The 56,729-nt window shown below is 63.1% G+C and carries 54 protein-coding genes and 1 pseudogene (2 of these 55 running past the window's edge); 16 read left to right on the top strand and 39 right to left on the bottom strand.

The window, feature by feature from the left end; translation table 11 throughout:
- On the bottom strand, positions 1 to 467 hold the 5' portion of the coding sequence (locus tag CXR42_RS08265; RefSeq protein WP_146038021.1) for a hypothetical protein. Its footprint begins 100 nt before the window's first position; the window shows 467 of its 567 coding nt (coding positions 1-467); the start codon lies at positions 465 to 467; the stop codon falls past the left edge of the window.
- A 458-nt stretch (positions 468 to 925) separates the two neighbouring features.
- On the opposite strand from CXR42_RS08265, the gene CXR42_RS08255 reads away from it, so the two are divergent.
- A complete protein-coding gene (locus CXR42_RS08255; RefSeq protein ID WP_103256927.1) occupies positions 926 to 6,022 on the top strand; it encodes a RecQ family ATP-dependent DNA helicase in 5,097 nt (1,698 codons plus the stop codon).
- A 445-nt stretch (positions 6,023 to 6,467) separates the two neighbouring features.
- On the opposite strand, the gene CXR42_RS08250 is transcribed toward CXR42_RS08255, so the two are convergent.
- The 11 genes and pseudogenes from CXR42_RS08250 to CXR42_RS08205 form a co-directional block, all read right to left on the bottom strand.
- Entirely contained in the window at positions 6,468 to 7,415 is a 948-nt protein-coding gene (locus CXR42_RS08250) for an O-methyltransferase (protein ID WP_103256926.1), read from the bottom strand.
- Complete coding sequence (locus CXR42_RS08245) at positions 7,415 to 8,779, bottom strand: ATP-binding protein (RefSeq protein WP_103256925.1); 1,365 nt, start codon at positions 8,777 to 8,779, stop codon at positions 7,415 to 7,417. Before CXR42_RS08245 ends, CXR42_RS08250 begins: the two co-directional genes overlap by 1 nt.
- Before the next feature lie 116 nt (positions 8,780 to 8,895).
- Positions 8,896 to 9,678 carry an endonuclease gene (locus tag CXR42_RS08240; RefSeq protein ID WP_103256924.1) on the bottom strand — a complete coding sequence of 261 codons (783 nt, stop codon included), beginning with the start codon at positions 9,676 to 9,678 and terminating at the stop codon, positions 8,896 to 8,898.
- Positions 9,671 to 11,002 carry a DNA cytosine methyltransferase gene (locus tag CXR42_RS08235; RefSeq protein WP_103256923.1) on the bottom strand — a complete coding sequence of 444 codons (1,332 nt, stop codon included), beginning with the start codon at positions 11,000 to 11,002 and terminating at the stop codon, positions 9,671 to 9,673. The genes CXR42_RS08240 and CXR42_RS08235 overlap by 8 nt, the downstream gene beginning before the upstream one ends.
- 114 nt (positions 11,003 to 11,116) lie before the next feature.
- On the bottom strand, positions 11,117 to 11,776 hold the full coding sequence (locus CXR42_RS08230) for a hypothetical protein (protein WP_103256922.1): 660 nt from the start codon (positions 11,774 to 11,776) through the stop codon (positions 11,117 to 11,119).
- Entirely contained in the window at positions 11,773 to 12,345 is a 573-nt protein-coding gene (locus tag CXR42_RS19750; protein ID WP_245875369.1) for a DNA methyltransferase, read from the bottom strand. The genes CXR42_RS08230 and CXR42_RS19750 overlap by 4 nt, the downstream gene beginning before the upstream one ends.
- 46 nt (positions 12,346 to 12,391) lie before the next feature.
- Positions 12,392 to 12,790: pseudogene (locus CXR42_RS19965) on the bottom strand (DNA cytosine methyltransferase); the annotation flags it as partial.
- A 71-nt stretch (positions 12,791 to 12,861) separates the two neighbouring features.
- Positions 12,862 to 13,869: a helix-turn-helix domain-containing protein gene (locus CXR42_RS08220; RefSeq protein ID WP_103256920.1), complete on the bottom strand. Its 1,008-nt coding sequence runs from the start codon at positions 13,867 to 13,869 to the stop codon at positions 12,862 to 12,864.
- On the bottom strand, positions 13,866 to 14,261 hold the full coding sequence (locus CXR42_RS08215) for a VRR-NUC domain-containing protein (protein WP_103256919.1): 396 nt from the start codon (positions 14,259 to 14,261) through the stop codon (positions 13,866 to 13,868). The genes CXR42_RS08220 and CXR42_RS08215 overlap by 4 nt, the downstream gene beginning before the upstream one ends.
- The gene (locus tag CXR42_RS08210) at positions 14,258 to 14,497 is read right to left on the bottom strand and encodes a hypothetical protein (RefSeq protein WP_103256918.1); all 240 of its coding nucleotides are present in this window, start codon (positions 14,495 to 14,497) and stop codon (positions 14,258 to 14,260) included. The genes CXR42_RS08215 and CXR42_RS08210 overlap by 4 nt, the downstream gene beginning before the upstream one ends.
- Entirely contained in the window at positions 14,494 to 14,742 is a 249-nt protein-coding gene (locus CXR42_RS08205) for a helix-turn-helix transcriptional regulator (protein WP_103257103.1), read from the bottom strand. Before CXR42_RS08205 ends, CXR42_RS08210 begins: the two co-directional genes overlap by 4 nt.
- 624 nt (positions 14,743 to 15,366) lie before the next feature.
- Between CXR42_RS08205 and CXR42_RS08200 the strand changes: the two genes are divergently transcribed.
- Positions 15,367 to 15,969: a hypothetical protein gene (locus tag CXR42_RS08200; RefSeq protein ID WP_103256917.1), complete on the top strand. Its 603-nt coding sequence runs from the start codon at positions 15,367 to 15,369 to the stop codon at positions 15,967 to 15,969.
- A gap of 3 nt (positions 15,970 to 15,972) precedes the next feature.
- Here CXR42_RS08200 and CXR42_RS08195 read toward each other — a convergent pair whose 3' ends face one another.
- A complete protein-coding gene (locus tag CXR42_RS08195) occupies positions 15,973 to 17,244 on the bottom strand; it encodes a tyrosine-type recombinase/integrase (protein ID WP_103256916.1) in 1,272 nt (423 codons plus the stop codon).
- Between the two features lie 260 nt (positions 17,245 to 17,504).
- Between CXR42_RS08195 and CXR42_RS08190 the strand changes: the two genes are divergently transcribed.
- The 5 genes from CXR42_RS08190 (at position 17,505) to CXR42_RS08170 (ending at position 21,384) form a co-directional block, all read left to right on the top strand.
- A complete protein-coding gene (locus CXR42_RS08190; protein WP_219727927.1) occupies positions 17,505 to 17,690 on the top strand; it encodes a hypothetical protein in 186 nt (61 codons plus the stop codon).
- A 158-nt stretch (positions 17,691 to 17,848) separates the two neighbouring features.
- Positions 17,849 to 18,631, top strand: coding sequence for a hypothetical protein (locus tag CXR42_RS08185; protein WP_103256915.1), 783 nt, complete (start codon positions 17,849 to 17,851; stop codon positions 18,629 to 18,631).
- Between the two features lie 97 nt (positions 18,632 to 18,728).
- Positions 18,729 to 19,523 carry a hypothetical protein gene (locus CXR42_RS08180; RefSeq protein ID WP_146038019.1) on the top strand — a complete coding sequence of 265 codons (795 nt, stop codon included), beginning with the start codon at positions 18,729 to 18,731 and terminating at the stop codon, positions 19,521 to 19,523.
- A gap of 48 nt (positions 19,524 to 19,571) precedes the next feature.
- Positions 19,572 to 20,393: a hypothetical protein gene (locus CXR42_RS19305; RefSeq protein ID WP_146038018.1), complete on the top strand. Its 822-nt coding sequence runs from the start codon at positions 19,572 to 19,574 to the stop codon at positions 20,391 to 20,393.
- A gap of 4 nt (positions 20,394 to 20,397) precedes the next feature.
- Entirely contained in the window at positions 20,398 to 21,384 is a 987-nt protein-coding gene (locus tag CXR42_RS08170; RefSeq protein WP_103256912.1) for a hypothetical protein, read from the top strand.
- Positions 21,385 to 21,491: 107 nt separating this feature from the next.
- Here CXR42_RS08170 and CXR42_RS08165 read toward each other — a convergent pair whose 3' ends face one another.
- A complete protein-coding gene (locus tag CXR42_RS08165; RefSeq protein ID WP_103256911.1) occupies positions 21,492 to 21,695 on the bottom strand; it encodes a hypothetical protein in 204 nt (67 codons plus the stop codon).
- 260 nt (positions 21,696 to 21,955) lie between these two features.
- Between CXR42_RS08165 and CXR42_RS19300 the strand changes: the two genes are divergently transcribed.
- From CXR42_RS19300 to CXR42_RS08150, 3 genes are all read left to right on the top strand, one after another.
- Positions 21,956 to 24,919, top strand: a complete 2,964-nt coding sequence (locus tag CXR42_RS19300) for a hypothetical protein (RefSeq protein ID WP_180995992.1) — start codon at positions 21,956 to 21,958, stop codon at positions 24,917 to 24,919.
- A 531-nt stretch (positions 24,920 to 25,450) separates the two neighbouring features.
- Positions 25,451 to 28,216, top strand: coding sequence for an AAA family ATPase (locus CXR42_RS08155; protein ID WP_219727926.1), 2,766 nt, complete (start codon positions 25,451 to 25,453; stop codon positions 28,214 to 28,216).
- A 32-nt stretch (positions 28,217 to 28,248) separates the two neighbouring features.
- Positions 28,249 to 29,532, top strand: coding sequence for an McrC family protein (locus CXR42_RS08150; protein ID WP_245875367.1), 1,284 nt, complete (start codon positions 28,249 to 28,251; stop codon positions 29,530 to 29,532).
- 353 nt (positions 29,533 to 29,885) lie between these two features.
- Here the strand turns inward: CXR42_RS08150 and CXR42_RS08140 are convergent, their stop codons facing one another.
- The 23 genes from CXR42_RS08140 to CXR42_RS08035 form a co-directional block, all read right to left on the bottom strand.
- The gene (locus CXR42_RS08140) at positions 29,886 to 30,131 is read right to left on the bottom strand and encodes a hypothetical protein (protein WP_406622203.1); all 246 of its coding nucleotides are present in this window, start codon (positions 30,129 to 30,131) and stop codon (positions 29,886 to 29,888) included.
- Positions 30,128 to 30,802: a YcbK family protein gene (locus CXR42_RS08135; RefSeq protein ID WP_103256907.1), complete on the bottom strand. Its 675-nt coding sequence runs from the start codon at positions 30,800 to 30,802 to the stop codon at positions 30,128 to 30,130. The genes CXR42_RS08140 and CXR42_RS08135 overlap by 4 nt, the downstream gene beginning before the upstream one ends.
- A 75-nt stretch (positions 30,803 to 30,877) precedes the next feature.
- Positions 30,878 to 31,186 carry a hypothetical protein gene (locus CXR42_RS08130; protein ID WP_103256906.1) on the bottom strand — a complete coding sequence of 103 codons (309 nt, stop codon included), beginning with the start codon at positions 31,184 to 31,186 and terminating at the stop codon, positions 30,878 to 30,880.
- 11 nt (positions 31,187 to 31,197) lie between these two features.
- Positions 31,198 to 33,123 carry a DUF2793 domain-containing protein gene (locus tag CXR42_RS08125; protein ID WP_103256905.1) on the bottom strand — a complete coding sequence of 642 codons (1,926 nt, stop codon included), beginning with the start codon at positions 33,121 to 33,123 and terminating at the stop codon, positions 31,198 to 31,200.
- Positions 33,124 to 33,133: 10 nt separating this feature from the next.
- Positions 33,134 to 37,105, bottom strand: coding sequence for a baseplate multidomain protein megatron (locus tag CXR42_RS08120; protein ID WP_103256904.1), 3,972 nt, complete (start codon positions 37,103 to 37,105; stop codon positions 33,134 to 33,136).
- 10 nt (positions 37,106 to 37,115) lie between these two features.
- Positions 37,116 to 37,550: an NlpC/P60 family protein gene (locus CXR42_RS08115; protein WP_103256903.1), complete on the bottom strand. Its 435-nt coding sequence runs from the start codon at positions 37,548 to 37,550 to the stop codon at positions 37,116 to 37,118.
- On the bottom strand, positions 37,547 to 38,431 hold the full coding sequence (locus tag CXR42_RS08110; protein WP_103256902.1) for a DUF2163 domain-containing protein: 885 nt from the start codon (positions 38,429 to 38,431) through the stop codon (positions 37,547 to 37,549). Before CXR42_RS08110 ends, CXR42_RS08115 begins: the two co-directional genes overlap by 4 nt.
- On the bottom strand, positions 38,428 to 39,054 hold the full coding sequence (locus CXR42_RS08105) for a DUF2460 domain-containing protein (RefSeq protein WP_103256901.1): 627 nt from the start codon (positions 39,052 to 39,054) through the stop codon (positions 38,428 to 38,430). The genes CXR42_RS08110 and CXR42_RS08105 overlap by 4 nt, the downstream gene beginning before the upstream one ends.
- Positions 39,054 to 41,522 (bottom strand): phage tail tape measure C-terminal domain-containing protein, encoded by a 2,469-nt coding sequence (locus tag CXR42_RS08100; protein ID WP_103256900.1) that lies wholly within the window; start codon positions 41,520 to 41,522, stop codon positions 39,054 to 39,056. The genes CXR42_RS08105 and CXR42_RS08100 overlap by 1 nt, the downstream gene beginning before the upstream one ends.
- Positions 41,515 to 41,676 carry a DUF7697 family protein gene (locus CXR42_RS19890; protein WP_425444847.1) on the bottom strand — a complete coding sequence of 54 codons (162 nt, stop codon included), beginning with the start codon at positions 41,674 to 41,676 and terminating at the stop codon, positions 41,515 to 41,517. Before CXR42_RS19890 ends, CXR42_RS08100 begins: the two co-directional genes overlap by 8 nt.
- A gap of 68 nt (positions 41,677 to 41,744) precedes the next feature.
- A complete protein-coding gene (locus CXR42_RS08095; protein WP_103256899.1) occupies positions 41,745 to 42,182 on the bottom strand; it encodes a hypothetical protein in 438 nt (145 codons plus the stop codon).
- 2 nt (positions 42,183 to 42,184) lie between these two features.
- Positions 42,185 to 43,123, bottom strand: coding sequence for a phage tail tube protein (locus CXR42_RS08090; RefSeq protein WP_103256898.1), 939 nt, complete (start codon positions 43,121 to 43,123; stop codon positions 42,185 to 42,187).
- Positions 43,124 to 43,148: 25 nt separating this feature from the next.
- Positions 43,149 to 43,571, bottom strand: a complete 423-nt coding sequence (locus tag CXR42_RS08085) for an acyl-CoA transferase (protein ID WP_103256897.1) — start codon at positions 43,569 to 43,571, stop codon at positions 43,149 to 43,151.
- An 81-nt stretch (positions 43,572 to 43,652) separates the two neighbouring features.
- Positions 43,653 to 44,927: a peptidoglycan-binding domain-containing protein gene (locus CXR42_RS08080; RefSeq protein WP_103256896.1), complete on the bottom strand. Its 1,275-nt coding sequence runs from the start codon at positions 44,925 to 44,927 to the stop codon at positions 43,653 to 43,655.
- Between the two features lie 83 nt (positions 44,928 to 45,010).
- Positions 45,011 to 45,646: a DUF6441 family protein gene (locus tag CXR42_RS08075; RefSeq protein WP_103256895.1), complete on the bottom strand. Its 636-nt coding sequence runs from the start codon at positions 45,644 to 45,646 to the stop codon at positions 45,011 to 45,013.
- Entirely contained in the window at positions 45,643 to 45,957 is a 315-nt protein-coding gene (locus CXR42_RS08070) for a head-tail joining protein (RefSeq protein ID WP_103256894.1), read from the bottom strand. The genes CXR42_RS08075 and CXR42_RS08070 overlap by 4 nt, the downstream gene beginning before the upstream one ends.
- Before the next feature lie 12 nt (positions 45,958 to 45,969).
- Positions 45,970 to 46,992 carry a major capsid protein gene (locus CXR42_RS08065; RefSeq protein ID WP_103256893.1) on the bottom strand — a complete coding sequence of 341 codons (1,023 nt, stop codon included), beginning with the start codon at positions 46,990 to 46,992 and terminating at the stop codon, positions 45,970 to 45,972.
- A 33-nt stretch (positions 46,993 to 47,025) separates the two neighbouring features.
- Positions 47,026 to 47,406 carry a head decoration protein gene (locus CXR42_RS08060; RefSeq protein ID WP_036721623.1) on the bottom strand — a complete coding sequence of 127 codons (381 nt, stop codon included), beginning with the start codon at positions 47,404 to 47,406 and terminating at the stop codon, positions 47,026 to 47,028.
- A gap of 41 nt (positions 47,407 to 47,447) precedes the next feature.
- Positions 47,448 to 48,770: a S49 family peptidase gene (locus CXR42_RS08055; protein WP_180996007.1), complete on the bottom strand. Its 1,323-nt coding sequence runs from the start codon at positions 48,768 to 48,770 to the stop codon at positions 47,448 to 47,450.
- Positions 48,770 to 50,266, bottom strand: coding sequence for a phage portal protein (locus tag CXR42_RS08050; protein ID WP_103256891.1), 1,497 nt, complete (start codon positions 50,264 to 50,266; stop codon positions 48,770 to 48,772). The genes CXR42_RS08055 and CXR42_RS08050 overlap by 1 nt, the downstream gene beginning before the upstream one ends.
- Positions 50,267 to 50,269: 3 nt before the next feature.
- On the bottom strand, positions 50,270 to 50,485 hold the full coding sequence (locus CXR42_RS08045) for a phage head-tail joining protein (protein WP_103256890.1): 216 nt from the start codon (positions 50,483 to 50,485) through the stop codon (positions 50,270 to 50,272).
- Position 50,486: 1 nt separating this feature from the next.
- A complete protein-coding gene (locus CXR42_RS08040) occupies positions 50,487 to 52,526 on the bottom strand; it encodes a phage terminase large subunit family protein (RefSeq protein WP_103256889.1) in 2,040 nt (679 codons plus the stop codon).
- Positions 52,474 to 53,010 carry a hypothetical protein gene (locus CXR42_RS08035; protein WP_103256888.1) on the bottom strand — a complete coding sequence of 179 codons (537 nt, stop codon included), beginning with the start codon at positions 53,008 to 53,010 and terminating at the stop codon, positions 52,474 to 52,476. Before CXR42_RS08035 ends, CXR42_RS08040 begins: the two co-directional genes overlap by 53 nt.
- 128 nt (positions 53,011 to 53,138) lie before the next feature.
- Here CXR42_RS08035 and CXR42_RS08030 point away from each other — a divergent pair, with 128 nt between their 5' ends.
- From CXR42_RS08030 to CXR42_RS08005, 6 genes are all read left to right on the top strand, one after another.
- On the top strand, positions 53,139 to 53,339 hold the full coding sequence (locus CXR42_RS08030) for a DUF6900 domain-containing protein (protein ID WP_103256887.1): 201 nt from the start codon (positions 53,139 to 53,141) through the stop codon (positions 53,337 to 53,339).
- A gap of 14 nt (positions 53,340 to 53,353) precedes the next feature.
- The gene (locus CXR42_RS08025; RefSeq protein ID WP_103256886.1) at positions 53,354 to 53,575 is read left to right on the top strand and encodes a hypothetical protein; all 222 of its coding nucleotides are present in this window, start codon (positions 53,354 to 53,356) and stop codon (positions 53,573 to 53,575) included.
- Between the two features lie 9 nt (positions 53,576 to 53,584).
- Positions 53,585 to 53,881 carry a hypothetical protein gene (locus CXR42_RS08020; protein WP_103256885.1) on the top strand — a complete coding sequence of 99 codons (297 nt, stop codon included), beginning with the start codon at positions 53,585 to 53,587 and terminating at the stop codon, positions 53,879 to 53,881.
- Positions 53,882 to 53,983: 102 nt separating this feature from the next.
- Positions 53,984 to 54,211 (top strand): hypothetical protein, encoded by a 228-nt coding sequence (locus tag CXR42_RS08015; RefSeq protein WP_103256884.1) that lies wholly within the window; start codon positions 53,984 to 53,986, stop codon positions 54,209 to 54,211.
- Positions 54,201 to 54,422, top strand: coding sequence for a hypothetical protein (locus tag CXR42_RS08010; RefSeq protein WP_103256883.1), 222 nt, complete (start codon positions 54,201 to 54,203; stop codon positions 54,420 to 54,422). Before CXR42_RS08015 ends, CXR42_RS08010 begins: the two co-directional genes overlap by 11 nt.
- A 15-nt stretch (positions 54,423 to 54,437) precedes the next feature.
- On the top strand, positions 54,438 to 54,992 hold the full coding sequence (locus tag CXR42_RS08005; protein ID WP_103256882.1) for a DUF3489 domain-containing protein: 555 nt from the start codon (positions 54,438 to 54,440) through the stop codon (positions 54,990 to 54,992).
- 53 nt (positions 54,993 to 55,045) lie between these two features.
- On the opposite strand, the gene CXR42_RS08000 is transcribed toward CXR42_RS08005, so the two are convergent.
- Together CXR42_RS08000 and CXR42_RS07995 are read right to left on the bottom strand one after the other, a co-directional pair.
- The gene (locus CXR42_RS08000) at positions 55,046 to 56,392 is read right to left on the bottom strand and encodes a site-specific DNA-methyltransferase (protein WP_103256881.1); all 1,347 of its coding nucleotides are present in this window, start codon (positions 56,390 to 56,392) and stop codon (positions 55,046 to 55,048) included.
- Positions 56,389 to 56,729 carry the 3' portion of a site-specific DNA-methyltransferase gene (locus CXR42_RS07995; protein ID WP_103257099.1) on the bottom strand. 919 nt of this gene lie beyond the right edge of the window, so 341 of the gene's 1,260 nt are visible here — the last part of the coding sequence; its start codon lies beyond the right edge, outside the window; the stop codon is at positions 56,389 to 56,391. The genes CXR42_RS08000 and CXR42_RS07995 overlap by 4 nt, the downstream gene beginning before the upstream one ends.

Raw genomic sequence — 56,729 nt, 5'->3', positions numbered from 1 at the left:
ATGTGTGACAGGATGCGCATCACGTGCTCCAACTCGGGATGTGTATGCTTTCGCTTTTCGCCGTTCAGTTCCGTCTCCAGATGTGCGTCCCCGCGATTACCGAAGGGATCGGCCGTTATGCCGATCAGGCCGTGGCTGATACGATTCCTGAGTTCTAGTGCCATCATGAGGCGGGTGCGCACTTCCTTTACCAAATCCTCGTGTTCGGCGCGTTCCGCGCAGATTGACGCCTGTAGGCTTTCCCAGCGCGCGATCTTCTGGGCCAGGGTATGTGCCCCGTTGCGACTCTTGCCGTCGTCCAGTTCTTCGACACGCTTTGTGATCTCACGTTCTATGGACGACCAAAGAAACAGAATCGAGCCGACGCTCGCCTTCATTTCCACGAAGGTTACGGGATTGATGGCGGTGTCATCTTGCATGGCAGGTCGGGTCTGGAGTTCCTTTGCGTCAAGGGCTTTATGGGCCAACCTCATCTCCGATGAAAGCTACTAACCTTGTAGTCTGGCCCCCTTTTGCCCCGTCGCCATCTCCCACCGCCGCACGGCCACATCGCAATAGACGGGATCTAGTTCCATCGCGAAGCATCGTCGCATAGTGCGTTCGGCGGCGACGATCTGGGTGCCGGAGCCGCAGAACGGTTAATAGATCAAGTCGCCCGGGTCCAAGAACGCCGTCAATACAGGCTCGACAAGCGCCACTAGGAACACCGCTGGACACGATCCGGCGTAAAATGCCTATCCCTGTGGCGCATGATGCGAAAAGGGGAGCCCGGAATGCTGTGATTTGAGATTGCTTTACCGACTCCGATCCTCGCGTAGAAAGTGCCGTCGTCCCCGCGCAGAATCTACAGCTTTCGAATCCTGGCGATAGGGTTATCAATGGCTTGGAAGCCTTTGTTGGCCCTTGGAAACCGGATGCCTGACGTTTGACCTTCGACCCTGCCCCTTTCCTTGCAGCTTGCGTTTCGATTGATCTGGAGGTCGATCCGAAGTCTGCGCGGCTTTTTGCCTTTGCGGCGGTGCGGGGTGAGCGGGCTGTGGTTCACAAGGGCGTGGCGTTGGAACCCGCGCTGGACCGGCTGGAAACGCTGTGTGAAGGGGCGGCGCATCTGGTGGGGCACAACATCCTGCGCCATGACCTGCCGCATCTGGTGGCCAATCGGGCGCGGCTGGCGGGGTTGGGGGCGGCCCCGATAGATACGCTGTGGCTGAACCCCTTGGCCTTTCCGCGCAATCCATACCACCATCTGGTCAAGCATTATCACGACGGGCGGCTCCAGGTCGGGCATGTGAATGACCCCGAACAGGATGCGCGGCTGGCTCTGCAGGTTCTGGCGGACCAGATCGCGGCCTTCACCAGGCTGGGGGAGGAGGCGCCGGATGCGGTGCTCGCCTATCACCATTTGACGACGCGGGGCGAGGCCTCGCCCGGGTTCGATGCGTTGTTCCAAGCCTTGCGCGGTCCTGCGCCGGGTGAAGCTGCTGCCCATGCCGCCATCTGCCGCCTGCTGGGCGGCCGCGCCTGCAATCATCGGCTGGAGCAGACCTTAGGTCGCCTGTCCGATCCGCGCAACGGCTGGCCGATGGCCTATGCGCTGTCATGGATTTCGGTCGCGGGCGGGGACTCGGTCATGCCGCCCTGGGTGCGGATGCAGTTCCCGCAGGCGGGGCGGATCGTGCGGCATCTGCGCGACACCAATTGCGGCGATCCGGCCTGCGGCTGGTGCGTTGAGAAGAACAACCCGAATGCCGCGCTGGAACGCTGGTTCGGTTTTCCGTCCTTCCGCGCGCAGCCTGTCGATGACATGGGCCGCCCGTTGCAGGAGCGGATTGTGGCCGAGGCGATGGCAGGGAAATCCGTTCTGGGCATCCTGCCCACCGGCACAGGTAAATCCGTCTGCTATCAGATCCCGGCGCTGTCGCGGTTCGACAAGACCGGAGCGCTGACAGTCGTGATCTCGCCCCTTGTCGCGCTGATGGCCGATCAGGTGCAGGGGCTGGCGCGAGCGGGGATATCGGCGGCGGTCACGGTGAACGGCATGCTGTCGCTGCCGGAACGTCATGACGCGCTGGAAAAGGTACGGATGGGCGATGCGGCGATGCTGCTGATCTCGCCGGAACAGTTGCGGTCACCGTCGATCCGCACCGTGCTGCAACAGCGCGAGGTCGGGCTGTGGGTGCTGGACGAGGCGCATTGCATCAGCAAATGGGGCCACGATTTCCGGCCCGACTACCGCTATGTCAGCCGCTTCATCAAGGAATTCTCGGGCGATGCCCCTGCGCCGGTGCTTTGCCTGACCGCCACGGCCAAGCCCGAGGTGGTGCGTGATATCCGCGATCACTTCCAGACCCGCCTCGGGGTGGACCTGATGCTTCTGGACGGGGGCGCAGTGCGCACGAACCTGTCTTTCGCAGTGCTCCCCACGCAGAAGGCGACCAAGTTGACCGACATCCTGTCGGCAATCGAGGCGAACCTGCCGCCCGAAGGCGCATCCGGGGCCGTGGTCTATTGTGCGACACGCGGCGCAACCGAGAAGGTGGCAGAGTTCCTGAAAGGGCAGGGGCTGTCTGCGGATTTTTTCCATGCAGGGTTGCCGCCGGAACGTAAGCGCGATGTGCAAGAGGCCTTTCGCACCGGCCAGTTGCGGGTGATTGCCGCGACCAACGCCTTTGGCATGGGCATCGACAAGCCCGATATCCGGCTGGTGGTGCATGGCGATATTCCTGGGTCGTTGGAGAATTACCTGCAAGAGGCAGGGCGCGCGGGGCGGGATCGCGCGCCCGCCAGTTGTGTGCTGCTGTTCAGCCCCGAGGATGTGGAACGGCAGTTCTCGCTATCTGCCCGGTCGCGTCTGGCCCGGCATGAGATCGGCGCGATCCTCAAGGCGCTGCGGCGGATGGAAAAGCACAAGTCGGGCGAGGTTGTCGCCACGCCGGGCGAGATTGTGCGCGAGGAGAAGGATCAGGAGTTCGAGCGCGACAAGACGACCGAGGACACCCGCGTGAAAACCGCCGTGGCTTGGCTGGAAGAAGCGACGCTGCTTTCCCGCGAGGAGAACCGCGTGCAGGTGTTTCCGTCGTCCTTGCGCATCCGGTCGGTAGAGGAGGCGGCGGCGATCCTGGAAAAGGCGCAGATCACCGGGGTCAGGCGCACCCAACTGATGGACCTTGTGCGTCATGTGATGAATGCGCCTGTCGATGCCGGGGTTTCGACCGATGATCTGACTGGCGCCTGTGGATTATCGGGGCGCGAGTTGCACCGGGCCTTTGCCGATCTTGAGGCGCTGGGGATCGCCAGCAATGACACGGGCATCACCGTCTATGTTCATCTGGGTGTCGAGGATGCTTCGGCCCGCCGACTGGATCACGCGGCGCGGATGGAGGCCGATCTGATCGCAATGATGCAAGAAATGGTGCCGGATGCCGAAGGGGCCGAGGCGCAGCCTTTGAATCTCACTGAGACGTGTCAGGCCTTGCGCGACAAGGGACATGCGCAAGTGCGCCCCGATCTGGTGGAAAGCATCCTGCGCGGCATGGCGCAGGATGGGCGTGATCAGGATGGCGGCAGGGGCAACCTGACCCTGCGCAAGGTCAGCCGCAACACGATCTTCGTGCGGCTGGAGCGGTCATGGCTTGTGGTCGCCCGGACGGCTGAACTGCGGCGGCAGGGGGCGCAGGCACTTCTCGCTCATCTGACGGGCAAGGTCTCTAAGGGCACGCGCGGCAAGGACATTCAGGTGGAAACCACCCTTGGCGCGATGCTGGATGCGCTGAACGGTAACGCGCTTTTGCGGGCCGAGGTCAAGGACATGACCCGCCTGATGGACCGCGCGCTCTTGTGGCTGCACGAACAGCAAGTGGCTACCTTGGGCCGGGGCCTGACCGTATTTCGCCCGGCGATCACCGTGCATCTGAACCCCAAGGGTGGCCCCTTCACCGTGCAGCACTTCGCGCCGCTGGAAGAGCATTACGGCGAGACAACGATCCAGACCCATGTGATGGCCGCCTATGCTGAAAAGGGGCTGGCGGCGATGGATCAGGCCCAGCGCCTGTCGGAAGACTACTTCGTGCTGGACCGCGACGCTTTCCTGCGCCGCTGGTTGCCGGGGCGCGGAACTGAAATCCGGCGACAGACCACCGGCACCTCATGGCGGACAATCGTTGATGCGCTGGATAACCCTGTGCAGGCCGAGATCGTGCGCGATGACCGCGAACAGACGAACGTGCTGGTGCTGGCAGGTCCGGGATCGGGCAAGACGCGGGTTTTGGTGCATCGCATCGCCTACCTCATCCGCGTGAAAAGAGAGGACCCACGCGGCATTCTGGTGCTGACTTATAACCGCCACGCGGCCGCCGAGATCCGAGAACGCCTGCGCCGCCTGATCGGTGATGATGCGGCGGGGGTGACGGTGTCGACTTGCCACGCGCTGGCGATGCGGCTGATGGGGGCGAGCTTTGCAGGTGATCATGAGGGCCCGCGCGACTTCGATGGGATCGTCATGCAGGCCGTGGCCCTGCTGCGCGGGGATGGCCTGACCAAGGCTGAGGCCGAGGCGCTGCGCGAGACGCTGATCCAAGGCTATCGCTGGCTGCTGGTGGACGAATACCAGGATATCGGCCCCGAGGAATACGCCCTGATCGGCGCCGTGGCGGGGCGGTCGCTGGAGGATGACCTGCGCATCAGCCTGTTTGCCGTGGGCGATGATGACCAGAACATCTACGCCTTCGCTGGGGCGAGCATCGACTTCATCCGAAGGTTCGAGGCCGACTATGCTGCGAAACCGGTCTGGCTGACCGAGAACTACCGCTCCACTGCCCATGTCATTGCTGCGGCAAATGCCGTGATCGCGCCCGCCGCAGGGCGCATGAAGGCGGGCCACGACATCAGGGTGAACCGCGCCCGCGCCAAGGCGTTGCCGGGGGGGGATTGGGCGGCGCTGGACCCCGTGGCTCAGGGGCGTGTCACCCTGCTGGAGGCCGGGGGCGATGCCGCGCAAGCCGTGGCCGCGCTGGACGAACTGCTGCGCCTGTCACAGCTGGACCCGGATTGGTCCTGGCGCCGATGCGCCGTGATCGCCCGCGACTGGCGGCGGCTGGAACCCGTTAGAGCCTATGCCGAGGCCCAAGGTATTCCCATCGACATGGCCAACGAAACCATGCCCAGCCTCTGGCGCCTTCGCGAAATGCAGGGCTTCATTCGTGCCCTGCTGGCTGATCGGACCCAGCTGCTGGCGATCCCTGATCTGGTCGCCATCCTGAACGGCCAACCCCCGAGCCGCTGGACCGATCTGATCGGCGAAGGTATTGGCACCCTCGCACGCGAACTGGTCGAAAAAGCCGCCCCGGTGCCCGATATCGTCCAATGGTTCGGCGAATGGGCGCGGGATGTGCGGGGCGAACAGCGCGGGCTGCTTCTGATGACCGCCCATCGCGCCAAGGGGCTGGAATTCGACCATGTCGCGATCCTGAACGGCGGCTGGGATCGCCCCTCGCGCGGCGAGGATGCCGACGCCCCGCGCCGCCTGTTCTATGTCGCGATGACGCGGGCGAGGTCCACGCTGACCGTGCTGACCGACGGACCCCACGCCTTCATGCAGCCCGGGGACGCTGTCCTGTCCCGCCGCGTCACCCCCGACGCCGCGGCCTTGCCGCGCGCCCGCCTGCGCTATGTGCCGCCTGACCCGAAGCTGGTGGACCTGTCCTTTGCCGGGCGTCTGCGGCCGGGTGATCCATCGCTGGCCGCCATCGCCGCCGCGCGCCCTGGAGCCCCCGTCCATCTGATCCGCGACGGCGACCGCTGGCGGATCGAGAACGCCCAAGGCCAGACCCTTGCCCGCCTCTCCCGCGCATTCGCCCCACCCGAAGGCACCACCTTCCTGCGCGGCGAGGTTGCGGCCATCCTGAACTGGCGGCGTGAGGATGGGGACGAGGAATATAACCACCTGCTCCGCCGCGACGAGTGGGAGGTGGTCTTGCCCGAACTGGTGTTCGAAGAAGGGGCGCGAGCTGTCACAGCGGATTAAAACCGTGGCTGACACCCGTGATCAGGCGTGCCCGTGGCCAGTCCATAACGGATCGAAAAGAGTGGCTTCCGCTGGCTGGATTCTGGCCAAGGTGGCTTCCACAAAGTGGATTCCCTGGCTTCCGCAAAAGAATCCAGCACCCCAAGATCGTGATTCCACAAGCCTCTGATAACGTGTCGCTTTTCCCCTAGTCGTGCGCCAAGTGGATTCCGCCTGGATTCCCCGGTGAAAATGCCTGTCGCTAGCGAAACGCTGCGCTGCGCCCCCCCGCATACGTTCGCGGCCGGGGAGGAACCAGAGGAGGGGGGAAGGGTTCTGGTACACCCAGTTCGCGCACCCCACGTGTGCTTTCACCGGAACGCAGTAACGGAATGCAGACCCCTTACCAATTGACTGGCCTGCGTCGACGACACAGACGTCGGCAATCGCCAACTCTTGTCGCCGTTCACACAACGACCTCGGCGAAACTCGGCAAGTACTTGTAGTACTTCTGAAATGATTGAATTTGCTCGTCCTGCAGGTCAAAACCCAACTCTTGGACCCGGGTTCGCGTGATCGCACCAACAGGCGGCAATTCCGATTGGAGTGCGGCGATTTCTCTCAAAGTCAATTGTGGAGCATGGATCACTTCGTCAACTAAACACTTCCAGTCACCCGTCGAAACAACAGCTCGAGCAGCAGGTACGGCACCGACCGCCGGAAGCACTGCCCCAACGGTAACCATCCCAACTGAGTCAAAATAAGGAACTCGAAATGCTTCAATTAGACCGCCAGGGCGGGCCAAATCTGCCACTTCAGATTTCAAGTAGTCCATCGCCAATTTCGCTAGGACTGAAGGCAAATTCTCCTTACTGCAGTCCTCTTTGCTCAAGTCGTCCGGCACAACATCTCCTAACAGACTCCTTAGTCGCTCCGGTCGTTGTACTGGTTTGTCGCCGTATGCGTTCTGCGTCGCGCTAAAAGTGAAAAGCAAAACGCTATTCGGAGGGGCATTATTCAAAGTCCATTGAAAATCTTGAACAACCCCTTCATTTAAGGCACTATCATAATCAAGCCAAACGATCCAGGGGCGATTTAGATACCCAGGCATCGATAACACTTCAGGAAGCTTGTCCTGCGACATGCCCTGCATCATAGTAATCGTACGATAGGATTTATTGAACTGGGCCCGCTTGAAGCCAATCTCGTTCGCCTCAATCGAAACCATGTCGTCGATATTTAATGTCTTGTGGGCCAAGACAAAGTCTGTAAACCAAATCGATCCAAATCCAATATAGACGGCGTTGCTGAGGTCGAGCGCGTTCGACAACTTGCGCAAACCATCGAAGACCAGCCCTCGTTGAACACTTTTGCTGGGACGCAAACTGTAATTTATCGAGTCAAAGGATGCCATTACTCTTCGCCGACCAAGTCAGAGTAGGTGTACTCGAAAGATTGGATTCCCACATCCTTATAGGCCATGTTGATATTGCCGAGGGCGGAGGCAAGCTTCAACATTCGCGCCTTCGGCACGCTGTACAATACATTTGCCTCGGGAATCTTCGGAGTCGGCGCAATGCGGGGAAGTGCCACCTCGGCTCGAGGCACAATCTCGAAAATTGGCACAGATTTGGTAAATTCTTCCCGCTTGACGGCTTCGACCCTCACTTGTTTTCGCGCGTTTGTATAGGAAATCCACTCCTTGGTGGCGTCTCGCATTTTCGGGCGGAACTGTCGATAAACAGCGGAAGTCTCATCAACGCTTCGCTTGGTTGTCGTAAGGGGCAGAAGATCAGCGCGACGAGAAGCGAAGACGATTAGTCCCATGAAGCCCGAGTACTGAGGGTGCCACTGTGGCCATCCTTCCGTTCCCCAACCGGTGACAGAAGTTTTGTCTGCGGCCAGAACGATCCTCCCGTTGCAGACCACGTACCAGCCTGATCTATTTAAGGCATCGTCGAAATCGTCTGATGGCTCGCTGCTATCTGGAGGAGCGGCAGCCATTCCCGCGAGCAGTTCTACATGGACATCTTCATCTTGAATTTGTTCAGTGAAGGTCGCTCTCATAGGAAGAAAGTCCCCTCCTTGGCGAAGTTCAATGGCCCATCCCGAAACGGGTTTACCCTGTACTTCGATTGCCAGGCCACGATGAAGATGCAAAGCGTAGTCTCGAGAAATCGACCGTCGGAGGTTCTGAATGAACCTTGGGCTTTCAAACGAGCGAAGCGCAACCTCTGTGAGATTCGATATCTGAATCTTTACGCCGGCACTTGGGAGGTCGGGTGCCGCCTCGATATCGAAATCCCAGTCCTCACTCTTTGACGTCAGCCACTCGTCAACTTTGATAGGCACACAGAACGAGGATGGCTTCCCCTCGTCAATGAATGTGCTGTGGATGGTAATATCGCTTCCAATCTTGAATACAGCACGCTTCATTCCTATGCCGTACACGCCAATGCTGAAATTTTCTGTCTCGGCTGTATCCTTGCGGCCAAAAGTAAAAGCGTAGTCAGCAGCGTCATCCAGCGTTATGCCACCGCAGTTGTCCTGTATCAGAAATCCGTCATTTTGCACGTTGATGCTAATCCGATAGGGCGACAAGTCCGTGTTGTCGTCCAGACTCATGGGTTGTCCACCGGCGAGTTCCCAAGCTCCGTCAATGCTGTTGTCGATTAGATCGAATATACAATCTTCTAACGTGATGTCGCGCGTAATCATCCTAACAAAAAACGCTTTGGTGGGATTGGCGTCAGCTTTGGATCTGTTTTCCGGAATCATACGTTTCTCTCCAAAAACCACATATTCTCAGCATGGTCAGTTCGGTTCTTCTTGGCGATGCACAACTGTTGAAGCTATAGGAAAGGCCGGCCAAGATACTCTTGCGCTGCGTCGGGTTACCTGTAGGTCTTGATTGCATCGCGGTCGAGATCACGCGCTGGGACCAAGCGATAGTGGCGTTCTTCGACGACGCGGATCTCGTCATCTTCGAGGGTCAGTTCAAACAAAGCGATCACCTGATCCTCCATGAACTGTGCAGCGATTGCCCGACAGCTCAGCCCCGGGAACTTCTGTTCCACAAATCGGATGTCCTGTGTCGTCTGAACAATGCCGATCTGGTCCTTGCCACCCTTCGCCTGGACGGGGATAACGTAATGGCAGCCGCGTTTGTCGAGGCCTATGTAGAGCTCGTCGATCTCGATTTGACCGATGCCTTTCACTGTCGTCCTAAGGTGGTTCTGAAGGCTGTAGGTTGTCAGGCCCAAGAACGTGTCGATCAGGCGATTGTAGCGGACGATCGCAAGCAAAGCCTGCTCGTCATCGAGGGCATAGGCCCGGATGATCTCAGGCGTCGCGTCCGGAATGGACACGCGAACAAGGTCTGCACGCGGGACGACACGGTTCACGCGAACAAGTTTGAAACGATATGCCGCCCTACCAGCGCCTTCGATGATCCACTCCATCCCTGGCGGCTGGGTGGCGAGAATGTCGTCCGGAAGAGATGTCCGGAACCGAACCGAATAAATTACGTCACCGAGGTTTTTCGGCAATTTGATGCCCAGAGCCTCTGCGCCATCCTCCAGTGCAGTGCGCTCAAATTCAAATGACGAGATACCTGCCTGGTACCTGTCGAAGAAAATCTTCGAAATCAATGCTTGATAGCGATTCGACTTAGCCATAGGCGACGCGGGCAGAAATGCGTTCTGCTTCGATATCTGTTTGCTTGCGCTTCTTTGCCCCGCTTTTTCGGTCGCGCCCTGATTTTTGCGGCTCGACCCCGAAATGGGCGGATGCATTGGTAACATCCATTTGCAACAGCGCCGGATCGCCCAGCGCTATCGCCTCCGAGGGCCTTGAGGGCACAAACCCCAGAGCGGCGATGACCTGACTTGCGACTGCACGCGCCAGCGGAGGCGGAACAGCATTCCCGATCTGCCGTGCGCCGTGCCACTTCGTTGCATTGAAGCGGAACCAGTCCGGAAATCCGTGCAGGCGCGCCATCTCCCGGACCGTGATGCAGCGGTCGAACTTGAAGTGAATTGGCCGAGGGCTTGTGAATGCCCCGCGGGCGCCATCGGTGCCTGCGCGCAACGTGTTGGAGACTCCAGTTGATGGAAGCTTGAACAACCGGCTGATCGGCTCAACCTCGCCTTCCGCCGTTTCAGAGAATCTTCTCCGGGAAATATCAGTGTGATCCGTTCGCGCGCTGGATGTAAGGATCGAGGGATCCCACTGACGCGGGCGCGCGAAGTGCCAAGCTTCATTGGTCATGCAACGCATCTCGGCGGCATAGGCCGATGGTTTGTCAAAGCGCCGCGGCTTTACCACGTCGTTATTGGTCAGTTCTTCAAATAGTTCTGCGTCAGGCAGATCAGCCAGTGCATCAGCGCAGTTTGGGCCGACCTCGAGGTCTGGATTTGTTCGCCGACCGGCAATTGCCGTAATCGGCATCGGATAATCCGGCAGGGTCTCGCCTTTTTTCGCCCCAAACAAAATTAGCCGTTCACGCGATTGCGGCGTGCCAAAGTTACCAGCGTTTAGCACGCGCCACGGCAGGCGCACCTGGTAGCCTTTCTCGTCAAAGGCTGCGACCAGTTCATTCAAAACCTGCTTGTGGTTGCCTACCGTCAGGCCCTTCACATTCTCGAATACGAAGGTCCGGGCGTCCAGTTCACTGACGATCCGAACGAATTCAAGCACAAGCCGGTTTCGAGGATCGTCCAGAACACGATGACCAATCAATGAAAAGCCTTGGCATGGAGCACCCCCGAATACGCAGTCGACCCTACGGGTTCCAAGCCCAGCAGCCAGACGTATCTCCCGACCGGTGAGCTTTTCAACGGAGCGGGGAATGACGGCGGTTTGGGGGAAGTTGAACTTGTGTACCGCACAGTGCACAGGGTCGATTTCCACAGCTGCAGCGACATCGAAGCCAGCCTGTTCGAAGCCCAAGCTCATACCGCCTGCGCCTGCGAAAAGGTCTACCCCGATAGGTCTGCCCATGCCACACTCCCTTTGTTCTCCTGCAAACTACAGGGGCTTCGTTGATTTTGCCAGCGAAAGCGGATGGTTCCGGGTGACGAGGTTGATTTCTCCAGCCCCAAAGGTCGACTTGGATTACCTCCACGGCCGCGTCTTCGGCATGGCCGCCGTCACCTCGACCTCCCGTAGCATCCCGCCCGCGATCAGACCGTCCCTGACCCAGCACAGCGCCTGCCACCACTCGTCATAGCCGCGCCGGGCGGCCTCGATCTGCTGCGGATGCGGCGAGAACGTGACCGGGCAGGCCAGGATGTCGATGGTTTTCCAAGTGGCTCGCGCGCCCAGGCCACGGACCCTGATGCGCTCGGTGCCCACGACGATGGTACCTGCGTGCGTGCCGTGCTGGTTCTGCTTGACGATGGCGGGCACGCAGCGCGGGATGGCGTCGGGCATCCAGTCCGGGGTCAGCCCGGCTCGGGCCAGTTCGGCGACGCGGATCGCCATGCGCTTGCCGCCGAGGCTGTCGGGGATCCCGGCGACGGTGGCGGCGATTACCTCGGCGTCCTCGTGCGTGTAGCCGCCGATCTTGTGTTGGCCGCCGTCGATCTTGCAGCCCAGCACGGCGCGCTGGAGCAGGACGTATTCAAGGCCGAAGCCGAAGCCTTCCTCGATGATGTCCAGGGGCAGAGGTAGGTCCAGCTGCGCCTGTTCCACTCGGAACGCCCATTCCAGCGCCGCCTGCACGCCCAGCGCGCGCTTGATCCTGGTGCCGCTAACGCGTCCGTGGAAACTCATGACTGCAATCCTTCAAGGAAATCCATCTGCGCCGGGCGCTGGGCCGCATCAGTCGGCCGCCAGATCCACGGGCCCGAGGCCATGGGCAGCTGCGAGAGAGCGCCACGCATGTGCTGCTGCCAGAGGGTGAACTCCGTTTCCGAGCAGGCGCAGAGCGCGTGCCCGATGGGCCAGCCCATCAGCCATCCGACGAAGAGCGGGTTCAGCCGCCGCCGTGCCCGGCCCTTTAAGATCCGCCGCGAGACGACGCGCCCATGCGAGGCAATCATCGAAGCCCACAGCGGGCGCGAGATCGGGGCGTGCGGCAAGGACCGTCGCCCATCCTGCGAGATCGGTGGGGCAGGGCGGGTGAAGCCCTGTTCCGCCCGATAGTGCAGCAGGTCCATTCGGGACTTGCCGTCGGTGCGGGTGATGCTGGCCTCCGAACTGCCTTTCCAGTTCTGGGCGGCGGGGGTCGGCCAGTGGTTCGGCAGGGCTTTCGCGATGCCCAGCGCCAGCGCCTCGGCCTTTCGGGTGAAGTCGCTGTTCCCGGCCGGGTTGTAGCTGGCGGTGCCGGGATGCAGGCTCATCGGTGTGGGCCAGGATGAAGATTCGCAGCCTCTCATGCGGCGCGCCGACCTCTGCCGCCGAGAACAGGCCCGCCGCAGGCGTGTAGCCCAATCCCCAAAGCTCTCGCAGGTCGGTCTCGAGGCCGAGGGTGACGTGCCCGGCGACGTTTTCGAGAAAGACCCATTCGGGGCGGCATTCGCGGACGACCCGGGCAACGTCGGGCCAGAGGTGGCGGGGATCGTCGGCGCCACCGCGCTTTCCGGCCGCGCTGAAGGGTTGGCAGGGATATCCGGCGAGGACAGCATCGAACGCGCCGCGGAAGGTGCGGGCGTCGAAGCTGCGCAGGTCGGTCCAGATCGGGGCCGGGGCGAAATACCCCGCGCGCTGGGCGGCGACGAGGACCGCCCTTGGCCAGTCCTCCCATTCGACGAAGGCGCGGGTGTGATAGCCGGGTTCGGCGAGCATGAGGCCCAGATCAAGGCCGCCGCCGCCTGCGCAGAGGGACAATCCGTGCCGGGGACGTGACACCATGCCATTCACCGCACCCCGCGCTCGCGCAGGCGTTCGGCCGTCACAAGCCCGCGGGCCAGCATGGCGTCGCGCATCGTGTTGCTGATCGCGCTGACCGGCAGGTAGCGGTCGGAGTTGACCAGATCGGCGTAGAAGGCAGGAAGGTCGGTGATCGGCTTCGCAGCCGGGGCGGGGGCTGCTTTGGGCTTCCGGCGCTTCCGCCCGGCATCCTCGACCTTGCGCTGGGCGGCGCGTTGCATCGCCCGGTCCAGCGCTTTCGGCCCATCGGGTGGTTCGGGGTGTTCCTGGCGGCTGGCCTCGGCCGCGGCGATGATCTCCGCCTCGGTCAGCCCCAGTTCGTCGCGCCAGCGCTGGATGTGCAGCCGGGGCGGCCAGCCTTGCCACCAGCCGGGCAGGGCGGCGGGGTCGAGGCCGAGTGCTGCGAGCAGATCCCCGAAAACCTCATCGGAAATCGCCGCGCGCGCCTGCGCGTCCTCCTCCTCCTTTACTGGTTTACTTAGAGGTTCCCTTACAGGGTTAGTGTCCGAAATCCGGACACGGCTTTCGGGATTTTCCGGACACGGGTCGGCCGGAAAATCGGACACGGCTTCCGCACCAATCCCGTGTCCGAAATCCGGACACGGCAGAGCATCGGCCGCGGCATCGGGGGGCGAAACGCCTGCATCAACGGTGCTTTCTGCGCCCTCGTCTTCGCCGTGTCCGATTTCCGGACACGGCACCACAGCCACAGGTGTGAAGCCCGGCTCGAACCCCAGGATGTAGCGGGTCGGCAGCTGGCGCTTGGTCACGGGATCGAGCCGCGGCACGCGCCGCAGCAGGCCCACGGTCTCGAGCTGGCCAAGGTGATCGTTCAGCGTCGACCGGCTGATCTCGCAGTCATGTGCCAGCCGATCCTGCGAGGGAAAGCAGCCGTAGTCCGGGTTGAACCGGTCGCAAAGGTGCCAGAGCACGATCTTGGTCGTGGGCTTCAATCCGCGCTGCTTGATGGCCCAGTTGGTGGCCTCGTGGCTCATGGCGCGGGCCTCCGCGGGGCAGGGGAGATGCGCGTGGTGAAGCCGTGATCGGCCAGCGCGCCCAGCGCGTCGTCGAGGCTGCGGACCAGCGCCCAGCTGAACCCCTGCGCCTGCACCGCGTCGCGAAATGCCTCCTGCCCCGGCCGCAGCCGCCCCTTCGGCGCCTTCAGTTCGAGGAACAGGACGCGGCCCTCGCAGATCACCATCAGATCGGCGAACCCGGCATGGACGCCCATGCCGACAAGGATCGCCTGGCGCTTAGCCCCACGGGGTCCGGCCTCGGTCACTTCGTTGGCGCAGTGATGGATGATCGCGGTGCGGGGCAGGGCGATGCGAAGCCCCTGCACGACGGCGCGCTGCAGATCGGCCTCGGGGGTGCCGCGGCGCATCATCGCGCGGCCCTCCCCTGGTCTTCGCGCTGGGCACGTCGTACCGGCGCCCGCGCATCGACGACGACCTGCAGGCGCAGGGCATCAGCACGCTCGCCCGGGGTCTCGCCATATCGGGCAAGCACGTTGCAGGCGAGCCGGATCAGGAGATCGCTGTGATGCGCGACGTCGGCGATCACGGCGCGGGCCTCGGCCACGCGGTCGGCGGGCCAGGCGGAACTATGGGGCTGGATGGTCATGACCGCCCCCGCGTCTTGCGCACCGGATGGGCCTGTTCCTGCGACCGGATCCACTCCTGAATGGCGGCGCGGCGATAGAAGGTCTTTCGACCTATGCGTGTGCAGGGCGGTCCCTGACGGCGGGCTTCCCACCGGGACAGCGTGTCGGCCGTCAGGCCCAGCGCGCGGGCCAACTGCTCCCGGCTGATCCAGTCGGCCAGCAGGTCGGGGATGTCCTCGTCAAGATCGGTCTGAATGTCCTTCATGGGCTGCTCCATTCGCCTTTCGCCCCTCTGGCGGGGGTCGGTTCAGCGAAGCAGAGCGCGAGGACCGGAAGACAGGCGGAAGGTGGAATTGCAGGCCGCTACTCCGTTCCACCCCTTGTTTCATTGGGTTTTGTTCCGGGATTCCAGACAGGATCACCGCAGGAATGCGCCTCCGCCACCACCACCCGTGTCGGTTCCGGGCGGCGATCCATGCGCCAGCGTCACCACCCTCTCCGGGGCGGGCGGGTTGACCGTTGTTCGAACGGACTCACCGGTTCTGCCGGGGGCGGAACTGCCGGAATGGGATGTTCCGGTCGCGTTCCGCAGGCGTTCGACGATATCCACAGAAACCCACCGACGATGGTCGAAGCGCACGGGATACCTGTTGCAGACTCGCCCAGCGGCTGAGTAGATTCGCCGTTGAGCAGTCCATAAGAATCGAAAAGACGAACGCAGTCGGATGCGCACGCCGGTCACGGTGTGCCTCTGGCTTACAGGCAGTTTTCCTCGACGACGTGCTCTGAACCCTGAGTCAGCCCACGTGCTCGGCACGGCGGGTCATTTGTAACCTGCATGCCGACGGCCCCGGCCGAAGGATGCCGCATGTCTGAAAGGAGTTTCCCAATGCCTCTGCCGCCTGTCGCATTTTTCTCGATCTACGAAATCGCCGTGCGCTGGGGTTGCCCTCCGGCCGATGTAGCGGGCTGGGCAGCGGCAGGGCATCTGCATGTCGTGGCGGGCATTCCTCCCGTCCTCTGCGGTGACGAAACGGTGGCCGGTATGGTTCAAGTGCCGATGGCGGAACTGATGGGGATGTTCCGGCGGATGGGCCCGAGCGACGAGCAGGCGCCGCTCAGGCGGGTCATGCCGCTCGGCAGTAAGACGTGGCTCACGATCACCAATCCGGCCGAGGGCTTGTTGGTCCGATCCTCCGACCTGCTGCTGGATTCCGGAACGCTGCAAGCCTTCGAGGAGGAGCGCGATCTGCTACGGCGCCCGGCCTCCACTATCGGCGCCAGCCCGCGATATGATTGGGACGCGATGTATGCGTGGCTGACGTGGTTCCTGTTCGAAAAGGGGGTGCCCGATACCCAGTCCGCGCTGGTTTCACTGGTGCAGGACTGGTTCGTCCAGAACTCGAAGTCGGGCGAGGTGCCGGATGAAAGCACCATCCGCAAGCGGCTGTCCTCGCTCTGGCGCAGGTTGCGCGGCGAGGATGCCGCGTAAGGTTCAGGCCGATTTCGGTAGGTCGGTCCCCTCCTGCGCCGCGTCATGCACAAGGCGCGGCCGCGGGCGCAGGAGGCTGGCCACCGTGTCGACGCCCGCGCGCAGGGGGGAATCCATCAGGTGCGCATAACGCTGGGTCGTCTGCATCTGGCTGTGGCCCAGCAACTTACCGATCATTTCCAGAGACGCGCCGCCGCTGACCAAGAGCGAGGCGAAGGTGTGGCGCAGGTCATGGATGCGGACGTCGGCCAGCCGGGCGTCCTTCTGCACCTTGGCCCAGAAGCGGCGGATTTCCCGCACGGGCTGGCCGACGGTGTCGCCGGGGAACAGCCACGGATTGCCGCTCGGCACCGCCTGCTGACGCAACCGCACGATGGCAGCCACATCCTGCGAAATCGGGACGCGGTGGATCTTGCGCTGCTTGGTGGTCGAGGCGGGTTTCGACCAGATGGCATAGTCGAGGTTGAACTGTTCGAACCGCGCGGTGCGAACCTCGCCCACCCGCGCGCCGGTCAACATGCACATGCGGATGATCGCCGCGGCGCGCTGATCCTCGGCGCCATCCAGCACGGCCGCCAGCCGTGTCAGCTCTTCGGGCGACAGGAAGCGCTCGCGGGCATGTTCGATGCGACGATGGAACCCCTGCGCGGGGTTGTCCGTCCGCCATTCCCATTCCATGGCGAGCGTGAACATCTTGCGCAGCACCTCACCCATGCGGTTGGCGCGGATCGGGGTGGGCTTGTGGCCCTGCAGTTTGCGGGCCCGGTTGTTGGGCTTCGCCTTGCAGGGGCGGGGCCGCCCCTCGGCCACGAAGTCGAGGAACCTCGCGACGTCAGATTTGGTGATCTCCGTCACCAGCCGGTTCCCCCAGGCCGGTTCGACCATCTTCTTCAGCATCGAGACCTGGTCGCCCGCGTTGGTCTTGGCCAGTTTCGGCAGATGCTCGGCGATGTAGCGGTCGATCATGTCGGTGACCCGCGGCGCCCCGCGCCACTCATCCCGCGCCGCCAGAGGATCCTGCCCCTCGTCGATGGCGCGCCGCAGTTCCTTGGCGCGTTCGCGGGCGGCCGTGACGCTCCACTCCGGCCAGCGCCCGATGGTCATCCGCCGCTGCCGCCCGGCATGCCGGTAGTCGATGGTAAAGGTTCGCGCGCCCGAGGCTTGCACACGGGCGGCGAAGCCGATCACCTCCGTGTCGAAGATCTGATAGCTGACGCCGGGCTTGGGCTCCGCCTCGCGCAGGGTTTTCTCATTCAGTTTCAGTCTCTTGACCATCCATCTCGCCTCCTTGCCCGACGACACAGGCTTAGACCCGCGCCACTATCAAGTCGGACCACGAGGGCGGGACCGGAATACAGGCGGAAGGTGGAACTGGGGCGGGGTGAGGCGTTCCGCCTCAAGAAATCAATAAGTTACCGCCTTTGAGTGTTGAGCTGCACGCCGCCACCCAAAGAATTCTTCTCTTTCTCAACCCACCTCCAAAGTTATCCCTCCAAGGACCCTCGTGCGCCACTGGGGCGCCAGAGAGGTAGAAAATGATCTTCATCGTCATCGCACTCGTCGCCGGGCTCATCGGCGGCTTCATGGCATCGGCCAAAGGGAAAAACGTCTTCCTGTGGTTCATCCTGTGCGGCCTGTTCCCGATTGCCATCGTGTTCCTCGCCTTCATGAAGGCCGAAGTTGCGCAGCAATCCAATACCGAGGGAGGGCCGACCGTCTGATCAATGATCTGGCGGTGCGCGCGCTGTTCCGGGCCGCACCGCCGCCCCAAAAAAGCTCCCCAAAGAAAAATTCACCACCGACGCACCAAGTCCGAAAACCTCCCCCCAAGAAACCTGGTGAAGACACCAACCCAACCGAACAACAGAGAGAAACAGACATGATCATCCGTACACTGCTCACCACCGTCGGCGCGTTGACGACCGCCACCATCGGCTACGCCGCGCTGACCGTCACCGCCCCGAACGCCGCCGACAAGATCGAGACCCTCGTCCGCGACATCGGCTTCGGCTGGACGGCCGACTCCTGTGAGGCGAACCCCGAGGGTTGCCTGAACAGCCGCTTCACCGAACTGTCCCGACTGGAAAAGGAAGTCGCATCCTCCATCAGGGCCATCCGCAGCGAGGTTGACCGCCTCGACACCCTCGTCGCCGAGCAGGAGGAGCTGGTCGGCAAGAATACCCTGTTCCTCGAGCAGGGCCGGGCCGCCTACAAGGCGCGCGAAAGCACCCTTGCGCCGGTGGGCGAAGCGCCCCGCGGGATCGAGTTCGCCGGGCGGACTTATCCCGATCTGGCCAGCTTCAAGGCGCAGCTTGCCCTGCTGTTCCAGGAAAAGACCGTGCTGGAACAGAGCCTCACCTCGGCGCGTGACCTGCGGACCAAGCTGCAAGCGCGGCTGGACGAACTGATGATCCAGGCCGGGCAGATCACGCTCGCGAAACGGGTCATCCCGGCGCAGCTGCAGCTGGTTCGGGCGAACCAGACGCTGGGCGAGTTCTCCGAGAACCTGACCATGATCGATGGCGTCATCGAGGGCAGTGTCGAGGGGATTTCGCAAAGCGACCAGCTGATCCGCACAACGCGTGATCTGATGGCCGACTCGACGCAGAAACCTGTGGCCGCAGAGGGTCAGCAAGCGTTCGAGGACTTCCTGAAACAGTGATCGCCTTGCTAGCTTGCCTCAAACAACAGCGATTCTTTCGGATGCTTGCGGGCATCCGAAAGGCCACAAACAGAACCAACATGGAGCCGATTTTATCATGCTGAACCGTCCTGCCCGACTGACTGCTTCGATTGCCGCGATGCTGACTGCGACCACGGCCATGGCCGAGCCGACCATTGAAGAACTCGACATGCGGATGCGCGCCATGGAAAATACCATGCAGTCAATTCTGGAGTTGCTGCAAGAACAGCAGGCAACTGGGACTTCTCCGGCCGTAGCACCTTCGAACGATAGTGCCGAAGCGCCTGCCGCAGTTCCAGCGGGATATCAAATGGGCGCGCTCTATCTAGACGTGTTCACAAGAACTTTCTCAAACAATGAGTACACTGATATGTTCTACAATCCGGGGAAGCTTCCTGATGGACCAATGGGCGTGCCGTCAGGAAGTGCTATTTCGAAAGTAGGTGGTGCCTTCTCGTTCGGTGCATTTTCTGAAGAAGCCACGCTATCGCAGTTTAGCAAGGCAGATGCCTTGGTCGGCGTCCAATGGTCGGGGGTCATTGAGATTGAGGAAGAGGGGCCTCACACAATCTCAATTCAACTGAAGAAAGGAAGCAAGTCTGTTGGATCATGCCGCTCCGTACTCCGACTGAGCGGAAAGATTATTGCGGACGCCAAGGGGGACTATCGTGGCGACAACGACGAGCAGATCGACGTAGCTCAGACCACTCAAGATCTCACAACTGGCCTCTATGATTTCTCACTTTGGACCACGTGCGTCAATAATCGCGAAAACGCCATGCAAGTAGTTTCAACTGAAGTCTCCATCGCAGCTCCAGGTGACCGTGCCCCGAAGCCGATCTCGCCGGAGCGGTTCGGGGTGCAGCCCTGATCTGGTGCGCGACCGAAGTCCCCACATTCAAACACAGGAAACCCTATCATGCGAGTTCCCCGCTTCCTCCTCTCCTCCGCAGCAATCGCCTGCTGCCTGTCCCTCCCCGCCGTCGCCGAACCAACCAACGCAGAACTTGACCAGCGACTTCGCGCGGTCGAGGGAAACATCTCTGCAATTCTTGAACTGCTGAAAGCGCAGCAAGCAACCACGTCTTCCGATGCGCTCGCTGCGGCAGCGCCAGAAACTGGGTACAGTTGGGGTGGGCTCTATTTGGATGTCTTCCTCCTTCCACTCTCCGAACAAGAACTATCCCTAATCTATGAGGCTAAGCAGGACATCCCCTCTGCTCCGCAGAACAGCCCGGTTGCCAGTACAACTGTGAAAGCTCCTACATCGTTCAAGTGGGGAGCCTTGTCACAACAGGCCGAACTCTCGAGATACGTCCAATCTGAGAACAGCTTGCAAGTTAGATGGTCTGGCGTTTTCAACGTCATAAACGATGGAAAACATACATTTGTTCTGAACCTCTTTCGGAATGGAGGAGAGTTTGGTCCTGCTATGTGCCGGTCTGTATTGGCAATAAGTGAAGAGCCTGTACTTGACATTGAAGCTCGTCCAAAAGGTGCCGTTGATTTCACTCGCACCGTGCGCATACCTGGAAGACCCACGGAGTACCTCCCATTCGATGTCAGCAAGCAGACGGACGTCGACTTGGTCCAAGGCGTTTATGACATCTCCATTTTTCTGACCTGTTTTGGGAACAGAGAGGATGCCATGAAGGGCACGCAAGTCGAGTTGCGTCTGCTTGAGCCTGGCGACCGTGCGCCCAAAGCGATTTCCCCCGAACGCTTCGGCATTCGCACGTGAAGCCATGAGCCATTACGACGAAACCCACTGGTACGGACCTTACGGCTGGCCGCGGCTGCGCGGCCAGATCGTGAGTCTCGCCGTCCAGCTGCTCCCCGCCTTCCGCGAAGCATTGCTGACGCCGGGTTGCGACGAGATTGCTTCAGCCCGCTACTTCGCAGCGTCCCTTGTGGCCGAACTCGGCACCATCGTCGAAAACCGCGTGAGCGCCATGCTTGCGGTCATCGAGGAGGCGAGGGTGGACGACGAGCCAACCGTTCGCTTCAACTTAAGCAGCGGCATGTGGGCCTACGCCTTGCCGTTGTTCGGCGATACGGAACCCTTGGTAACCGCGCTGGCGAGGGATGCTGCCATCATCCGGGGAACGACGAACCGCAGCGTACGGGCCGAACAAGCACTTGGGCAGGCGCTGCGCCAGTTCCTGGAAGAAGCTCGGCGCGAGGCAAGCCCGGGCTCGGCCCACCGGCTGAAGACCTGGGAGGCGGTGAAGAGGGTGAGCGACACCATTGCGACAGCGCCTGAAAACGCCAACACGCCGCTTGCTCTGCGCGGATCGGATGAGCACGTGCTTGCGGTCTTCGAGAAGCTGAAGGTGCAGTACGAAGGCAACAAGAACATTCCGAACCGCACGCTGGCGGGCCTTTGGGCCTATTTCGAAGAGTTCCTGCCGGAATGCCAGGATAAGGCCGCTGCAGAGTATGCCAATGCGCTGACGACGCTTGCGATGGAGAATGAAGAGGCCCTTGTTCGCGACCTGACCGGGAACTTCTGCCTCGAACAGCTTCGCAAGAAGGAGCCGGAACTGTTCGAAGTGCTGGCCGTGGATGCAGGTCTTGATGAGGCGAACGGCGAAAAAAAGGCGGCCTATATGACCCGAAAAGGGATTGGTCGAGCGACCTTCAACAACCGATACGAACTGGGTGCTGCGGCGATCCGCGAGTGCTTCGACAAGACGCTGCGGTACAAACTTCTGGGGCCACAAATCCTATGAACAAACGATCGAAACTCTTTGCAGATATCCTGCGCGGCCAAGACTCGGCAGAAGGTTCATTCACAGATGAGCGGATTAGGTCCGCTCTGGCTGGAAACCCGCCCTTGTCAGTCGATGAACGATTGGTTCTGTGGTCGTCGCCTGATGCACGAGATCATTTTCTGGCTGTGCGCCGGGAGGTCCGGCGAGAGCTCGCTGAGGCTTTCGCGGGCGCTGGCCTCGGCTACTCGGAGCGCAGACTGGCGGCGTCTGGTGACGGCGACGACGTACAGCAGGTCGAGGGCAAGGGATTTTCTGTCGTAGTCTTTCACGACAATCTTCCGGGTGCAGAATGGTCGATCTTGTGCCAACTGGAATCGACATACTTGGCGACTCTCCCTCCAAGGACTGTTGTGACACTGCGGGACAGCGGTGGCCTTATCTGGGCGTCGGGCGTGCCTGATGATCAGGGGTGTTTCGGCGGGGCTTGGACAGAACAGTCCGAGGCTCCTGCAGAAAGGCTCAAGGGGCACACCCTGCGCCTGGAGCTGCAATAGTACTATTTGGGAAACTAGAGAGGCCTCGGAAAATCGTGAGTGATAGCATTCCTATTGGACCGAACGGGATTCTTGCAGAGGTCCGAGCTGTTGCTCTGCTCGAGCTCTCACTGAGTATAAGGTCGATCTTGAGGCACAACTGGGGAAACGGTTGGCTTCAGCGGCTAAACACAGTCGCCAAAATTTGGGATAATACTACTAAGGAGTCCCGCGATGGATCACAGAGGAAGAAACTGATACTTCAGTTTACCGAGCATGGCTTCAATTGTGATCACAATCAGGCCATGGTGCTTCTGCAGCAACTGGTAAACAAAACATTTCTATCGGAATTTGCGCCAAAAAAAGATGAGTTGCTCAAGCTTGCAAGTGAGAGGATCGAAAAGAGAAATTACTTAGAACACAATCCCTTCCTTCCTCCAACGCAAGAGGAAGTTCTTGAGGAAGTGAACGCAACCGTTTCGTTCCTCGAAATGGTTGGTAGCACTTCAGGAATTGAAGTTCTTAGGAAGCTTTCTGCATTGATCAGTTCAGATGAAAAACTGATCATTACAGCTGAAAAATACATGAATAAGGGCGCGGATGCTGGCTCTGTACCGAAGGATGTTGCAGCAATGCTCTCCATGATGCAGGAATTGCTTTCGCATGCCAAGCAAGCGCAACCAGGGCTGTCGAAAACGGATAAGGATGAGATTGCCGGGCTCGTTGCTGAGGTTGTTCAAAACCAGCTTTCCGCCCGGCCACAAGTAGTTCAACCGGCACCGGTCCTGAACGGGCGTCGCAGATCTCCAATTCCATCCCCTGCCAAGGGCGTCGTCCTGTTCCCCATCGTATCAGCCTCGTCAGAAGAGGAGAGCGATTTTGGTGTCGTCAAGACGCAAGTTATTCCGTCCCTAGGTGAAGTAATAACATTTGGATCGACGTTTCCAGAACCGACGCGACGGAATGCTTACCAGAGGTTCATATCTGAGGCGCGCCACCGCGAGATGGACGGATTGAGTGCCGAGAAGTCAACGCGTGCATCTCTGGACCCAAGCGACTTTTCCGGCAACAGCTACGCCTTGGCGGCAGCTATCGCCGACAAGTCAGCGCGCTATGGTCTCTCCAACGACTTTGCGGAGAGACACGTCGTTGCCACTGGTACTTTGGAGCGGGGCGGGCAGGGTGCCGTTGTCGAGATCGATGATTTCCCGCAGAAGGTCCGGTTGCTCGTTCGCTCTGCACCTCCGGGCGCACTCTTCATCTTCCCAAAGGCAAACCTTGACGCTTCGGATGCTCAGACACGTGAACTTCTGAACAAAGGCAACTTTGAGTGGCGGGCAATTGCTCATGTCGATGAGTTGCAAGATATCTTCGCCGCGGTGGCTGATCCTGTGCTCCCGGGCGAAAAGACTCGCCCGCGAGTTCTCACACCAGCTGGTGATGAAGTCGTCGACACGAACGGTGATGCTGCTCAGAGCAGCGCAGGTGTCGCCGCAATCCGCGCGGGACGACCGGCGCTCGCTGCAGCGGTCATTGCAGGTGTAGTCCTCCTGGGCGGAGCGTTCGCGGCAAGCGAGTGGTACGGTGCTTCCAGACTGGACCCGATTCAAGCTCAGGCGAGTGATGAACGGCTAGCCCGCCTCGCGGAGGGTGCATCGAGGATATCCAAGCCCTTGGATTCCGCGCCGAATTGCCGGGAACTGCTTGCCGCGTCAACAGCACTGACGGATGTTGATCGCGACCGGATGCTTCCGGTGCATGACAGTGCTGTCTCTGCTTCTTCCGACTGTGCTGCCGCGCTGAAGGAAAGTGAGCAGAAGTGGGCCCAGTTGGCTTCGGCTGCGTCGATGATTGCGAAAGGGGAGGCAGTTCCGGTGGATCAGATCTCTGCACTTCGGGAGTCCTTTGGTGTCTTCGCATTGTCAGACGCATCAAGCTCTGACAGGAAAACGATGCTCGCATCAGTTGACGCTTACCTAGGTGAGAACCTCACCCGGCAGGGACGGTGGGAGGCCCTTGCTGAGGCCATTACTGCATGGCGGTCGAATGAGGTTTCGCGTCTCGTTGATGATGTCGCCAATACATACGCCGCACTTACTCCCGAAGACCGGTCTCTGGCATCTCAAGAACAGAAGGTGTTGATGTCCGCAGGCCAGTCGGCGCTGGCCGCACAGCAGGCGAGCGATCGACGTCTGAGTGATTTGGTTGCATCAAGCCGCCGTCTTTCTGCTGAGCCCGGGGCGGCTGCGGTAACTTCGGCGAACGCTGCACTTGGTGCATTGCTTCCTTTGGATCATGCGCGTGCAGATGCAGCCGAGCTGGATGCAATATCTGCAATCGAAGCAGCTTTGGCAGCCGCGAAGTTCCAACGGCTGTCCCATTCGGCTTCGGTGTTTCAGAAAACGCGGAATCGAACAACTGCGCGCGAGCTTTCCGCTGCTTCGTCGGAACTTTCTGAAGAGGAACTGCGCAAGGCGCCCACAGACATCGCCGCTGCAATTTCATTGGCTGTCGAGGCACAGTTGGAATTGGTACAGAGTCTGGCACGTGAACGCCGGGTAGTCGATGCGGTTCGGTCTGTTGACGCGGCCGAGTCTTCATCCAGTGGGCTTGCTTCCGCCTACGGAGAACTTGTTGCCGCAGTCGAGGAACTCACTTCGTTTGATGAAGTGGACTCCAGTGCAGCATTGCGTGCGGCGGTCACTAGGTCGGATCGGGTCCGACGTCTCTTGTCCCAGAGCGATGTGCGTATTCGTGAGGTCATGCGCCTGGCGGAACAATCGGCAGGTTATGGCCAGAGTGTTCCCCCCGCGATCGGCCAAGCGTTTCAGGCCGCTAGATCTAGTCTAACGACTCTGGACCTTGAACGCCTTTCAGAGGATCAAAGGCGGCTTCTCGACAGCGTTTGCGGTATCAGTGGACCGCTTGCACCCGGCGTCCTCGCGCCAGCGGACCGCTGCGTAAACCTGACGCAGCGCAGCCAGCCTTGGGTTCTCAAGCCGTCCGCACCGGCGCCGTGATGGGGGTTTGGATTATGTGGCCTCGGTTGCGTTCTCTGCTTGTCAACGCCTGGTCAACCGATGGTTTCGGTCAGGCGCTGCCAACTCCCTTCGAAAAACGTCGAAACTCGATAGGCGTCATGGGATATGGTAAACATTACAAACGGTTGCGCAATAAGTTCCTGTTTTCATTGATCCCATCCCTGTGCCACAGTAACGGCTCATAACCTGAAGGTCGTAGGTTCAAATCCTACTCCCGCAACCAAATTACCGTTGGATAACAAAGACTTGGAGTCCGACAAAAACACTTGTGTATAGACACCAGCGTTTTACCTCAACGCCACCTCAACGTTTGACGAGTCCCCCCTGAAAAGCGGGGGCTTTTTGCGTTTGGGGGGAACGAAATCCATCTGCCCATCGTCTCAGGCAACTCGCAGTTGCGTGCGCATCCGGTTCCAGCCATCATCATCCCGTAGTTCTCTAGACGGTGAATTGACGACGAAGGATTTTGCCCTCGGATCAGCACCTCGCAAGCAGATAAACGGGCAAACGATGAAGCAGGACGACTTCCGGAATTGGCTGATGGCGCAGGGGCAGACGGATGCGACCGCTTCCTCTCGCGTGAGTAGTGCCAAACGCGTTGAACAGTACCTCGGCGATCTGGACGAGTTGTTCGCGCAAGAGGATCGGGACAGCGTCCTGAACCGATTTGCCTACACCGCCGAGGATGAAAGGGCAGAACGCCCCAATCCCTCGCCTGTTCCCATCGACGGTGTCTTGCGCACGGGTCTTGCCAGCCTCCAGCAGGCCCTGAAGCTGTACCATTCCTTCCTGACCGAACAGTCCAATGTGCCCGACAAGGCAGAACACCAGGCATTGGTCGACCGCCTCACCCGCGAGGAAGTCGAGGCGGCAATGCAGGAATGCGATCAGTTGGGCTTGAAGGCGTTTCTTGCCCGTGGTGGCTTTGCCAGCCCACAGGTCTGGGTCAGCGATGAAGGCAAGGATCAGCCCTATCCCGCGAAGGCCACCGTCGCAGCAGCCCTGGGGCATCTTCCCGATTGCCGCGCTCTCGCAGCGAAGGAATTCTTCAACGGCTTCGAAGAGGCGCAATCGTTCGCCAAACTTGAGGCTCTCGGGTTCCAGATCATTCGCAAGGGGGCCACTGACAAGGATGACGCCTTCACTCGCGACCGGATCGAGGGTGCGATGGACGCCCACGAAGAGTTCCGCAGGTCAGGTGCACATGCCGATGTGTTCTCGAGTTTCGGCGAGCCGAAGGATTTTTGGGTGCGGTCCAGCCGCCCGCGGCAGGACAAGCGCTTCCCGACGAAGCCAATTGTCGGTTACCTCTTGGGCAAGGCGTCGAACACATTCAATGGCGGGTGGAGCCAACCGGGCGACGCGGCCGCAAGACTGCATGCGGCGGGTTACGTCATCGTCGACCAGCATGACACGCCGTTGCCGCTACCCGACCAGCACACACATCTGATGCGCGGGGCGGAACGCGCCCGTCTCGTGGCTCTCAACTACTTCATCGCTCCCGCACGGGAAGCCGGACTTCATTCGGTAACCATCCGCGCCGGTGACCTGCACGACATGTCGGGCCTTGTGAAAAACTGGGCGAATGTCTGCCAGGCGTTGGAGAAAGAGGCTTTCCAGAAGCTTGCTTCGGTCCCGGCGCCCACGCGATCCGGGCCGGAGCGCAGCACCACGACCGAGTATACCTTTGTCCTGACGAAGGACGGAAAGGCGAAGAACCCGTCCATGTCGCATGCCCTACAGATCGAGACGACCAACCTGATCCTCTACGGGCCCCCCGGCACCGGCAAGACTTACCAGACGGCGTGGGAGGCGGTTCGTCTCTGCTTGGGCGACGCTGTTGCTGCTGATCTCTCCGGCGAAGAGAACCGTGACCAGCTGATGGGCGAGTACCAAAGCCTGATGAAGGAAGAGCGGATCGAGTTCGTCACCTTCCACCAGTCCATGTCATATGAGGAATTCGTTGAAGGGCTTCAGCCAAGTACGGGCGAAGATGCCAGAGAGGGGCCGGAAGAGCTCGGCGCTGCTGTGGGCTTCCGTCTGAAGCCGACCGACGGGGTGTTCAAGAAGATCAGCGAACGCGCGCGCCTCGACAGTTCGCAGGCAGGGGCCGTCTCACGTCTCGACAGGACCGCGCGCGTGTTCAAAGTGGCACTCGGGCGCCGCCAAGTGGAAGAGGACAGGATACGCTTCGGTCTGGAGAACGGATTGATCCATGTGGGCTGGGGAGGGGACATCGATTGGTCCGACGAACGGTTCGATGATTTCGACCAGATTTACAACGAGTGGCGGTCTCGCAAAGACACAGACGCGACAGGCCATGACGGCAACATCGTCGTCACCTACTCGTTCAGATCGGACATGCAGATTGGTGACTACGTTGTGGTGTCTGACGGACGTGATCGCATCCAGGCATTTGGCAGGATCAAGGGCGATTATTACTTCGACGAGGGCGCGGAATTTCATCCCCACAGAAGAAACGTCGATTGGATTTGGCGCGACGAAGCCGGGACCGATCGCAACCGATTTTACCCGAACGCGTTCAGGCGGCATTCCGTATACAAGCTCAACCAGTCCCTCATCGATTGGGACGCGCTGGAAGAGATCGTCTTCGGCAAGCGTGCTGCTGTGGCAGACAATACAGCGCGTGACTATGTGCTGATCATCGACGAGATCAACCGGGCCAATATCTCGAAGGTGTTTGGCGAACTGATCACGCTCCTCGAGCCGGACAAGCGCCTTGGGCGACGTGACGGGATCCAGCTGACCTTGCCCTATTCGAAGAAGCGCTTCGGGGTGCCGCCCAATCTGCACATCATCGGCACCATGAATACGGCCGACCGCTCGATTGCGCTGCTGGACACGGCCTTGCGCCGTCGGTTCACCTTCAAGGAACTGATGCCGAACCCCTCTGTCCTGTCCCCGAATGTCGGCGGGATAAATCTCCAGAAGCTGCTGACCACGATCAACGACCGCATTGAGTATCTGTTCGACCGCGAACACCAGATTGGACACGCCTATTTCACCGGCTGCAAAGCGCGAGAGGCCGTCGAGGGAGTGATGCGGCACAAGGTCATTCCGCTCCTGTCCGAGTATTTCTACGAGGATTGGTCGAAGGTCGCCGCCGTTCTGGGCGATGGCCCGCAGGGCCCGTCCCGGTTTCTGGAGGCACGCCGCCTGACTGCGCCGCCGGGCATCGCCGCTGATGATTTCAGCGGCGAGCGACTGCGCTGGCGGGTGAAGGATCAGTTCGACTTCTCCGAGTTCGCGGCCTGATGCCCGCCTACTCCGTTCGCGAATGGGAGTCCGTGCCCCATGGCGATGGGGAGGGATGCATTCCCCCGCATCTTGCCCAGCGCCTTGTGACACTGGCCAAGGCATCTCCCTTCGCCGGGCGTGGCGGCGATGGCGTTCTCGAGGATCGGCGCCATGACCTGCGGGCGCGCGGGGTGGTTGGCGTTCTGGCGGTGCCGGGCTGCACGCTGGAAATCCTGCCGAAGATCGACGTCGGCGAGAAGGAAGGCTCGGCCCAAGAGACGCGCGAGATCCGCAAGCGCCTTGTGCACATGCTCGCAGTGGCCCTCAATCTCAAGGTCGAGACCGGGCGCATGACCGACCTCGACTGGCAGCGCGAAACGCTGCTGGAGATCCTGATCCGCATCTTCTGCGACAAGCTGACCGAGGCGGTTCGCCGAGGAATGCCGCGGCGCTATAGCCTCCGCGACGACGACCTGCCGACCTTGCGGGGATCGCTGGATATCCCGCGCCAGTTCACCCGGCATCTCGCAAACCCGGGCCGCCTGGCGTGCCGCTATGATGAGTTGTCCGAAGATATCGCCCTCAACCACATCATGAAGGCGACCATCGCGCATCTGGCGGGCATGTCGCGCAATGCGACGAACGTGCAGCGGCTGCGGGAACTGGCTTTCGTCTATGCCGAAGTTGCGGAGGTGCAGATCCCTGCCTTGCGGTGGGACGATGTTGTCATCGACCGCACGAACAGCGCGTGGCAGGAACTCTTTGGAATGGCTCAGCTGTTTCTGCGCAACCGATACCAGACCACCAGCGCTGGGTCAGGGCAAGGATCGGCCCTGCTGTTCGAGATGAATGCGCTGTTCGAGGAATACATCGGCCGTCTGGTGACGCGGGCGCTGGCGGGGTCCGAATTCCGCGTGACCCTGCAGGGTGGCCGCCTGTTTTGTCTGACGTCGGTCGATGACGAACGTGCGGTTTTCCAGACCAAGCCCGATATCATCATCAAGCTTGGCGATCAGGTCGCCCATGTGATCGACACCAAGTGGAAGCGGATTTCCGACCGGATCGACGATCCGAAGCAGGGGGTCTCCCAAGCGGATGTCTACCAGATGATGGCCTATGCCCATCTCTACAAGGCACCGCGGCTGACGCTGCTTTATCCACACCATGCGGGACTGAGCGACGAAGAGGGGATTCGCGCGCGGTTCCGGGTGACAGGTCAGGAAACCTTGCTGGAAACGGCTAGCTTCGACATCTCCACCGGTGCCGACCTGGTGGACCGCATTCGTGGGCGGATCCTGACTGACATCGAAGAAATGTCCCCCGCAGAACCGTGAGGGCAAAGGGCACGCCCCAGGCAGGTGCACAATTGTGCCCATCGCAGCAAGGGACTGGAAGGATCGCATCTGCCATCATCGACCAGCAGCGAATCTCTGCCGCTCGTTGACAGAGTGAATCCATGAACCGGGCGGGGCAATGCGCCGCGGTCGAGGCGTCTGGCGCTTGCCTCGTGGCAGGCTTCGTCCGGCCCGGCTTTCACCGGCACGCCCGCGCCTGGTCGCGCAGCACAGCGTAGTCGCCTAGCATCCTGATGATGACGGCGCCTTCCGGAAGCTCCTCGGCCTCGTCGGCCGCGCGGGCCTGCTCGGCGCTGGTGTACTCCACCACGGGCGGGCAGGGTGCGCGGGTGTCAGAACCGCCCGTCGCGCAGCCGGTCAGCCAGAGAATCGCGATCAGGAGGGCGGCGGGCGGCGGCGTCGAGCATCTGGCGGTGGATGGCATCGTTTCTCTCTCTGGCGTCGAGGCGTTCGGCCGCGCGCCCGGCGCGTTCACCGGCGCGGCGCAGGTTCAGGAGGAACAGCAAGATCGCTGCGGCGGCGAGGATGAGGCCCAGCGCCTTGCGCGCCGGGCCATGGGTGAGGAGCCACCCGATCACCGCTGGCCCCGTTTCCAGTCGTCGAGCCGGGCGTGGATGGTGATGCCGATGCCGATCAGCGCGATAACGATCAGCACCCAGCGCAAAGTGTCGAGATAGGGCACCAGCGGCTGGATCGTGGACTGGGTCTCGGCGAGAACGTCCTGCAGCACCTCCACGCCCGCGGCCCCCACAGTTGCGGCCCCGGCCGCCCCGCCACCGCGCAGCGTGCGGCTTTCCGAGAGAACTTCGCGCGCAGGCGTCAGTTCCGGCGCGAAGGGCACGGGCCGCGCCGGAAAGGGATCACCCCAGGACCGGGCGGGCCCGAGGTCTATATGCATGAAGCCCGAACGCGGATAGGTGCCGAAGCCGAGGAAACCGACGGCACGGGCGGCGGCCTCGAAGGTCACCGGATCGTGGTTCGCCATGGCGATGTCGAAGGCTGCGCCCTGCATGTGTTTCGATGCCGGAGCCCCGCCCACGGCGCGGTTGTGGCTGGGGCTGCGATAGCCCGACCGAACGATCAGCGGCTTGCCGAGACGGTTGCGCAGGGATTGCAGCTTGTCCATCGCCTCGGTGTTGATCTTGATCGCCCCGGTCCCGCGGCAGGCGATCTCGGCCGGGGAAAAGCTGGGCCAGCGCCAGGCGGATTCAGGCACGTCGCGGAAATGGGCATAGGTCGTGGTCGGCATGATGGTCTCCAGAAATGCAAAACCCGCCTCGGGGGCGGGTGGGGGACAGGTTCAGGGGTGGTCTTTAGGTGATGGTCAGTCGGTACGGCCGCGCTGGAAGGCCTCGAACATCACGTCCCGCATCGCGCGGATGTCGGTCTCGATGCGTTCCAGCCGGTCAGCATCGGCCTTGCGGTCTTCGGCGCGCTGTTTGTCGATGCGCTCGCGCTCAAGGAGCAATTCGCGGTCGAGGCGCTCCAGCATCGCCTCGTTGGTGAATGCCTTCCTCGTCACTGTGGCGGCAACGGCAAGGCAACCGCCAACCAGCGCGGTGATGGCGGCGGTCAGGCCATTGTCGCGGAAGGCCTGGCCGACTTCCTGCAGGAGGGTGGTGCGTTCAGTCATGTTGATATCCCTCAATAATCTGTCTCGACGTAGACGCCTGCGCAGTCGTAGGCGACGACTGCCGCCGTCGCGCCGTTGTTCATGTAGTTGCGCGGGCTGAGCAGTTGGGTGGCAGCGGGCATGTCGGCGGTGATGGTGAACTCGACCGCCGCCCCGCTGACCTCCTCGACCACCCGGACGCCGATGTCGGCCCCGTTTGGCGCGGCGGCGATGTAGAGCGTCAGCACGTTGGTCATGCTGGCCACCGGGAAACTGGCCCCAAGGTCGATCAGCGTCGGCGTGCCCGCGCCATCATTGTGCACCAGCTGCCAGTTGGAATGCGTGCCGCGCTGGAAACCGATGCCGATGCAGTTCAGCACCGTGGCCAGTGTCAGGGTGGTCGCCAGCGCCGCAACCGAACCATACAGCCCGAAGAACCCCATCCCGGTCGCCTGCAGCGTGGTCAGCGATAGGCGGCTGACGTAGTTCCACCCGCCCAAGCCCTCGGCATTGCCGCGCCAGCAGACCCAGCCTGCGGATCGTTCCTCGGCGGCGGCGCTGGCTGTGGCCGCGCTGGTCACCCGCCAGCGCCGCATGCTGTCGGCCAGACCGGTGGTGGTCAGCGTTGGCGTCGCCACGGTGCCGACAGCCGTGCGCGGCATGCCGTTGGTGTTGACGGTGGTGCTGGTTGACGGAGCCCATGTCGCGATCCGGTTGACCCCAAAGTGGGGCTGCAGCGGAAAGAACCGGCCCGAGGGGCGCTGCACATCGAGCCACCCGGCCCCGGCGCGGTCGCGGGCATAGACGGCCAGCTTGCCTGCAGGCGGTGGGTCCGGGGCGGCGGCCAAGGCGGGCAACACGACCGGCTCGGGCAGTTCGACCCGGCCCGACGTGCGGTCGATCCGGATTGCGTCAAAGAAGGTCGACCCGTTCGGGCTGACCTTGAAGCTGAAATCGTCGTTGCCGAGAAGCCCGATCAGCGCCCGAACTGAGAACCCGGTCTTGAAGGCGAAGGCGGCGTCGTTCCCGGCCGCCGCCTTGTTCACTGTCGCCTCGATCCCAGCGCCAGCATTGTTGATCAGCACCGCAGGGGTGTTCATTGACAGCCGGTTGTAGCTGTCGGCCGTCGCCCCGCCGAGACCCAGCAATTGCGCAGTCAGGTTGGCTTGCGGCATGCCGACCTGCGTCACCGCATTGGCGAAGGTGACTGTGGGGGTGTTCACCACGGTCGTGCCGCCCGACCCTGCGGTGGCGGAACCGATGTTGACGACCGTGGTCGATCCGGATGCGCCGCCGGTGCCGAGGTTCACAGTCTTGGTGACGCCGGTGCTCGTGGCCCCGGTGCCCATGCCGTAGGTGGCGGTCGTTGTCGCCGTGCCGATGTTGGCCGCCGCCGCCGAAACTGTGACCGTACCGGAGGCGGTCAGCGTGCCGGAGAAGGTCTTGTTCCCTGTAAACGTCTGGGTGCCCGCGAGGATCGCCAGTTCCGACGAGGTGTTCGGCAGCGTGAAGGTCCGGGTCGTGCCGGTGGAGATCCCGGACAGCGAGAACAGCGCCTTCTTGGTCGGATCGGCGTCGTTCACCAGGCTGAAGATGGCATCCGACACATCGACCGGTTCGCCGACTGGATCCCATGCGCTGCCGGTCCAGACGACAAAGGCTTGTTCTTCGGCGATCCACGCCAGCCAACCCGGGCGTGGCACTAGCCGCATCCAGACGCCATCGACCCAGAAGGCGATGTTCAAATCCCAACCTGACCACAGACCGGTCGCGCCCGAGGCTACGATGTGCCGGTCGCCGTCGACAGGGCTGGCGGGTGGGGCCGTGCGGGTTCGGTCGAGGACCGACAATTGCACCATCGCGTCCAGCAGGCGCAGGGCCTCGTTATGGGTGACATGCTTTTGCGCCTGCGAGGCCAGGATATAGGGCAGCAGGAGATGGGTGGTGATGTCGGACATGGATGCGCTTTCAGAAGCTGAGGGTCACGGATCGCCCAGCGCCCCGACCGATCAGGGCCGAGAGCTGGAAGATGCGGATGGCGAGGGATTGGCCGGGGCTAAGCGGCGCGCCCCAGTCGGTGGTCTGCAGCGCGGCGGTGTAAAGGACGCTGGTCGTGGCAGTCGTCAAGGATCGCTTGACAACTGACCCGTCCAGAATGTCGACCGCGTAAGCCTCGCTGTCCTCAGCCAAGGGCACATCGCCCGCACCCCAGGTGTTGGCGGCAAGGGATCGCGACCGGCGGGTCCAGCGGATCGTCAGATCGCCGGGGCTGCGGGCGATACGCCACGGCTGTTCGACATGCGCGACGGAGAAGGGCCGCAGCCCAGCGCCCTCTGGGGTGAAGGTTGCGGCAACAAAGGTCTCGTCGCTGACCGGTTTGGAAGCTGGGCCGATACGCCAGTTCCATGGCAGACCCAGATCGGCCTCGCTGATGGGCAACGGTGCAATGGTTGTGTCGAGAACAACGACGCGGGCGCCGCTTGCCACCATTCCGGCGACCGCACCTTCCGTGCCGCGCTGGCCACGCAGCAATCGGGTCAGCTGATAGCGCCCCGGTGCGATAAGTTCTGCAAATCCTGCTTGGACGATCTCCCACTGCCCTGCGCCGGTCTCGACGGCCAGCGCATTCGCGCCGCCCAGCAGCGTGATGTCCGTGACGCTCTCCAGCGTGCCGGAATAGAGATCGACCACCAGCGCATTGCCAAGATCGAAGCGCGACACCGGCCCCGCATAAAAGTCGGCCGCCAGCACACCCATGCGCGCCCGCGAGCTGAAGGTGGTCAGCAGGGCAAAACCATCTGTTGCGGCGCTTCGGTAAACGGCAATCTCGCCGGGCCATGGTTTGGCATGCGCCGCGACCATGGGCCGATGCGCAAGCTGGTCTTCGCGCAGTTGTGGCAGGTCGAGAAGCACGACGTCTGGTGCGCCGAAGACCGTTGGCGTCGATAGGGACGCAGGGCGGGGTTCGCCGGGTGGTAGGTCGTAGACCGCCCGGTCCTGACGCACCGCATCGATGCTGCGCAGGTCGGAGTCCGCGATGGACACCAGGCGCATTTCCGTCAGGCGGCCATCGTGGTCGAGCAGGATCACATCGCAGGGATCCAGCGCCAGCCGTGATGGCGGTAAACGGAACGCGGCACTTTCCCGACCGACCCATGCTTCCATCAGCGCGCGACGGCACCGGCGCTCGGCTTCTTCGGGCGGGATCGCCATCGGGAAGGACTCGGACGCGATGCGGGTGGTGTCGACCGTAATGCGCCGCGTCTCGACCTGTGCCGCGTCATAGTCCTCGTCGGCGCGGGCGACCTGCCACTTCAAGGCCTGCGGCAATTCGGTTTCCTGCGCCCGGGTCAGTTCCATCACATCGCCCTGCGCAGAGGCGGGGGCCACCATTCCATCCGGAGTGATCGTGGCACCGGCAATTCGGCCGCGCATCAGGAACTTGATGCGCCCCTCGCTCTCCACCGCATCGAAGCCAAAGTGCCGGGCCAGCGTGGAAATCGATGCACGCGGGGCTTCCAGCGCAGAGATCACATAGCCCTCGACCGCACCCCAGAGGCCGGAGACGTCGATCAATTCCTCGGGCATTCCGGCGCGGAGACAAAGGTGGCGCACCAGTGCTGCCAGTGATACTGCGCCCAGCCGCCCGGTCAGCCAGTGCCCGAGCCGCCAGTTCGGCCCGTCTGTCCAGACATCGGTCAGTTCGGGGAAGAACGGATAGGGCCGGGCATCCCATGTCCAGGCGGCGCATTCGGGGACATGGACCATACGGTTTCCATAGACGGAGGACACCGGGTTGTTGGCCGCCTGATCCCAGAACAGAAAACTGGCTTCCAGATAGGCCCGCTGGATCGCATCATCGCGCCACCCGCGCGAGAAATACGGTGTGAAGCTTTCGGAAGACTTCGGATCGAAGAACACATTCGGCTGATTGGTGCCGCGGTCAATCGCCGGACAACCCAGTTCAGTGAACCAGACGGGTTTCGACTGCGGCACCCATGCCGTTGGCGTGCCGCTCTCGACGCCGCCCGGGCGGTTGAAGTGCGGGTTTTGCCACCAAGCGCGCAGATCCTTGAAGCGGAAGACCCATGGTTTGCCGACACCGCCGTCAGTGATCGGCGTCCGGAACTGCGTCGTCCGGTCAAGGGCGCTGGCATAGAACCAGTCGAAGCCTTCGCCGCCGGTGATGTTCGATTGCAGATAGTCCCGGTCGTAAATCGCAGGGGCCAGTGCGGCATCGGTATGATCGAACCCGTCGCGCCAATCCGACAGCGGCATGTAGTTGTCGATGCCGATGAAGTTGATGTTGGCGTCCGACCAGAGCGGGTCGAGGTGGAAGAACACGTCGCCCGACCCATCGGTAGGGTGGTGGCCGAAGTACTCCGACCAGTCAGCGGCATAGCCGATCTTGGGCCCAGCGCCGAGGATCGCGCGCACATCAGCGGCGAGCGACTTGAAGGCAGTGACGGCGGGATAGGTGCTGGCCCCCGAGCGGATGGTAGTGAGACCGGGCATTTCCGAACCGATCAGGAAGGCGTCGACGCCTCCGGCGGCTTTGCAGAGATGCGCGTAGTGCAGGATCATCCGGCGGAGCGACCATTCGCCGACTGGCCCGGTCCAGCTGACATGGGTGCCGGAAACGCTGAAGTTGGCGGGCGTTGCCGTGCCGAACAGGGCTGCAACCTGCGTCGCTGCCGTCGCGGTCTTGTCGACGGTTCCGGCAAAGCCCGCCGCTGGGGAACAGGTGATCCGCCCCCGCCAGGGGAAGGTCGGCTGGCCAGAGGTGGCGACATTGGCACTGTAGGGATTTGGCTTGGTGTTGCCAGGCGGCACGTCCAGCAGCAGGAAAGGATAGAAGGTCACGCGCAGCCCGCGCGCCTTCATCTCCTGAATAGCCTGCACCACGGCGAAGTCGGCCGGGGTGCCGCCATAGACCGGACGGTCTTCAGCATCGCGGCTGACCATAAACGCGTCCGCACGTGCGACACCGTTTACGACCCAAGCCGACGGCGTCGTCGTTTTGGTGTCCACCTCGACGCCCGGCCGCACCTTGCAGTTCCCTGCCCGCAGATCATCACCGAACCACGCCACCACGAGGCTCACGCTTTCCACCGCTGGGGCCAAAGATTGCAGCCGGTCCAGTGCCACCACGATGTCGGCCGTGTCGGTGATCGCATTCAGGTTCTCGGCGACGGTTGCTCCGCCCGAACCGGTGGTCTTCTTGACCGGCGCGGTCGCATAGGTGAACTCGCCCGAAGCCGGGATCATCGTCACCGCTTTTACCAGCCCTTCGGCCGTTTCGGGTTCCGCGAGCGGCCGGAACACTTCGAAGCTGATCTGCGGCAGGCGGTTGCCGAAGGCACTGAGGTCGAGTTCCTCAAAGACGACATAGGCCGTGCCGCGATAGGCTGGGGCGTTGGCCGCGCCCATCTTGGCGGAAATGAACGGGTCAGGTGCCTGCACCTCGTTCCCCGGATACCAGCGCCAGGTGACGCCGGTCATGTCCATGGCCTTGCCGTCGGCCCAGACCCGGCCAATGCCGGTGATCTCGCCTTCGCACAACGCGACTGCAAAGCTGGCGAAGTAGAGGTATTCGGTGGTCGTGACCTTCGGCCCGCTGCCCTTGCCGCCGCCCTGGCTGGTCGTGTTGACCTCCTCGCGGAAATCTGTGGCCCAGATGATATTGCCACCGATCCGCATCCGGCCGAACAGGCGCGGGATCACCGCGCCTTCGGTCGAGGAGGTGATGCGCAGACTGTCCAGCCGCGCGCCCTCGATCCGTTGGGCGGGGGCCAGCGACGACACGATCCAGTTGTCGACGACCGACCCGATGGTGGATCCGATGAAGCCACCGATGGCCGCGCCGGAAAAGCCGAGGATGGCCCCGCCAAATGCGCCGCCAATCGCGGAGCCGACGGCACCGAGAACCAAAGTTGCCATGTCTGGGGTCTCAATCTCTGGGGAACAGGAAGGCGAAGGCGATCTTGCGCGCCCATATCGGGGTCAGGACTTCCTCGACCACGCCCAGCCGTTCATAGGCGTGGATGAAACGGTCGGGGGCAGTCAGGATCCCGACATGCTTGGCGATGGCGCGCGGGGCCATCCGGAACAGAAGAAGTGCGCCGGGGTTGGCGGCTGAGGGCATGATTTCCGGCATCATCCGGCGCGCACCTTCCGCCAGCACCTCGCGCGGACCGGTCTCGCCCCAATCCCGGCTATAGGGCGGAATGGGGAAAGGCTCGTCGCCGACCACCTCACGCCAGACGCCGCGCGCCAGCCCAAGGCAATCGCATCCCACACCGCGCAGACTGGCTTGATCATGGTAGGGCGTGCCGAGCCAGCTGTGGGCGGTGGCGATGACGAAGGCGGGATCGGCGCAATTCACAGCACGTTTCCTTCATGGCCGCCGTCCTGGCTGGCATAGCGCAGGACCGCATCCTGACCCGGAATGTTGGGGAAGCCCCGGAAATTGACGACATTCGCGAACTTGGCGCTGCAGGTCGCGAGGCGCTTGTCGCAGCCTGCCCGCGCGACGAAGCTGTCCCCTTCGGCGATGGCACGCACCGGCGCTTCCAACAGTGTGAGGCTGGCGATGCTTCCATCCACACCATGCGACAACACTTCAGCGACCCGCCCCGCATTTGCGCCGCTGGTCCAGGTCAAGGTTCCAGACGTGAACCAGCCCGCATCAAATGCGGCTAGTCCCGAGGCCATGAACGCCCGGTCGCGCAACAGGTCCGTCACGACACCGGTGCCCTTGTAGATCGCGTTTTCCAGATCGATCCCGCAGCGCGCATCGCCCAACCGGGCATCGCACCCCGCCTGAAACGTCCGCCCCACGGTCTGACCCAGCATATGCGCCAGCGACCTGACTTCTGCCACGAAGGCCATGCGCCCGCGGCGGATTTGCCCAACCGCACCCCGGCGCAACAGAACGCGCTGGCTGGTGTCGGCCCAATTCACCCGCCAGAGCTCGACCGCCGCATTGTCCCAGCGCCCGTCAAGGATGTCGGTTTCCGTGATCCGGTCGGAGGTCAGCACGCCGGTGGCATCCTGCGCATCGACGGCCAGATCGGAGCCAGCGCGGATTTCCGAGGCGGCAAACCCGCTTTCCGGCTCAAAATCCGTGCCGTCAAAGCTGAGGGCGCGATCATGATCGGTGAAGCCGAGCGCCACGCCGTCGGCCCGTGAAATCCGCCAGCACCAGGACAAAGTCGTGGTGCCGTCATGAAGATGGGCCTGCAATGCAGGGGAGAGGGCTTTCATCTGCGGATCTCCAGCAGCGGGATAGAGATGATCGAGCCGAGCCGTTCGAAGTCGAGGGTGACATCCAGCGTGTCGCTGTCGAAGCGGACCGGTACATCGAATTCGAAGCCAGCGCGGACGATGACGCCGCCCGCTGGTGCAGTGGTGAAGGTGACGACGCCAGTCGTCGTGTCTACGGTCCAGCCGGACATCTGCTCGACCATGCCCAGCGCGACGCGGACGGTCCCGGCGACGGGCTTGGCGATGGTTCGCACCCAAGTCTGCGCGTCGGAGGTGTAGCGTTTCGCCAGTTGGAAGGTTTGCAGGCTACCGGTCCCGGTGCCGATCTGATGGTCCGTCGCGGTGATCGCATGAGAAGGCAGGGCAGATTTGTAGTCGGCCCAGTCCTTGTAGCGGAACCCGTGCAGGCGGCCGTTGCGGGCCTCGAAGAAGGCAACCACCGCTGCGAGATCATCGGCACGGCGGATGCCATAGGCCACATCATAGCGACGGCGACTGTCGGCCCAGCTGGCGTTGCGCTCTTCATCGCCTGAGGCCAGTTCGACCACTTGCGTGCGCCGTTCCGGACCACCCCGCGCCCCTCGGCTGATGTTGTCGGGGAAGCGCAGCTCGTGAAACGCCATCACATGCCCCTCCGACCCAGAGACACGGCCCGCGCAATGTCTGCTGCGACCTGTGTCCGGGACTGCCGGAAGCTTTCGGCGTCACGGGCGTTGATGGTCACATTGACTGCGGGCACCGCAGATTGACCTTGGCCATATCCAGCAGCCTCCCGGCGCGACAGAACCCGCTCACCGCGCTGCAGGATTGCCGGAACCTCGTCGGGTTTGATCCCGGCCCAGCCGCCCGCGTGCATCCGTGGCGCATTGGCGAATGCCAGGGCCGGAACCATACGGCCCGGACCCGGCGCTCCGACCATGCCACCGGCGTGCAGGATATTGGCGAAGATGCCACCGGCACCGCCCAGTGCGCCGGAAAGGGCGTTCGCGATGGGGCCGAGAATGAACCGACGAGCCGCGAGCTTCGCGAGGTCGGCGATCATCGACGTGACCAGATCCCGGAAATCCAGCTTGCCGGTCTTCACGAAGTCGGCCACGGCGTTTTCGGCTGAGGTAAAGGCACTGACCAGCGTGCTGCCGATATCACCCCCGATGTCGCGCGTCTTGGCGGCATAATCGGCGAGCGCCGCAGTGACGGCGGCCCAGCCGGTCAGTGCCGTTTCCGCGCCCTCTGCGGCCGCAGCCCCAGCGTTGCGCGCAGCACCGCCAGCGCCATCGGCTGCGGTCGCGGTGTTATTCAGTCCGGCCGCAAGGGCATCGGCTGACCCGGCAGCATCCGCCAGCGCCGCTTCGGCCTCCGCACCGGTGCCGGTCATTGCATCTTTCAGCGCCTGCCAGCTGGCCAGTGGACGACTGGCGGCATCGGCCAGCATGCCAGCGGCCTCGCGATAGCCGTCCGCGCGGGCGCGGGCATCGTCTGCCATCGCGCCAAGCCCGAGGTCAGGCGGTTCCAGATAGGTGCGCGACAGTGCCGTCGAGAAGGCATCGGCGGCGGCTGCGCCAGCAGCTGTCGCGGCACCCTCGAACGGGTTTCCGATCCGGCTAAGTTCTACTGGATCCAGCGTGCCGATCCTGACGCCGCCTTCGCCGGTCGCCCATTCTGGCAGCAGGGCCAGCGCGGCGTTCAATCCGTTGATGAAATTGTTGATGCGCGTGACGACGCCGTTCAACATCGCCTCGACACCCGAGATCAGCCCGTTCGCGGCCTGGAAGGCGAAGTCACCGATGGCGCCGGGCAGACTGCCCCAGATCGCCACCGCCGCGTCATAGGCCCCCTGGAAGATCGCCGCTGTCCGGTCGCCAAAGCTGACCACGCCTGCGATGGTGCCCTCCAGCGCCGAAAGCCCCGCCGCCTTCAGCATTTCCCATCCCGCCGCCATATCGGCGAAGGCGGCATCCAGCGAGAGGCCGATGCGCGACCAGACCTCGCGCGCCAGATCGCCCAGCAGGCGGAAGGCTTCGCCCACGCCGCCGACCCGGGCGACAAGTTGCGAGAACTGATAGACCAACTCGCCCGCGCCAACGATCAGCGCGCCAATGCCGGTGCGGATCAGTGCCCCGCGCAGGATGACCAGCGCCGTGGCAAGGCCGCGCACCGACAAGGCCGCAGCAGCCAAGCCTGCCACCCAGCGCCCCGCCATGACAGCGGCAAAGGTGGCAGCATAGGAAGCGAGGCGTCCAAGATTGCCGATCAGCGCGTCGATGGCTGTCCGCAGGATGCCGCCATCCGATGCCAGCGCGATGAAGGCGTTGGCCAGCGCCTCGACCGATGGGGCCACCGCGACGGCGATCCGGTTGCGCAGGCCCTCGAACACCAGCGACATGGTGCCGAGGGCGACTTGGGTGCGCCGCAGTGCCTCGATGGCGTCCGTGTCCAGCACCGCGCCGAGGTCGGACGCCTGGTCGCCAAGCCGCGCCATCTCCGTCCCGCCGTTGCGCAGGAGCGGCAGGAGGCGCGTGGCGTCCGAGGCCATGGCTTCGAGATGGAAAGTCATCTCCTGCTGGCTGAGACCGGCGCGTTCCAGCGTGTCGACGTAGAGTTGCAAGGCTTCTGGCCCCGACAGGCGGGCAAATTGGTCAGCCGTCACGCCCACCTGTGGGGCGACGCGTTCAAAGAAATCCGCCATCGGCCCGCCGCCAGTCTGCAGGAAATCCCCCACCCGGTCGTTCACGTCCTTCAGGATATCGGCGAGCTTTTCCTGCTCGATGCCAACGGTGCGCGCCCCGGCCGACCAGCGCTGCAGGGCTTCGGGCGTGGCATTGGCGACCTGTGCAAACTGCCGAATTTGCGCGGCACTCTCGGCGGTGGACCGGACGATCAGCCCGAGCGAGGCTGTGGCGGCAGCGGCGGCGGCAGACATGGCGATCCCAGCCCGGCGCGCAAAACCGGCAAGCCGGGTGTTGGCCAGCTCCATCTCGCGCGACAGGCGGCCAAGGCCCTTTGCGCCAGCGGTGCCGACGCCCTCCAACTCGGCGCGAACCTGGCGGCCGCCTTCGGCGACGAGGCGCACACTGACCCGTTTTTCAGCCATCGCGGCCCCCTTCCATTTGTTCGTTCAGTTTGCGCACCATCACTGCCTCGATCTCGGGCAGCAGTTCGGCGGCGATCAGGGTGTTCACGCCCAGCGCCTGCGCCAGCGCGAGGGCTGCACTCATGTCCCAGCCAAGCACCGCGCCGGGGGTCACCCGCAGTTGCCCGCCAAGGCGGCCGACCAGATCCCAGATCTGCCAGCCGTCCCGCGTTTGTGGCCGGTTCAGTCTTGCGGGGCAGTCGGGGCACGTCCCCGCGCAGGCCGCGCAGTATCTGTCACCCCCGCCGAAGGACCAGTCGGCGAGGGCGCGGAGACGTTTTTTTCCGCGTCCAGCAGCAAGCCGCGCGCGACATACTGCGTCTGGAAAGCCTCGAAGATCGGCCAGATTTCCAGGAGGGCGTCGATGCCCTCGGGCGAAACAGGCACGATATTGCCCGCGTCATCGCCGACCCCCTCCCAATCCAGCACCGCGCGCCGGGCCACGGACTTGGCCATGGCAAGCGCCATTTCCTCTTGGGTCGCCCCCTCGGGGAGTGTTTCCACAGCCAGATCGGCGCGCGCGGACACCATCAGCGCGGTGGTCAGGGGGCCGACGAGCAGGCGCAGGCCGGGGGCTAGGTCCAGCCATTGCGGCGTGGCGGTCAGGTTCAGTCTGATCATGATCAATATCCTGCAAGGGTGTTGATGAGGACGGCGGTGCACATGCGGGCGGGGCTGGCAGCTTTTGCGGCCTGCCAGTCGAAGCTCGCCTGCACGCCTTGCGGCCCCGCGATCTCGATGCGCGGGATCGGCAGATAGACGGCGTGGGCCGTGAAGGTGAAACTGGCGTTCGCGCCGAGGCTGTAGACGAACTCCAGCTCGCACGGGCTGCCGTCGATGGCTTGGGTCACCAGTGTGCTGTCCGAGAATCTGACTTCGATCCGGCCGGTCAGCGCCGCCATGGTCGGATCGGCGCCATCGATGCGGCCATCGCCGCGGATGGTTTCGATCCGGTCGAGGTTGTTGGAATAGGTGATTTCGGCCGAGACCACGTTCCCCAGCGCGGTGCCGTTGCGTTTCACCGTGCCGTTGAAATGGCCGAAACGCTGCAAGCCCAGCGCGGTTGGCGTGCCTGCGGCGGTGGCGGCAGCGATGGTTTCGCCTTGGGCAACGAGGCGGGCTGTTGCTGTCAGCAGGCCGGATCGCTGCATCTGCCACGACAACTGATCGAGAACGCAGCCGGAATACATCGCGAAACGTGGCACCTCCGGCATCGCGGTTTCAATCGCCATGCTGGGCAGCGTCCAGTTGCCCGACTGAAAGGTGTGGGTTTTGGGCGTGGTGCCGGTCGTGACCGGTTGGCCGAACGCCGCCTTCAACCAATAGCCGAAGGCCTCGACATCGATGGGGATTACCACCTCGCCGTCGGCGGTGACCGCATCCTTGATCGGGGCAAGGGGATCGCGGCCATAGCCCAGCAGTTCGGATTCCAGCAGGGGTTGCTCGGACCCGAGCGTCGCCCGGGCAAAGGGCATCAACCGGAACCCACTCACCGGCGGGGTGCCGTAAACCGTCTCATACGCAAGCGCCATCTGCGCCCGCGCGCCTTGCGCACGTGCCATGGGAGTCTCCTCAATGTTTGGGGTGTCAGGCCAAGGGGCCAGTGGTGGTGTAGTGCAGCACGACCGTGATCACCGCCGCCTTTAGTGCCGCAGCGCCCTCGATGGGCAGGTCGACCGAGGCCGGGGCCTCGGGTTCGACCCAATCGCAAAGGCCGCCAAGGGTGCGGTCGGCTTCCAGCGCCGCGCCGATGGCAGCGATCAGGGTGTCGAAGGCGCTGGCCCGACCGGTGCCTGCCTGGACGATGACCTCGAGCTCGACACGGTGCTGGAAATGGTAGCGCAAGGGCGACAGTGTGACCTCCGGCTCGCCCGGCTGGCCATCGCGCAGAATGATCAGTCCCGTCGCGGGGATCCGCTCGGGTAGCACCTCGTCACGCAGAACAAGGGCGGCAAGCGGCTGCAGCCGCGCATGCAGCGCGGCGAGGAGGGTTTCGCGGGTGGTGGGCATGATCGCGCCTTTGATACTGTCAGTCTTCGGTTGGCCTGACGGAAAAGAAGCTCTCGAACGAAATACCCGCCTCGCCGGTGGTCACTGACTAACTCCAAGCCTTTCCAGTGTTGCCCGGTCAGGTGCTCCCGTCTCGGGAAGTCCTACTGACGCTTGATAGGCGCGCATGGCAGTTTGTGATGCAGGCCCCCATTGTCCGTCAGGAGTTCCGACATCGAAACCTCCAGCGTTCAAGAGGGTCTGAATGGCACGATAGTCGTCGGCGGACAGTGACAGCGTCGTCCAGCCGCAAGCGCCTGCAACCGCCTCGATTGCATCCTGCGATCCGAAGAGATCGAACTGTGCGTCATGCTGTTGGCCATTGGACTCGACAAGCCGTAGGAAAAGACGTTCGGCATCGTAGATCGACCGGATGAAAGTTTCTGCCTCACGTCCGAAGAGGCCAGCGCCCTTATTGGTGGTCAGACTGTTCCATCGCGCTTGCTGCGATGGCTGGTCGTCTATGCGGAGCGTCATTTCAAAGGAATTGCGTCTGAAGTCGTTCATCAGGAAATCGTCCTGGACGAAAACGAACGCTGTCTCGCCTTCGATGCAGCGCGCGACGAGGGCTGTCTGTCCCATGAAGTTGTTGGGCTGGAATTGCGAATGGTTCAGCGCAATGATCTGCGGGCTGTCATCCACTGCAGCCCGCGACGACTCAATGGTCCACCAGCCCGAGATCCGGTGCCCATCCCGATGGGCCTGTTCGAACGGAGCCAGCGTGTAGTCGATGGCCGGGAAACGCGAATCCGCCCATGCGACCGTTTGCGCTGCACCCTCCGGCGGTGTCGCGGTGTCGGCCGCTGGCGCCGGGGCTGGCGCCGATGTCGCGGGCTGAGGCACCATGACGGGGAATGCGATGCCGTATTTCGCCTGCAGATAGCCCATCTGCAATTGTGCCAACGTGAGCTTCTCGGTTTCTGCACGGCTGAGTGCGAGTGCCTGGATCAGCCCGCCGCCGGATGCAGCTTCGCGTTCAGCCTCTTCGATGCGCTGTTGAACGGCCGCCATTTCACCAAGGATCTGTGCCGCTCGCGCTTCGTCAGGCTGGACCGCTGGGACAGTTACTTCAACAGTTGCAGCACCCGCTTCCGCATTGATCCGGTTCTCGACCAATGTCCGTGCAAGAAGAAGGGCTTCCCGGCGCGCGTCGATCAGTGTCAGGATCAGGCCCCCATCGTAGCGTGCCGCCTGTGCTTCGATCTCTGTCAGCTGTCGTTCGATATCGGCCAATTCCGCGGAAAGTGGTACATCTTGCGCAAAGGCTGGAATGGCCGCTGCCAGTGCAATAGCGAAAACTAATGGTTTCAACGACATGGGCTGCTCCGAATTAAGGTCACTTCAGGCATCAGGCTAACGATGCACATTTCAACCATCAAGCGAACATCGCAAAGCGGGCATCATACCCTGTCCGAATTTGTCACCCACCTCGCCACGATGATCCCCGGCACACCATCCACCGCTCGCTCCGCATCCCGTGCCAAATCCAGCCGTTTGCGCAGTTTGACCTGTGGCACCAGCAGGAAGATCGGCACAGTCGCCACGCCGCGCCCGGTTTTCGACCGCGACGCAACAGCCCGTCCTTTGGAATTCAGCCGCCCCTCGGCCACCAGCAGACTGGGCCCACGGCGGCGATAGATGAACCGCAGGCGCAACCCGGTGCGGCGTTCCCATTCGCCGGGGGTGATCCGGCCACCCTTGGTGCTTTTCCCGGCGGCAGGCGTCGGGATCGCCAGCCAGAACCCGTTCTTCGACCGGATCAGCGGGCCGGTGTCATGCGCGCCGATGATCACCGGCGCGTTGGACCAGACCAGCGCAGCGGCGTTCAGGCTGTCGCCGGATTTGGGGAAGCTGGCGAGGCGGATGGAGTTGCCCAGCCTCGTGCCGAGGCCAGCGCCGGTGATCTGGCCACGCCAGGCGGATTTCAGGGAGGTGCCTGCTTCACGCATGGCTGCCGAAACTGCCTTTTCCCCTGCGGCGATTTCGGCTCGCATCAGGGCGACGAGGTCGGGATCGAACTGGACCTTCAGTTTCATGATGGGCGCAGGTCCAGCGACCAGATCAGGCGTTCGCGATCACGCACCGGCTCGCCCTGAACGGTGAAGCTCTCGGCCCCGATCACGATTAGATCGCCAGGGCGGGGATCGGGCAGGTCGGACACGCGGACGTCCACAATCATGGTGTCGCTGACAAAGCGGGCCGCCCCGAAGTCGCTGATCCGGTCCGGGGCGCGGCGGACCACGCGGATGGGGCGTTCCTCCGATGTGGTGGCAGAAATCCAGACAGCGGCCGCCGCCATGGACGGGTTGGCATAGATCCGGTCCAAGGCGGCGGCAAAGACGTTCATCGGAAGCGCCCGTCAGTTCGAAGTGTGGATGCGGATCGCGATGCGTGGCCGCTTGTTCACCGGCAGGATTGACGCCTCGGTCATCAGGTCGATCCAACGGCCTTTCTCGTCGAGATGCTGGCGGGCATAGAGCGGCAGGCCCATGGTGTTGGCCGCCTCCAGCAGGTTGGCCGGGCCGCCATAGGTAGTGAAGGTGTCCATCGTGCCCAAGGGGAACGCGATGCCCTCGTTGGCGGGAACAAGCCGTTCGGTCGCCTTGGTCGAGAGGGTGACGGTGCCCGCATATTCCTCGAACACGATGCCCGCGAAGGGGAAGTTGCGCCGCACGTCCTGGCGCAGGGGCTGTGCACCAGTAGCGGCGTAGAACTTGTAGGCCTCCTCGGTCTTCGGATGCGCGATCAGCTTGTCGAAGAACTCCCGGCTGACGAGGGCGTGCACGTCCGACATGCTTTCGCCCAGCAGGTTGTCCTCCATCGCCCGCAAGACCTCGCGCACCTTGCCCTGAACGTTGGTGCCTGCCGTGCCGAGGACGAAGTCGACCGAGATTTGCGCAAGGCCAAATTCGGTGAAGTAGTTGTAGAGCGTCGTGCCAGCCCCGTCCTTCACGATGCCGCGCAGCGCGTTCATCTCCATGTATTCGCGGGTCTGGGCGTGCTTGCGTCGCATCAGCTGCAGTTTGCGGTTCATCACCTCGACCAGCGGGTCGGCACCATCGAATGTGCCCAGCGCGGGCTGGCCCTGAATGTCACCCGGCAGAATGACGTCGTCATGCGGGATCCACGGCAGGGCGAAGCTGCGCATCGAGCGGCCTTCCCGGGTGCCGACGGTTGCAGGCCCGCCCAGCGGAACCGAAGGCAGCAGGTTCAGGACACCCTCGTATTGCTCGATGATCACCGAACGCTGGGTGACGCCTTCGAAACGGAACAGGCCGATCTGGCCGAGGCGGGTGTAAAGGTTGGGCAGGATGTTGATGGCCTGCGTCATCTCGGCCAGCGAGTAACCGCCAGCGTCAAAGGGATTGCGGACAAGGGTCATGGGGTGCTCCGGGGATGAAGGGGGGAAACCGTGTCAGACGCCATCGCGGGCGATGATGCCCACGGCGGCAAGCTGGCCGATCTTGGTGGTGATCTTGGCGCCGTCATCGACGGTGGCGTCATAGGCGAGGCCAGCGCGCGAAACGATCGAGGGGCCGCGCGCGACGACAATCCCCACAGCATCGGCCAGCGTGGCATCGACGGCATAGAGCAGCACGGCGGTCGCGGTCTGCGCGCCGTCGCTGCCGCCGCTGGTGGCCAGCTTGTATTTGCCGCTGGCGGTGATCTTGCCCAGCACCGAACCGACCGGGTAGGGCTGGCCTTGCAGCAGAGTGATCACCTCGCGGGTGTAGTTCGGGTTGACCTCATATTTGAGGACATCGCCCATGCTGGGCTGTTCCGTCAGGACGGGCATTGTTCAGTCTCCATGTTCTGGGGTTGGGAAGGGGAGCTGGTTCAGCGCTTGGCGTCGCTCGCAGTTTTCTTGGCAGCGGCCACGATGGGGCTTTCCTTCGAAGCCGCAGCCGGGGCGGTGGCAATGATGCCTGCCGCGTCGCTACGGGCGGCAAGATCGGCCAGAACTCGGGCGCGCAGGGCCTCGGGCTTCAGACCCTTGCTGACCGCGTCGGCCGCGTCGATGGTCACGCCGAGCCGGGCGGCCTGCGCGCAAACCTGTGCTACCTCGGCGGCTTCGGCACGCACAGCGTCAGCGGTCATGGCGCTGGGCGCAGCATCGGCCGCCGCAGCCGGTGCGTCTGGCGCGGCCGCGACCGCTGGCATTGCCGCAGGAGGTGCGGCAACCGTTGCCGGGTTCGCGGTGTCGGTGGGCGTGGTGGTCATCTGTGGACCCTTTCTGTTGGAGGAACTGGAGCCGCGGGGTGCGGCGGCGAAGGCGTGGAAAGCGGTGACGGGATCGGCGAGATCGTCGGCCAGACCCGCCACGATGGCGTCAGCCCCGCGGAACACGGCAGCTTCAGTGGCCAGCGCGGCGGTGTGGGTCAGCCGATCACCGCGACCGGCGGCGACCGTTTCTGCAAAGAGGAAGCGCACCACCTCCAGCTCGCGCTGCATCTGGTCGTGCACCGCCTCGGGCAACGGCTGATACGGGTTGGCGTCGATCTTGTGCGATCCTGCGTGGATCAGCGTGACGGCGATGCCCTTCTGGTTGATCGCGCCGCTCATATCCGTGTGCAACGCCACGACACCGATGCTGCCGACAGCACCGGTGCGCGGCAGAATGATCCGGTCAGCCTGGGAGGCGAGGACATATCCGGCCGACAGGGCATGTTCGGCGACGAATGCGTGGACCGGCTTTTGTGATCGCGCCGCCCGGATGCGGTCGGCCAGATCGAAGGCCCCGGCGACCTCACCCCCAAAGCTGTCGATGTCCAAGGCAATGCCGCGAACGCCGGGATCGGCGACGGCCGCTTGCAGCTGGGCAGCAATCCCTTCATACGAGGTTAGACCAGAGGATTGGCCGATCCACGCGCCGCGATGAACCAGCGTTCCCGCGATTTCGATCACCGCGATGCCGTCAATCATAGTGAAGGGCTGGGTGCCATTGCGCTGATGACGCTGGGCAAGGTCATTGCCGAAGAGCGAGGCCCGGGCTGGAAGAGCAACTGCGGTCTGATCGGAAGCGTCCGCGTCAACGCCATGGAACGTGATTTCTTGCCCGGTAATGCGCGGCCCCAGCCCGGACAGGAAGCTCAGCGCCTTGGCGGGATCGACCATCAACGGCGTGTTGAACGCGCGCTGGGCGATTTGCGCGTGGTGCATCATGCGCCCTCCTTGGGGTCGGGTTTTTCATCGGCGGTGTCGTCGGCCTCGTCGTCCTTGGCGCTGTCCTGATCCGCATCTTTCGCCGTGCCTTCACCCGGCCCTTGCGCGGGTGACCCCGGTCGCCGGAAGTCTAGGCCCAGCGCCGCTTCCCGTTTGCGTTCGGCGGCGATTTCGCGGTCGACCTGCTCGGCGTCGTATCCCCGCTCTGCCAAGGCTTGCGTCCGAGACTTCAGGCCCGCTTCGATCTGCAGGATCTCTGCCGAGGCGTCTTTCATCGGGTCAATCCAGTCCCACTTGGTCGGCAACCAGGCGCAGGCCTGATATTGGCGGCGCTGGTTGTCGTAGCCGGGCAGCTCCAAGGCACCCGACAACACGGCCGTGTCCATCCAGCGCACCCAGACGGCGCGGCAGAGCTGATAGACCAGCACGCCATGCTGCCAGGCCGAGATACGGCGGCGGAACTCGATCAGCGAAATCCGCGTGTTGGAGAAGTTCCCCTTGGCCGTGTCGCCGGTCAGATATCCGTAGGGCACGCCCAGTGCCGCTGCGATTTGCAGCAGGGTGCGGTACTGGAACGGCTCGTAGGTGCCGCCAGAGTCTGGTGTCGCCGGGGTCGAAACATCTTCGCCGGGATCGAGACGGACCACCTGGCCGGGTTCAACCTCCAGATCCTCCTCGGTCGGTTCCAGTGGGGTTTCCGGCGCGGGCGAGGTGATGAACATCGCGAACATCGCCGCGATTTTCTTTCGCTCCAGTTCGGCGTCGTCATAGAGGTCCAGTGTGAACAGCTTGACGATGGCGGCGGCGAACCGCGAGACGCCGCGCAGCTGGCCAGCCTCGACGGGGTCGAGGACATGGATCACGTCTGTGGCCAACACTCGGACAGTTTCGCCAGCAAGGCCGGGGTCGGTCAGATCGCCCGGATGGCGGCGCAGGAAGTGGTATGCGACGCGGCGGCCGATGCCATCGAATTCGATCCCCTGACGGATCAGCCCCGCGCCGGGCAGGGTGCGGTTCATATCCAAGGGCAGCATCTCGGCGGGCAGCATCTGCAGTTGCAGCGGCACCGTCAGACCGTCTTCCGCTCGGCGGGGACGGATGCGAATGAACACCTCGCCTGAAAGGAACACTTCTCGCGCCGCCCGGCGCTGCAGCCCGTAGAAATCGGTCAGACCCTCTGCATCGGCATCGTCAGTCCAGGCGAGCCACAGCGCCTGCAATTCCTCTTTCTTCGCGGCATCCGCGATGGTCGAAGAGGGCTTGATGCCATCGCCGACGACATTGCTGGCGAAGCTTTCCACCGCGTTTGCCGCATAGCCATTATTGCGCACCAGCCAGCGCGCCCGGGCGGTGATCGTGTCCCCCGAGGCCGCGATCAGCGTGTTCACATGCGCGCGGCTGGCGCGGAACCCGCGCAGGCGACGATGGGCCTGCGCGGCATCGAAGCCCCCGATGATCGAGCCGAGGCGCTGACGGAACGCTTCAAAGGCCATGGATCACAGACCCTTCGAGCCAACCGTGCCCCAGCGACGACGACGCGGTGTGCCGGAGGTGGCGGTTGCAATCCGGGTTTCCAGATCGCTGATGGCGCTCGCCAGTTCCGTGTCCGAGCCATAGCTGATCGATTTGCCGTCATAGCTGACCGAGCGGACGCCCGCATAACGGGCCTCCTGCAGCGCGGCCAACAGGGCGCGCATCCGTTCCAGATCCATCTCAGTCCCTCATGAAGTTCGGTGTGTAGGCCCGGCGTTTGCGCCGTGGCGTTGTCGGTGTTCCGGCCGTTGGCGCAGCGGGCGTTACAAGTTCAGTCGCGTTGGCAGGCGTGGGCGCCGGTCGGGTTTCCACCCCGGCCTGCGCTTCCAGCCGCCGCCAGGTTGCCTCGTCCCAGCGGTCGGCGCCCATGATCCATGCTGCCGCCCGGGCATAGACGCGGGCGTCCAGAGCCTCGTTGCGCTCCCTCATCTTCTGCCATTCGGGGTGGGCATAGCCGCGCTTGTTGCGCACCGTGACCAGCTGTTCCGCCACCAGCTGTTTCAGCCATTCGGTGTCGATCCAATCTGGCAAGTGAACAGTGCCGGGCGCGTCCAGCACGCCCAGCGCCCGGTCTTCGTCGCTCGGCCGCTCCAGCCGCAGGAAGCGGTATGTCTCGGTTTTGAAGGTGGCGGTGGCCACCGACCAGAGCCGCGCCCCGCGGCGAAGACGTTTGCCGCCGATGGTGGCATCCACAAAGGTCGGGCCCGAGACTGGCGTAGCGCGGTTGAAGCCTTCGAGACCTTTGATCGGTGCGACCTGGTCGAAGCCCTGTTTCCGCGCCCATGCGTAAACCGCCGGGGCTTCATATCCGGTGTCGATGGCCAGCTTGCCGATTACCATCACCGCACCGTTGGCGCAGCCCCATGTCCGCCCCAGAATGGCCGTCAGCTTGTCCCAGCAGGCTGGATCGTCGGGGCCGCCCGCAATCACGATGTGATCGACCAGCCAGGACTCCAAACCCCGGCCCCAGGCCCAGACATCGACCTCGATCCGGTCCTTTTGCACATCGACGCCAGCCGTCAGGAAAAGACCACCGACGGGAATCTGCGCACCGCCATAAGCTTCGCGGCGCTCGGCCAGCCGCTGCCACTCAGGGGCGTCGCCGCTCTCGACCCATGTTTCGCCCAGCAGGGTGTTGCGCGCCACACGCAGCATCTCCTCCGAGCCTTGGGCCGCCAGCCATTCCCGCGCGATCTGCTGCCAGCTTTTCCAGCCAAGCGGCGAGTAAAGCGCCGAGATATGGAAACCGATGGAATGCGGGTCAGCAGAAACGGCGGTTGCGCGCCACTCGCCTTGCTCCAGCATCCGCGTCTTGTGATGCTCGGCGATTGGCTTCTCGCAGCCCTCGCAGTGATAGGCTGCCGTGTCCGGCCGACCTTTGTCCCAGCGCAGGCGTTCAAACTGCAGCCATTGCATGTGGCCGCAATGCGGGCAGGGCACAAAATACCGGCGCTGATCGCTAGCCTCGAACTCGCGCTCGATCCGGGACAATCCTCGGATCGTCGGGGTCGACACCATGAACACCTTGCGCCGGTGCGAGAAGGTGGTGGTCCGCGCTTCGGCGAGTGTGACCGGGTCGCCCTCCTCGTCGGCCGAGGCCGGATAGGCATCGACCTCGTCCAGAAAGATGTAGCGCGCAGGCATCGAGCGCAGGCCGGTGGCGCTGTTGGCACCGGTCAGCACCAGGATGCCGCCGGGGAATTCCTTTGACAGCATCGAATTGCCCGCGTCGCGCGACCGTGCTGGGTTGACCCGTTCGCGCAGCGCCGGGCTATCCGCGATCAGCGGATCAAGACGACCGCGCGACGTGCGCTTGGCCAATTCCAGGCTCGGCAGCACGGCCAGCATCGGCCCCGGCGCATGGTGGATCACGAAGCCGATCCAGTTGTTGCCAGCCTCGGTCGCGCCGACCTGCGCCGCCTTCATGAAACTGATCCGCTGCGCCGGGTGGCGGGGTGACAGCGCATCCATGATCTCGCGCAGGTAGGGCGCGCGCGCTGTCCGGTATCGCCCCGGTTCGGCCGCACCGCGCGAGGAAAGCCAGCGATGTTCATCTGCCCATTCCGACACCGTCAGGTCCGGATCGGGACGCATCCCCTTGCGCCAGGAGCGCAGGATATCCTCGGCCCCGTCAAAGCCGAGGTCGAGGTCTGCGGTCAGATCATCGCTATCCGAGGGAAACTCGGAGATCGGCGAGGTGGTCGAGGTGCTGTCTGACATGGGCTTCCAACACCCTCTGCAGGATCGCGGCCTCGATGATCACCGGCTTGCCGGTTTGTTTTTCCACCCCCAAGGCCACCTCGGCCGCCATCAATGCTGCCACTCTGTTGGGCCAGGTGACCCAAGTATCGCGTTCCTGTCGGGCCAACCGGAACACCAGCGCTTCTGCGCGCGCCCGGTCGACCAGCGTGCCCTTCTTCTTCTGAATGCCAAGCTGCTTATCCTGCGCCTGGTAAACAGTCAGCGCCGTCCGGGCCTTCAGGTAGGACGAGCTGTCTGCAGGACCGCTGAACCCGCTGTCGCCGCCAGTGCTGCGGCGCTGCTGGTCCGGATCGGTCATGTCGGCCCGGCGCACATCGGACGCGGCTGCGTTGATCGACCCGTCGCTGTAAACCACCAGCCGACTGGCGCGGCGCGCCTTCTGGATGGCCCCACGCGACAGGCCGGAATGGGCGGAATATTCCCGCTCGGACATACCTTCCATGGCTATCGGATTGGCCTCAAGTTGTTGGAATTAAACATAAATGATCTGCTTATTCAGTTGATTACACTCCCGCCTAGAGCGATTCTGGCTGCAGGAAAACGATGCAACTCACCCCCGGAGACGACGCCATGACCACCAAGACCGCCCCCGCCAAAGCCCCCAGCGACGCCTTGCTGCTGGAGATCGTGACGAAGCACTTCCACAGCATCGAGACGCTGGAGACCCAGAACAGCGACCGTTTGGATTTCCACGATGTCGCCGTTTGGGCGATCCGCGCCGCGCTGGAAGCAGCCTACGCCGCTGGCGTCGCCGCCGCTGCGAAACGCTGAAGGAGGGCAGGGACATGACCATGGCCACCACCACCATCCGCATCGACATCGCCACGCTGCCCGACCATCTCGACCGCTCGCGCCCCAACGTGGTGGCGGAGATGATCGAAGCCGGGCTGCGCGAGGGCGGGATCACGGCCGACTGCTCGGACCTCTTCTCGCACATCAAGATCGACCTGCCGACCACGCAGCTGGCTGCCGCCAGCGCCGTGCTGGTCGATCTGCAGCTGATCTGAGGCGGCACCATGAGCACCCGCGCGCAGATCGCCATCCAGCTCGGCCCCGAGGAATGGGCGCATGTCTATGTCCATTTCGACGGCTATTCCGCCCACATGCTGCCCGCGCTGGCGCGCTGGAAACCCGAGGACATCCTCACCGCACGGGAAATCCGACAGGTCACACCCGAGGCGCTGGACTGCTTCGGCCCGCCCCGTGATCCCCGCATTCTGCCGCGCCCGACGCGGGAGTTTGCCCATCTCTACATGTGGATCGGATGCCAGTGGGTGCATGTGGTGCCGCAGGCCGATGCGCCCGGAGTGTAATCAGAAAGCACTGATATTGCTGGGATTTGCCTACACTAGCCGCCCCGCCAGAGCGATGGTGATTACACAAGAACGATGCAACTCACCCCCGGAGACGACGCCATGACCATCCGCCGCGCGACCGACAATGCCAAAGCCCTCGACGCCTTCATGACCACCAAGTTCCAGATCGACGCGATGCTGGAGCGCCTGAAGGCCCTGAGCGACGATCACTTCGAAGCCCACCCGGACGAGATCAACTGGGGCCACGTCGGCACACTGAACCACTACGCCAGCCTCCTGCGCCAGATCACTGACGCCGCCTTCAAGGAGGGCGAACATGCCGCTTGATCCCGCCCAGCGCCACCAGATCGAACAGGATGCAATCACCGCTGCATGGGAGGCCGAACGCCTCGCCGCCTGTGACGATGCCATCGCCCTGCTGCGTGAGATCGCCGATCTGGAACGAGACGACGACGGGGACGTGATCATCAGCACGGATGCCGACGGCCACAACGACCTGATGTCGCGCATCGCTGCCTTCCTTGCCACCCACGACTAGTAAGAGGAACCCGCCATGGCCAAACTCACCGAAACCCAGACTATCATTCTCAGCGCCGGGGCCCAGCGCCCCGAGAACATTGCCCTGCCACTTCCCAAGGGGCTGGCCGGTGCGGCGGCCAAGATGGCCGTGTCGAAGATGATCGAACACGGCTGGCTGCAGGAGGTCGACGCCAACTTGCGCCGCAATGAGCCGCTTTGGCGCGAAACTGGCGATGGCCATGGCACCACGCTGGTGGTGACGGATGCTGGCTTGCTGGCCATCGGGATCGACCCGGTGGTCGTCAAGACCGTTGTCGCCATCCGCAAACATACGGCTGAGATGCCTGCGCCCGCATTGCCTGCTGCCATTCAGCCGAAGCTGCGCACTGGCACCAAGCAAGCCACCCTGATTTCCATGCTGCGCGCGCCCGATGGCGCTACGATTGAGGAGATCATGACAGCTACTGGCTGGCAGTCGCACACGGTTCGAGGCGCGATGGCCGGGGCGTTGAAGAAGAAGCTGGGCCTCGAGGTCAGCTCGGAAAAGGATGACACGCGGGGAAGGGTGTATCGATTGCCTGCGGCATGACCCGCTTCCTTTTTGACTTCGACATGACCGCCGCCCAACCCGGGCGGCGGCTCTCATACATTGGCTGCGTCAGCTGAGGATCTTTGCGCAGTCTTGCCTGTTGCAATCTCCCACCTCCGCACGGCCACGTCGCAATAGATCGGGTCCAACTCCATCGCGAAACACCGTCGCCCTGCGCGTTCGGCGGCGACGATCTGGGTGCCGGAGCCGCAGAACGGCTCGTAGATCAGGTCGCCCGGATCCGAGAAAGCCGTCAGCACGGACTCGACGAGCGCCACAGGGAACACGGCCGGGTGCGATCCAGCCGCACCTAGCCCGCCCTTATGGCGCATGATGCGGAAGACGCTGTCAGGGATGCGGTGGCTTTGGATCGCGTTGCCGGTTCCGGTCTTGGCGTGGACGGTGCCGTCGGCTCCGCGCAGACCACCGCCGCCGAGGGTTTCGCCCGCGTGCTTGGACGGGACGGTCTTGTGCGGTTTTCGGGGCGCGCGGTTGAAGTGGAAAATGAACTCGTGCGACGGGGCCAGGCGGCCGTTCCAGTCGCCCGGCAAGCCGGGCCCCTGATCCCACACATACCAGCCAAACCGTCGCCAGCCAGACGTGCGCATCCATTCCACCCATCCTTCCCAATAGGGCTGCCATTCGCTGTCGCGATGCACGAGGCCGAGGTTGACCAGCAACTGGGCCTCGGCGGTGACCGGCGCTGCGGCGAACACGCCCTGCATCAACGCATCCCAATCCCCGACTTTTTCCTTCGCCGCGCCATAGTCGCGCTGCTGGGCATAGGGCGGCGAGGTGAACATCAGCGTGGCCTGTTCGCCCTCCATCAGCCTGGCGACAGCGACAGGATCGGTGGCGTCGCCGCAGCAAAGCCGATGCTTGCCCAGCGCCCAGATATCGCCCGGCTTGGTGATGGGTTCAGCGGGCGGTTCGGGGATGGCATCGGCCGCATCGTCGTCGATCACCGTCCTGTCGTCGTCGCCCGCGTGCAGCAGGGCGTCCAGTTCATCCTCCGGAATCCCGATCAGCCCAAGGTCGAAATCCTCGGCCAGTAGCGCCTGCAGTTCTTGCAGCAGAAGCGCCTCGTCCCAGCCGCCCAACTCGGTCAGCTTGTTGTCGGCGATGCGATATGCCCGACGCTGGGCTTCAGTCAGATGGCCCAACACGATGACAGGGACCTCGGACAGGCCGAGGTGGGCGGCGGCCAGGATGCGACCATGGCCCGCAATCAACTCGCCGTCGGCCGCCACCAGCACCGGGACGGTCCAGCCGAACTCGGCCATGCTGGCAGCGATCTTGGCCACCTGATCGGCATCGTGGGTCTTGGCGTTGCGGGCGTATGGTTTCAGCCGGGAGATGGGCCAATGCTCGATCCGGCCCGGCGGCAGGTGCAAGTTCATGCCGCCAGCCTTTTCGCCTTCAGGTCGGCAAAGGTCTCGCCGGTATCCGCCAGCACGGCATTGGCGCCGGTGAACTGCTGCCAGCGCTCGATGGCCACATCGACATAGGCAGGGTTCAACTCGATCCCGAAACACACCCGACCGGTGGTTTCCGCCGCGATCAGCGTGGTGCCGGATCCCATGAAGGGTTCGAACACCGCCTGACCCGGGCTGGAATTGTTCAGGATCGGGCGGCGCATGCATTCGACCGGTTTCTGCGTGCCATGCACGGTGGCCGCGTCCTGGTCCTTGCCGGAGATGTGCCACAGCGTCGTCTGTTTGCGGTCCCCCGCCCAGT

Origin of the sequence: Tabrizicola aquatica, assembly GCF_002900975.1 — a bacterium.
GTDB classification, from domain to species: domain Bacteria; phylum Pseudomonadota; class Alphaproteobacteria; order Rhodobacterales; family Rhodobacteraceae; genus Tabrizicola; species Tabrizicola aquatica.
This window is presented reverse-complemented; position numbering and strand designations above follow the sequence as displayed.

Bases quoted from the DNA above. Each gene is read 5' to 3' on its own strand.
- CXR42_RS08205 (WP_103257103.1), bottom strand. From the start codon at position 14,742: ATGAAGGACATTCAGACCGATCTTGACGAGGACATCCCCGACCTGCTG.
- CXR42_RS08135 (WP_103256907.1), bottom strand. From the start codon at position 30,802: ATGCCGACCACGACCTATGCCCATTTCCGCGACGTGCCTGAATCCGCC.
- CXR42_RS08130 (WP_103256906.1), bottom strand. From the start codon at position 31,186: ATGACTGAACGCACCACCCTCCTGCAGGAAGTCGGCCAGGCCTTCCGC.
- CXR42_RS08065 (WP_103256893.1), bottom strand. From the start codon at position 46,992: ATGACCCTTGTCCGCAATCCCTTTGACGCTGGCGGTTACTCGCTGGCC.
- CXR42_RS08030 (WP_103256887.1), top strand. From the start codon at position 53,139: ATGACCACCAAGACCGCCCCCGCCAAAGCCCCCAGCGACGCCTTGCTG.
- CXR42_RS08250 (WP_103256926.1), bottom strand. From the start codon at position 7,415: ATGGCATCCTTTGACTCGATAAATTACAGTTTGCGTCCCAGCAAAAGT.
- CXR42_RS08050 (WP_103256891.1), bottom strand. From the start codon at position 50,266: ATGGCCTTTGAAGCGTTCCGTCAGCGCCTCGGCTCGATCATCGGGGGC.
- CXR42_RS08045 (WP_103256890.1), bottom strand. From the start codon at position 50,485: ATGGATCTGGAACGGATGCGCGCCCTGTTGGCCGCGCTGCAGGAGGCC.
- CXR42_RS08080 (WP_103256896.1), bottom strand. From the start codon at position 44,927: ATGTCGTTGAAACCATTAGTTTTCGCTATTGCACTGGCAGCGGCCATT.
- CXR42_RS08070 (WP_103256894.1), bottom strand. From the start codon at position 45,957: ATGAACGTCTTTGCCGCCGCCTTGGACCGGATCTATGCCAACCCGTCC.
- CXR42_RS08035 (WP_103256888.1), bottom strand. From the start codon at position 53,010: ATGGAAGGTATGTCCGAGCGGGAATATTCCGCCCATTCCGGCCTGTCG.
- CXR42_RS08060 (WP_036721623.1), bottom strand. From the start codon at position 47,406: ATGCCCGTCCTGACGGAACAGCCCAGCATGGGCGATGTCCTCAAATAT.
- CXR42_RS08110 (WP_103256902.1), bottom strand. From the start codon at position 38,431: ATGAAAGCCCTCTCCCCTGCATTGCAGGCCCATCTTCATGACGGCACC.
- CXR42_RS08085 (WP_103256897.1), bottom strand. From the start codon at position 43,571: ATGCCCACCACCCGCGAAACCCTCCTCGCCGCGCTGCATGCGCGGCTG.
- CXR42_RS08170 (WP_103256912.1), top strand. From the start codon at position 20,398: ATGAGCCATTACGACGAAACCCACTGGTACGGACCTTACGGCTGGCCG.
- CXR42_RS08020 (WP_103256885.1), top strand. From the start codon at position 53,585: ATGAGCACCCGCGCGCAGATCGCCATCCAGCTCGGCCCCGAGGAATGG.
- CXR42_RS19305 (WP_146038018.1), top strand. From the start codon at position 19,572: ATGCGAGTTCCCCGCTTCCTCCTCTCCTCCGCAGCAATCGCCTGCTGC.
- CXR42_RS08240 (WP_103256924.1), bottom strand. From the start codon at position 9,678: ATGGCTAAGTCGAATCGCTATCAAGCATTGATTTCGAAGATTTTCTTC.
- CXR42_RS08180 (WP_146038019.1), top strand. From the start codon at position 18,729: ATGCTGAACCGTCCTGCCCGACTGACTGCTTCGATTGCCGCGATGCTG.
- CXR42_RS08010 (WP_103256883.1), top strand. From the start codon at position 54,201: ATGCCGCTTGATCCCGCCCAGCGCCACCAGATCGAACAGGATGCAATC.
- CXR42_RS08185 (WP_103256915.1), top strand. From the start codon at position 17,849: ATGATCATCCGTACACTGCTCACCACCGTCGGCGCGTTGACGACCGCC.
- CXR42_RS08095 (WP_103256899.1), bottom strand. From the start codon at position 42,182: ATGATCAGACTGAACCTGACCGCCACGCCGCAATGGCTGGACCTAGCC.
- CXR42_RS08200 (WP_103256917.1), top strand. From the start codon at position 15,367: ATGCCTCTGCCGCCTGTCGCATTTTTCTCGATCTACGAAATCGCCGTG.
- CXR42_RS08000 (WP_103256881.1), bottom strand. From the start codon at position 56,392: ATGAACTTGCACCTGCCGCCGGGCCGGATCGAGCATTGGCCCATCTCC.
- CXR42_RS08075 (WP_103256895.1), bottom strand. From the start codon at position 45,646: ATGAAACTGAAGGTCCAGTTCGATCCCGACCTCGTCGCCCTGATGCGA.
- CXR42_RS08120 (WP_103256904.1), bottom strand. From the start codon at position 37,105: ATGGCAACTTTGGTTCTCGGTGCCGTCGGCTCCGCGATTGGCGGCGCA.
- CXR42_RS08100 (WP_103256900.1), bottom strand. From the start codon at position 41,522: ATGGCTGAAAAACGGGTCAGTGTGCGCCTCGTCGCCGAAGGCGGCCGC.
- CXR42_RS08215 (WP_103256919.1), bottom strand. From the start codon at position 14,261: ATGATGCGCCGCGGCACCCCCGAGGCCGATCTGCAGCGCGCCGTCGTG.
- CXR42_RS08230 (WP_103256922.1), bottom strand. From the start codon at position 11,776: ATGAGTTTCCACGGACGCGTTAGCGGCACCAGGATCAAGCGCGCGCTG.
- CXR42_RS08190 (WP_219727927.1), top strand. From the start codon at position 17,505: ATGATCTTCATCGTCATCGCACTCGTCGCCGGGCTCATCGGCGGCTTC.
- CXR42_RS08155 (WP_219727926.1), top strand. From the start codon at position 25,451: ATGAAGCAGGACGACTTCCGGAATTGGCTGATGGCGCAGGGGCAGACG.
- CXR42_RS08040 (WP_103256889.1), bottom strand. From the start codon at position 52,526: ATGTCAGACAGCACCTCGACCACCTCGCCGATCTCCGAGTTTCCCTCG.
- CXR42_RS08005 (WP_103256882.1), top strand. From the start codon at position 54,438: ATGGCCAAACTCACCGAAACCCAGACTATCATTCTCAGCGCCGGGGCC.
- CXR42_RS08245 (WP_103256925.1), bottom strand. From the start codon at position 8,779: ATGATTCCGGAAAACAGATCCAAAGCTGACGCCAATCCCACCAAAGCG.
- CXR42_RS08220 (WP_103256920.1), bottom strand. From the start codon at position 13,869: ATGAGCCACGAGGCCACCAACTGGGCCATCAAGCAGCGCGGATTGAAG.
- CXR42_RS08090 (WP_103256898.1), bottom strand. From the start codon at position 43,123: ATGGCACGTGCGCAAGGCGCGCGGGCGCAGATGGCGCTTGCGTATGAG.
- CXR42_RS08210 (WP_103256918.1), bottom strand. From the start codon at position 14,497: ATGACCATCCAGCCCCATAGTTCCGCCTGGCCCGCCGACCGCGTGGCC.
- CXR42_RS08055 (WP_180996007.1), bottom strand. From the start codon at position 48,770: ATGCACCACGCGCAAATCGCCCAGCGCGCGTTCAACACGCCGTTGATG.
- CXR42_RS19750 (WP_245875369.1), bottom strand. From the start codon at position 12,345: ATGAGCCTGCATCCCGGCACCGCCAGCTACAACCCGGCCGGGAACAGC.
- CXR42_RS08105 (WP_103256901.1), bottom strand. From the start codon at position 39,054: ATGGCGTTTCACGAGCTGCGCTTCCCCGACAACATCAGCCGAGGGGCG.
- CXR42_RS08195 (WP_103256916.1), bottom strand. From the start codon at position 17,244: ATGGTCAAGAGACTGAAACTGAATGAGAAAACCCTGCGCGAGGCGGAG.
- CXR42_RS08025 (WP_103256886.1), top strand. From the start codon at position 53,354: ATGACCATGGCCACCACCACCATCCGCATCGACATCGCCACGCTGCCC.
- CXR42_RS08235 (WP_103256923.1), bottom strand. From the start codon at position 11,002: ATGGGCAGACCTATCGGGGTAGACCTTTTCGCAGGCGCAGGCGGTATG.
- CXR42_RS08125 (WP_103256905.1), bottom strand. From the start codon at position 33,123: ATGTCCGACATCACCACCCATCTCCTGCTGCCCTATATCCTGGCCTCG.
- CXR42_RS08015 (WP_103256884.1), top strand. From the start codon at position 53,984: ATGACCATCCGCCGCGCGACCGACAATGCCAAAGCCCTCGACGCCTTC.